Origin of the sequence: Pisciglobus halotolerans (genome assembly GCF_900113675.1) — a bacterium.
GTDB classification, from domain to species: Bacteria; Bacillota; Bacilli; order Lactobacillales; family Carnobacteriaceae; genus Pisciglobus; species Pisciglobus halotolerans.
Genome location: NZ_FOQE01000003.1, coordinates 43,746 through 101,416, shown reverse-complemented (window position 1 = coordinate 101,416; position 57,671 = coordinate 43,746). Strand labels below are relative to the sequence as shown.

Annotated in this window: 45 protein-coding genes, 3 pseudogenes and 1 riboswitch; of the genes and pseudogenes, 9 read left to right on the top strand and 39 right to left on the bottom strand. The window is 38.1% G+C overall.

Annotated elements, in window-relative coordinates:
- Positions 1-168: 168 nt before the first annotated feature.
- Positions 169-771, top strand: a complete 603-nt coding sequence (locus tag BM057_RS01980; RefSeq protein ID WP_092091135.1) for a hypothetical protein — start codon at positions 169-171, stop codon at positions 769-771.
- Positions 772-867: 96 nt separating this feature from the next.
- Here the strand turns inward: BM057_RS01980 and BM057_RS11835 are convergent, their stop codons facing one another.
- The 10 genes from BM057_RS11835 to BM057_RS01930 form a co-directional block, all read right to left on the bottom strand.
- A complete protein-coding gene (locus tag BM057_RS11835) occupies positions 868-1,056 on the bottom strand; it encodes a DUF1801 domain-containing protein (RefSeq protein ID WP_218147438.1) in 189 nt (62 codons plus the stop codon).
- A gap of 3 nt (positions 1,057-1,059) precedes the next feature.
- Complete coding sequence (locus BM057_RS11830; protein ID WP_218147437.1) at positions 1,060-1,245, bottom strand: DUF1801 domain-containing protein; 186 nt, start codon at positions 1,243-1,245, stop codon at positions 1,060-1,062.
- Positions 1,246-1,330: 85 nt separating this feature from the next.
- Entirely contained in the window at positions 1,331-2,041 is a 711-nt protein-coding gene (locus tag BM057_RS01970; protein WP_092091133.1) for a B3/B4 domain-containing protein, read from the bottom strand.
- A 19-nt stretch (positions 2,042-2,060) separates the two neighbouring features.
- Positions 2,061-2,579 (bottom strand): spermidine/spermine N(1)-acetyltransferase, encoded by a 519-nt coding sequence (gene paiA / locus BM057_RS01965; RefSeq protein ID WP_092091131.1) that lies wholly within the window; start codon positions 2,577-2,579, stop codon positions 2,061-2,063.
- A 29-nt stretch (positions 2,580-2,608) separates the two neighbouring features.
- Positions 2,609-3,058, bottom strand: a complete 450-nt coding sequence (locus tag BM057_RS01960; RefSeq protein ID WP_092091129.1) for a MarR family winged helix-turn-helix transcriptional regulator — start codon at positions 3,056-3,058, stop codon at positions 2,609-2,611.
- 201 nt (positions 3,059-3,259) lie between these two features.
- Positions 3,260-4,408: a cation:proton antiporter gene (locus tag BM057_RS01955; protein ID WP_092091127.1), complete on the bottom strand. Its 1,149-nt coding sequence runs from the start codon at positions 4,406-4,408 to the stop codon at positions 3,260-3,262.
- Positions 4,409-4,656: 248 nt separating this feature from the next.
- Positions 4,657-5,490, bottom strand: a complete 834-nt coding sequence (locus BM057_RS01950; RefSeq protein ID WP_092091125.1) for a squalene/phytoene synthase family protein — start codon at positions 5,488-5,490, stop codon at positions 4,657-4,659.
- Positions 5,491-5,581: 91 nt separating this feature from the next.
- A complete protein-coding gene (locus tag BM057_RS01945) occupies positions 5,582-6,433 on the bottom strand; it encodes an SMP-30/gluconolactonase/LRE family protein (protein WP_092091123.1) in 852 nt (283 codons plus the stop codon).
- A 522-nt stretch (positions 6,434-6,955) separates the two neighbouring features.
- On the bottom strand, positions 6,956-7,813 hold the full coding sequence (locus BM057_RS01935) for a GIY-YIG nuclease family protein (RefSeq protein WP_092091121.1): 858 nt from the start codon (positions 7,811-7,813) through the stop codon (positions 6,956-6,958).
- A gap of 24 nt (positions 7,814-7,837) precedes the next feature.
- Positions 7,838-8,158: a DUF898 family protein gene (locus tag BM057_RS01930; protein ID WP_092091118.1), complete on the bottom strand. Its 321-nt coding sequence runs from the start codon at positions 8,156-8,158 to the stop codon at positions 7,838-7,840.
- Positions 8,159-8,385: 227 nt separating this feature from the next.
- Here BM057_RS01930 and aldA point away from each other — a divergent pair.
- A pseudogene (aldA, locus tag BM057_RS01925) lies at positions 8,386-9,841 on the top strand (aldehyde dehydrogenase).
- Between the two features lie 135 nt (positions 9,842-9,976).
- Here aldA and BM057_RS01920 read toward each other — a convergent pair.
- The 3 genes from BM057_RS01920 to BM057_RS01910 all read right to left on the bottom strand — a co-directional run bounded on the left by BM057_RS01920 (position 9,977) and on the right by BM057_RS01910 (position 15,008).
- Positions 9,977-10,936 (bottom strand): glutathione S-transferase family protein, encoded by a 960-nt coding sequence (locus BM057_RS01920; RefSeq protein WP_092091115.1) that lies wholly within the window; start codon positions 10,934-10,936, stop codon positions 9,977-9,979.
- A gap of 219 nt (positions 10,937-11,155) precedes the next feature.
- Entirely contained in the window at positions 11,156-12,928 is a 1,773-nt protein-coding gene (locus BM057_RS01915; RefSeq protein ID WP_092091113.1) for an oleate hydratase, read from the bottom strand.
- A 139-nt stretch (positions 12,929-13,067) separates the two neighbouring features.
- Complete coding sequence (locus tag BM057_RS01910) at positions 13,068-15,008, bottom strand: heavy metal translocating P-type ATPase (RefSeq protein WP_092091111.1); 1,941 nt, start codon at positions 15,006-15,008, stop codon at positions 13,068-13,070.
- Between the two features lie 416 nt (positions 15,009-15,424).
- On the opposite strand from BM057_RS01910, the gene BM057_RS01905 reads away from it, so the two are divergent.
- The gene (locus BM057_RS01905) at positions 15,425-16,468 is read left to right on the top strand and encodes a GntR family transcriptional regulator (protein ID WP_092091109.1); all 1,044 of its coding nucleotides are present in this window, start codon (positions 15,425-15,427) and stop codon (positions 16,466-16,468) included.
- Positions 16,465-18,612, top strand: coding sequence for a GH92 family glycosyl hydrolase (locus BM057_RS01900; RefSeq protein ID WP_092091107.1), 2,148 nt, complete (start codon positions 16,465-16,467; stop codon positions 18,610-18,612). The genes BM057_RS01905 and BM057_RS01900 overlap by 4 nt, the downstream gene beginning before the upstream one ends.
- 625 nt (positions 18,613-19,237) lie before the next feature.
- On the opposite strand, the gene BM057_RS01895 is transcribed toward BM057_RS01900, so the two are convergent.
- The 7 genes from BM057_RS01895 to BM057_RS01865 all read right to left on the bottom strand — a co-directional run bounded on the left by BM057_RS01895 (position 19,238) and on the right by BM057_RS01865 (position 29,210).
- Positions 19,238-20,761 carry a response regulator transcription factor gene (locus BM057_RS01895; RefSeq protein WP_092091105.1) on the bottom strand — a complete coding sequence of 508 codons (1,524 nt, stop codon included), beginning with the start codon at positions 20,759-20,761 and terminating at the stop codon, positions 19,238-19,240.
- Positions 20,739-22,469 (bottom strand): sensor histidine kinase, encoded by a 1,731-nt coding sequence (locus tag BM057_RS01890; RefSeq protein WP_177186149.1) that lies wholly within the window; start codon positions 22,467-22,469, stop codon positions 20,739-20,741. The genes BM057_RS01895 and BM057_RS01890 overlap by 23 nt, the downstream gene beginning before the upstream one ends.
- Before the next feature lie 31 nt (positions 22,470-22,500).
- Complete coding sequence (locus tag BM057_RS01885) at positions 22,501-23,103, bottom strand: DUF624 domain-containing protein (protein WP_092091101.1); 603 nt, start codon at positions 23,101-23,103, stop codon at positions 22,501-22,503.
- Positions 23,104-23,668: 565 nt separating this feature from the next.
- Entirely contained in the window at positions 23,669-25,165 is a 1,497-nt protein-coding gene (locus tag BM057_RS01880) for an ABC transporter substrate-binding protein (RefSeq protein WP_092091099.1), read from the bottom strand.
- Positions 25,166-25,222: 57 nt separating this feature from the next.
- Complete coding sequence (locus BM057_RS01875) at positions 25,223-26,194, bottom strand: carbohydrate ABC transporter permease (RefSeq protein WP_092091097.1); 972 nt, start codon at positions 26,192-26,194, stop codon at positions 25,223-25,225.
- 21 nt (positions 26,195-26,215) lie between these two features.
- Positions 26,216-27,157, bottom strand: coding sequence for an ABC transporter permease (locus BM057_RS01870; protein WP_092091094.1), 942 nt, complete (start codon positions 27,155-27,157; stop codon positions 26,216-26,218).
- Between the two features lie 172 nt (positions 27,158-27,329).
- Complete coding sequence (locus BM057_RS01865) at positions 27,330-29,210, bottom strand: beta-N-acetylhexosaminidase (protein WP_092091092.1); 1,881 nt, start codon at positions 29,208-29,210, stop codon at positions 27,330-27,332.
- Between the two features lie 496 nt (positions 29,211-29,706).
- On the opposite strand from BM057_RS01865, the pseudogene BM057_RS11890 reads away from it, so the two are divergent.
- Positions 29,707-29,880: pseudogene (locus BM057_RS11890) on the top strand (LysR family transcriptional regulator); the annotation flags it as partial.
- A gap of 252 nt (positions 29,881-30,132) precedes the next feature.
- Positions 30,133-30,996: a peptide-methionine (S)-S-oxide reductase MsrA gene (gene msrA, locus BM057_RS01860; protein ID WP_245741773.1), complete on the top strand. Its 864-nt coding sequence runs from the start codon at positions 30,133-30,135 to the stop codon at positions 30,994-30,996.
- A 239-nt stretch (positions 30,997-31,235) separates the two neighbouring features.
- Here the strand turns inward: msrA and BM057_RS01855 are convergent, their stop codons facing one another.
- A complete protein-coding gene (locus BM057_RS01855; protein WP_047390497.1) occupies positions 31,236-31,529 on the bottom strand; it encodes a hypothetical protein in 294 nt (97 codons plus the stop codon).
- Positions 31,530-31,792: 263 nt separating this feature from the next.
- A complete protein-coding gene (locus BM057_RS01850) occupies positions 31,793-32,170 on the bottom strand; it encodes a pyridoxamine 5'-phosphate oxidase family protein (RefSeq protein ID WP_092091184.1) in 378 nt (125 codons plus the stop codon).
- 839 nt (positions 32,171-33,009) lie between these two features.
- Between BM057_RS01850 and BM057_RS01845 the strand changes: the two are divergent.
- A pseudogene (locus BM057_RS01845) lies at positions 33,010-34,416 on the top strand (glycoside hydrolase family 1 protein).
- 165 nt (positions 34,417-34,581) lie between these two features.
- The gene (locus BM057_RS01840) at positions 34,582-36,015 is read left to right on the top strand and encodes a PTS transporter subunit EIIC (protein ID WP_092091088.1); all 1,434 of its coding nucleotides are present in this window, start codon (positions 34,582-34,584) and stop codon (positions 36,013-36,015) included.
- A gap of 394 nt (positions 36,016-36,409) precedes the next feature.
- Here BM057_RS01840 and BM057_RS01835 read toward each other — a convergent pair whose 3' ends face one another.
- The 6 genes from BM057_RS01835 to BM057_RS01810 all read right to left on the bottom strand — a co-directional run bounded on the left by BM057_RS01835 (position 36,410) and on the right by BM057_RS01810 (position 45,986).
- Positions 36,410-36,619 carry a hypothetical protein gene (locus BM057_RS01835; protein WP_047390490.1) on the bottom strand — a complete coding sequence of 70 codons (210 nt, stop codon included), beginning with the start codon at positions 36,617-36,619 and terminating at the stop codon, positions 36,410-36,412.
- A 267-nt stretch (positions 36,620-36,886) separates the two neighbouring features.
- A complete protein-coding gene (locus tag BM057_RS01830; RefSeq protein WP_092091086.1) occupies positions 36,887-38,041 on the bottom strand; it encodes an AI-2E family transporter in 1,155 nt (384 codons plus the stop codon).
- A gap of 345 nt (positions 38,042-38,386) precedes the next feature.
- Positions 38,387-39,532: a VanZ family protein gene (locus BM057_RS01825; protein ID WP_092091084.1), complete on the bottom strand. Its 1,146-nt coding sequence runs from the start codon at positions 39,530-39,532 to the stop codon at positions 38,387-38,389.
- A 336-nt stretch (positions 39,533-39,868) separates the two neighbouring features.
- Positions 39,869-42,487 carry a magnesium-translocating P-type ATPase gene (gene mgtA / locus BM057_RS01820; RefSeq protein ID WP_092091082.1) on the bottom strand — a complete coding sequence of 873 codons (2,619 nt, stop codon included), beginning with the start codon at positions 42,485-42,487 and terminating at the stop codon, positions 39,869-39,871.
- Between the two features lie 287 nt (positions 42,488-42,774).
- Positions 42,775-42,940, bottom strand: a riboswitch (M-box (ykoK) riboswitch).
- A gap of 533 nt (positions 42,941-43,473) precedes the next feature.
- A complete protein-coding gene (locus BM057_RS01815; RefSeq protein ID WP_092091079.1) occupies positions 43,474-45,666 on the bottom strand; it encodes a heavy metal translocating P-type ATPase in 2,193 nt (730 codons plus the stop codon).
- Between the two features lie 125 nt (positions 45,667-45,791).
- Positions 45,792-45,986 carry a heavy-metal-associated domain-containing protein gene (locus BM057_RS01810; RefSeq protein ID WP_047392543.1) on the bottom strand — a complete coding sequence of 65 codons (195 nt, stop codon included), beginning with the start codon at positions 45,984-45,986 and terminating at the stop codon, positions 45,792-45,794.
- A gap of 568 nt (positions 45,987-46,554) precedes the next feature.
- Between BM057_RS01810 and BM057_RS01805 the strand changes: the two genes are divergently transcribed.
- Positions 46,555-46,875, top strand: a complete 321-nt coding sequence (locus tag BM057_RS01805) for a MazG nucleotide pyrophosphohydrolase domain-containing protein (protein ID WP_092091077.1) — start codon at positions 46,555-46,557, stop codon at positions 46,873-46,875.
- Positions 46,876-46,971: 96 nt separating this feature from the next.
- On the opposite strand, the gene BM057_RS01800 is transcribed toward BM057_RS01805, so the two are convergent.
- The 11 genes from BM057_RS01800 to BM057_RS01750 all read right to left on the bottom strand — a co-directional run bounded on the left by BM057_RS01800 (position 46,972) and on the right by BM057_RS01750 (position 57,523).
- Positions 46,972-47,718, bottom strand: a complete 747-nt coding sequence (locus tag BM057_RS01800; RefSeq protein WP_092091075.1) for a polysaccharide deacetylase family protein — start codon at positions 47,716-47,718, stop codon at positions 46,972-46,974.
- 228 nt (positions 47,719-47,946) lie between these two features.
- Positions 47,947-48,618 carry a ribose-5-phosphate isomerase RpiA gene (gene rpiA, locus BM057_RS01795; RefSeq protein ID WP_047392550.1) on the bottom strand — a complete coding sequence of 224 codons (672 nt, stop codon included), beginning with the start codon at positions 48,616-48,618 and terminating at the stop codon, positions 47,947-47,949.
- Between the two features lie 93 nt (positions 48,619-48,711).
- On the bottom strand, positions 48,712-49,170 hold the full coding sequence (locus BM057_RS01790) for an ASCH domain-containing protein (protein ID WP_092091073.1): 459 nt from the start codon (positions 49,168-49,170) through the stop codon (positions 48,712-48,714).
- A gap of 676 nt (positions 49,171-49,846) precedes the next feature.
- Complete coding sequence (locus tag BM057_RS01785) at positions 49,847-52,318, bottom strand: heavy metal translocating P-type ATPase (protein WP_177186148.1); 2,472 nt, start codon at positions 52,316-52,318, stop codon at positions 49,847-49,849.
- 64 nt (positions 52,319-52,382) lie between these two features.
- Entirely contained in the window at positions 52,383-52,577 is a 195-nt protein-coding gene (locus BM057_RS01780; protein WP_245741769.1) for a heavy-metal-associated domain-containing protein, read from the bottom strand.
- A 77-nt stretch (positions 52,578-52,654) separates the two neighbouring features.
- On the bottom strand, positions 52,655-53,008 hold the full coding sequence (locus BM057_RS01775; protein WP_092091071.1) for a BlaI/MecI/CopY family transcriptional regulator: 354 nt from the start codon (positions 53,006-53,008) through the stop codon (positions 52,655-52,657).
- A gap of 231 nt (positions 53,009-53,239) precedes the next feature.
- Positions 53,240-53,515, bottom strand: a complete 276-nt coding sequence (locus tag BM057_RS01770) for a glutaredoxin family protein (RefSeq protein WP_047390248.1) — start codon at positions 53,513-53,515, stop codon at positions 53,240-53,242.
- A gap of 188 nt (positions 53,516-53,703) precedes the next feature.
- Entirely contained in the window at positions 53,704-54,777 is a 1,074-nt protein-coding gene (locus tag BM057_RS01765) for an ABC transporter substrate-binding protein (protein ID WP_092091069.1), read from the bottom strand.
- Positions 54,774-55,607 (bottom strand): ABC transporter permease, encoded by an 834-nt coding sequence (locus tag BM057_RS01760; protein ID WP_092091067.1) that lies wholly within the window; start codon positions 55,605-55,607, stop codon positions 54,774-54,776. Before BM057_RS01760 ends, BM057_RS01765 begins: the two co-directional genes overlap by 4 nt.
- Positions 55,608-56,417, bottom strand: coding sequence for an ABC transporter permease (locus BM057_RS01755; RefSeq protein ID WP_092091066.1), 810 nt, complete (start codon positions 56,415-56,417; stop codon positions 55,608-55,610). It lies immediately after the preceding gene.
- Positions 56,418-56,431: 14 nt separating this feature from the next.
- A complete protein-coding gene (locus BM057_RS01750; RefSeq protein ID WP_047390252.1) occupies positions 56,432-57,523 on the bottom strand; it encodes an ABC transporter ATP-binding protein in 1,092 nt (363 codons plus the stop codon).
- Positions 57,524-57,671: the final 148 nt, after the last annotated feature.

The window sequence follows — 57,671 nt, the reverse complement described above, 5'->3', positions numbered from 1 at the left end:
AAAGACACGCACATCATATGCATCACTCTTTTTGAAAGTCTCCTAGCAACTTTTATCGAACTGCATCCTATTCCGTTGTATGAAAAAAATTTCTGTTGACTTCATTTGCTTTTTTTAACAAAATAAAGATGAATAGGAATATTCTATCACTTAAAGAAGGTGACTCTCATGAATACGAATCATATCGATAAACAAAATCAACACTTAGACTTGAACGATAAAGATGTTCAAGAAGTTTTTGCACGTTATGAAGATTACGCCGAGGTACCCTACATCTCACCCGACCGTGACATTCAAACCTGGCTTAGTGCTGTCAACATTGGTTCAGCACATCTCGTACCAAAACGAAACATGATCCGGCTAGATGAAGACATTCTGCCTGGCTACTTGATATTATTATGGCGCATAAACTTCGGGACTTTTACAAACGAAAGTGGTTTTCCAAAGTATTTTGAATATGATTATGGTATCAATGCAGAACAGGCGCTTGAAGAAGTCCAACAAAAAGGTTATGCAATCGAGCTTTCTGCTACAGACTCACTGACTTATCTCAATGCTGCCCAACTGAAAGCCATCCTAAAACTTTCAGGCGTAAAAGGCTACTCTATATTAGATAAATCAGGCTTGATGGAAAAGACAAAAGAACAATTAACTGAAGAACAACTTGCTTCTCAGTTCACCATCAGAGGCTATCAGCTGACGGAAGCAGGAAAAGAACTATTGACCAAATATCCAGAAGTGATCGATCGCCATCCTAAAAAGAAATATTAACTAAATAAAAAGTGCTGCACCTCTAACACTAGATTCATCATCTAACGTTAAAAGTGCAGCATTTTTTATTGAAATCCATTATACTTTTTCAAGCTATCAACAGGAAATATCTTCCCCAGCTTGCCACTTTTCAATCGTTTGTTTGATAAACGACTCAAGTCCTGTTTCCTTCAAATCAATGGTTTTCCTAATTCGAATACAGCCTTTTCCATATTGAAAGCCTTCCAATAATTGCTCAGCATTTTCAATTTTTTGGATGCTGCCAACGTATAAGCTGACGTACAACTTTTATGCATTCAACCCAAATACTTGCGTTTCACCTTTTCCATAAGCCAACATTTTATACAAAATAGATTCTTCAAGTTCTGGACCATTTGCTTGGATCATCGCTCGTACTTGCAGTAATTTTTCCTTGCGCCAATCATTTTCAAGACATTCCATATATGCTTTAGGATTCGTTGCTTCATATTGCATCGTTTATATTCTCCAATTTGATCACTATTTTTTGATAAGGCCTACCTTCATTCTAACTGCTTAATTTGACTGAAAAAACTTTGTATCAAAGCTCGTAAGAAGGATCAGATTCAGTCAATGTGGCGACACTGCTGTCGATGCCCAAGTAAGTGTCAATCAATGTTTTAAGCTCTTGAATCGCTTGGTCAGCACGTCCAGCTTGTTCTTTATTGATCGATTCAATGACCAATACAGCGTCTGTTGTATCTTCCGTCAACATTGTTCTTTGCGCTTCCCGCCAGTTCAAGCATCTGCACACTGCGCCATCTTGGTCATAATACATGATTTCGCCCGGCAAAGCAGGTGCATCTTTTTCAGCCCCTAAAGGCAGAAACGGTTCTCCTCCTTCAGCTTTGCCCAAACGTAAATCGCCGCTGATGGTCTGGATATCTTCCCCGCCACATGGTACTGCGTGTTTTAGAGAAACACTATTATACATATCTACTAATGGATTGATTGGAGAAAATGTTCTATCTTGGTTTGCTCTTTTCAACATGGCTTCGATGGAAGAACGAGCGCCTTTTTTTGTCTTGAACTTGGTAAGTGCCTCACGCCATTCTGCAACAACTGGGTTTTGGCTAAAAGGTTCTTCAGTCACGAATGACCTAGCTTCTTTAGCTGCATTGTTCAATAAGTCAGCAAAGTCAGCGTCTTTCTCTTCAAGTCGATGATTATCGACTCCTTTTGCAACTAAAACATTGATTTGTGCCTCTGGAAATATTTCCCAAAATGTCGGTTCAACAATTATTTTTTTCATTATTCAACTCTCCATTCCATTAAGTTAATGTTTTAATCATGATAAAATCAGTTTGTTTTTCATCGCCCATGTAGAAAGCATGTGAACTCGCATGAACAAATCCCATTTTTTCATAAAAAGCAAGGGCATTCAAATTCTCTTCCCAGACACCTAACCACAGGACTTTTTTATTTTGCTCATACGCGATTTCCATTGCTTGATGAATCAAGCAGCGGCCTAAGCCATTCTTCTTAAACTCTCTTTTAATATAAATGCGCTCGACTTCTAGCGCATCTTCTGCGATTCTTTCCGTTTGTGCATCTTCAATATTGACTTTTAAGTAACCTGCCAATGCTTCATCTTGATACAGAAAAAAGAATGCACTATTAGGATGCAGCAATTCTCGCTCAAGCTGTTTAGCATCATAGGCTCTTTCCAGATAAGCCTTTAAGTTTTCAGGTTTATTTTGCTTTCCAAATGTCGCAACAAACGTATCTATACTGATACGTTGCAGTGTGGCTAAATCTTCTATGCCGCATTTTTTGACGACCATAGACATCACAGACATTCCCCCTTTGCATTCTGTTACTATTCCCTCTTGTTGCCTTTTTTCACGTACTCCCAATCTACTTCTACATTCTTCCTCACTCTTTGTAAAAGGTTGAAAATCTTTTCTGCTTCTTCTGGTGTGAAACCTTGTAAGGCAACTTGGTTTGAATGAACATTTTCCTTAATGATAAATGGAAAAACTTCTTTTCCTTTTTCTGTTGGAAAGAGTTTTTTTATTTTCTTATTGTCTTGATCTGCTCTTTTAACCACAAATCCATTCGTCTCAAGCTTTTTTATGGCTCTTGCTGCGGTAGTTCGATCTACTTTGATCATTTCAGCTAATTTTTCTTGGATGATACCCGGATTTTCGCAAATTCTTACCAAATACAAGTATTGTCCTCTTGTTAGATCAAACGCTTTGAATTCAATATTAGCGATAGAATCTAGCGACCGAGCTATCATGCCGATTTCACGTAAAATTTCTGTCATTTCTGACACCACCAACATTTTTATTTAAGAAATATTTCATCTTCTATCGTACAATAATTTTGTTGCATTTACAACAATTTTAAAGTGTTTTTCTAAGAAGAATTTACAAACATTTTTTTCTAGAAGCAAAAAAAGAACTTCTAAGATGTTGTCTTAGAAATTCTTTTTTTACACATCTATTAAAGCCACAGCGAAATTGAATCAGTCATACACTCTCTTCGTGAAGTATTTCAGTAATAATGGCGAGATGAGTGTACTCAATAGAATGATGATCACAAGTGGTGAGTAATACTCCATTTCAATCAAATTGGATTCTTGTCCGATTTGCAAAATGATCAGAGCCATTTCTCCGCGGGATATCATCCCTGCTCCAACCATTAATGCACTGCTGTTGTTGAAACCAGCGATTTTTGAACCTACATAACCGCCCAGCAATTTTGAAATGATTGCAACCAAGGTAAAGACGAGAATAAAGAAGACTTGACTTCTAAAGTTGCTGAAGTCTACTTCTAAACCAACGCTTGTAAAAAAGACAGGAATAAAAACGGAGTAGCCAAGCGCTTCCACGTTGACGAATACTTCTTCTTTTACTTTCGTTTGACTGACAGCGATTCCGGCAAAGAAGGCACCGATCACTGAGCTCAAGCCTACAACATCAGCCACGTAGGACATTCCCAAGCAAATGACGAGGGACATAATGATAATTGCTGAATTCGCAAAAAATTGCTCTGCGAGTCTCATCAAATAAGGTGCACCCCATTTGACCAACAGAAAAATCAGGGCAAAGTAAATAACTTGCTCTCCTAAGGTAACGGGCAACGAAGTCGTGTTTCCAGGGTCATTAGTGAAGAACGAAAGACTCAGACTAAGGACGAGGATAACTAAAATATCATCTACAACAGAAGCTCCAAGAATGGTCGAACCTTCTTTTGTATTGACCACGTTCAACTCTTTTAAAACTTCTACCGATATACTGACTGAAGTCGCTGCCAAAATAATACCAAAGAAAATCGATTCTTTCGTACTGATCTGGAAGCCTTCTCCTGTTATCCATCCAAGCAGCACCGGAAAAATAATGCCTAAGACCGCTGCCAAAATTCCAGGACGAAAATATTTTTTCAATAAAGAGAGATCGCTTTCAAGTCCAGCTAAAAACATGAGGACAATGACTCCAATTTCTGAAAAGTCCTTCACTAATATATCCGGATGGACCCAATTCAATCCTGCATTTCCTAAAATAATACCAACTACCAATTGCCCGATTACCGCAGGAACCCCTATTCTTCTTGAAAAATGAGAGCCAAGCGTCGTGGCAATTAAAATAAGACAAAGTGTACCAATAAATTCCATAAGTAAATCCTTTCAAAAATTATTTAAACTTATTCCATTATTTTTATATTTTATCATAAGTAAGAGAACGAAATAAATAATTATTTTAGTCTCTTTCTAGAAAGTTTTACCATAGCTAGCTCTCATGCACCTTTTTTAAGGCTTTAAAAAATTCTTTCAACAATGGAGCAGCCAGTTATTTCAATTCAAAAAAACTGCACAAAAAAGCACTAGAAAAGTGTTTTTCTCTTGTGCTTTCTCGCTCTTCTTTATTGCTCAGCTAATTTTTCTTGTTCTTCTTTTACTGTCTGTTCGACTTCTTTTCGTGACATTTTCTCGCGTCCTTTTTTCATTGCGTCCAAGCTTTTGTGTGCAAAGGCAAGCGGTAAGCGACAGAAAAGAATGGCACTTTTATCGGTAAGTTTATCAATATACGTGTCTGCTTTTGCCAAGTTCTCGTCAGCATAAAGAAAAAGCTGATCACGCGACCATCCGTCAGGCACAAAGCGCACGCCTCTTTCTTCAAAGTCTTCATCTTGGTTGCGCAAAATGTTGACAGCTTGAAGTCCGCGTCCAAAGCCGACAGCTAAGACTTCATCGCTTTTTTGCCCATAAGACCACTCCCATGCCTTCGAAAGAAAGACGCCTACGATGCCGGCTACATAATAGGTATATTCGTCCAAGTCTTCTTTCGTCTGGATCTGCCAGTTTCGTTTTGCCCATTTAGCCATACCATATGCCATTTTGCTTGCAGTATACATCATCACTGGTCGCATACCTTTTGGACAAGTTTCGATCCATTCGCATAAACGAAGTGAAACTTCAGGTAGTTGATCTTTAACTGGTTCAATGATGCGCAAATAATCTTCTTCGAAAAACATTCCTTCAAAGAGTTTGCTTAGTTGCATCAATAAATCATATTTTGTTTGGTTTGGAATGGTATTGTGGTCTTCTATTTCATCGATTGCTCTAAAAACCAAGTACGCCGATCCTACTGCTTGTTTTAAATCAGTTTTTAAAAACGTAATTGGGATATAAAACGTTCGACTGGTTTCTTTTAATACGCGCATCATATCCTTATAAGCGCTTCCTTTTTTTACCATGCTTATCCTCCCTATTTTTGGTTCTTCTTTTACGTGTACAAGAAGTTTATCTCATTTTACAGATCAGAACAAGGAGGATGCAGCAAAAATTTTATCGAATCTTGACGCGAAATAATCCTCCTGCCAATGCTTCTGTTTTCTTACCATCTTTGGCTGTAGTGATATACAAATAATCTTTGTTCACTCCTCCGACACAACAAGACGTTGGATTCTTCACCGGCATCTGCACTTCTTTCAATTTTTCACCTGCTTCAGGATTCCATTTACACACTTTCTGACCGCCATACTGCGCTACCCAAATCATCCCGTCAATATCAACACACATGCCATCAGGTGAACTGCCATCTTTGATCTCAACGATATACTTTTCAAATGTTGCTGCACCTGTTTCAAGGTCATAATGATATTGGCCTACTTTTTTTGTCGGCGTATCGATGAAATACATCTTTGTGCCATCTAAAGACCATCCCAGACCATTTGACAAAGTCGTTTCCGTTAGAACTGTTCGCACGGTTTCATTTTCTATAGCATATAAAGCTGCGCCATCCGCTACTTCTTCTGTGTAGCTCATTGTTCCCACCAACAAGCGACCGTTTGGATCTAATTTCCCATCGTTATACCGCATTCTTTTATCCGTATTGGGGTGAGCAACAAACATTTTTTCTTTTGTCTCGGGATGAATCCGATAAATTCCATCTAGCTCAGCCTCCAAGATCATACCATCCTCTTCTACCACTGCACATCCAACTGGGCCATCTGTCACATACGATGTTACTTCCCCGTTTTCGGGACGAATGGCATAAATGATCTGCTGCTCGATCGATACACAGTAAAGCAATTGTTTTGCTGCATCCCAATGAGGTCCTTCCAACAAACTAGCGCCCGTATAAAAAACTAATGCCGGTTGTAACACTTCTTTTGTCTGGTTTGACTGCTCACTCATTCTGATCACATTCCTTTTCTATTTTTCATTTGCCGTTTCTTTCTCTAACTCATATCTTATTCAATAGAAAGACTGCTTTGAATGTAGTATACCTGACTCTTTCCAAGAGAGCCAAAGAGACTGCTCTAGAAACGAAAACCCTTTGTTATCGATATTTTTTCAATAGGCAGGTTTAGATACCTCTAGTTTTACCAAAATATTTTGAGTATAGACTGACATCAAGACAACTTGGAATAAGAAAAGTGAAAAAAGGTCTGATTTCTTAAGAAATCAGACCTTTCAACGATTAATCGTGTAATCATTTTTATGTTGACTTGATCATTAAAAATCCGTTTAGTACAATGAGCGCGCCAATGATAGAAAATAGCGCAGCTACTCCCGTCCATTTGAGTAATACTCCTGCAAATGCGTATCCAATTGGAACCGCCAGTAGGGAAAGACTCGTTACAAAGCCAAAGACTCTTCCAAGCAATTGAGGCTCAATTTCAGTTTGAATGAAGTTTTTATACCCATTCTATTTCTTCAATCTGCCCGATAGACATCATGAAGCGTTAATCCTTTGTCATTTTTCCAGCTGTTCCAGCCATTATAACTAGCTTTCAAGATTACATCAACTGCGGTGGATGGACTGCTAAATAGGTAATCTTCAGTAAAAATGCCGTTTTGGTCAATGATCCCTTTTTCAATTAAATCTTCAAGCAGATGAGTCATTCTAAATCCTTTTGATTCTTCTTTAGGTGAGATTTTTGAACCTTTTATGACAACGAAACCTTCATTTGTGTAGATTCCTTTAGCATCACTTTCCCGATAAGTTGTATAAAACATTTGGTCTTGGTCTATTTCGGTTTTTTTATTTGAAATCAGTTCCGTAAAAATAGGATAACCTAAAGACGTAAGCAATAGATCTATTGTATCTAATAAATCTACTAAATCAGCTTCTCTTGACTCTGTAACAGGTGATTTAGTAGGGATATTTTGATTGATAAAATAGCGTTTAGCTTTCTTGGCTTTTCGATATGCAGTATGCTCTAAAAATTTTATGTCTGCTTTATTCAATTGCCATCTTTGATTACTTGAAATAAAAACGATAGCTACTTCCCAGAAATCTTTTTCTTTATTATGCTGCTTTAATCGTTCTTTGATAGTTTCACTTTCTCCAATATAAGCTTCCACCATTCTTTCATTGTCAGCTGTGTCTTTTGCAAATAAAAAATAAAGACCACTTGATTCTAACTCTGATCTTGTTTGTAAGACTGACTCAAGTTCTTTTCTAGGAATCAAGAGAGCTTCTATAATACTATTGGTTATTTCTGCTATTCTAAAACCTCGTGTATCTCCAGTGGGATAAAATAATTGAATTGTAATTGGACGCTTTGCCATATATTCTCTTCCTCGCTCCTTAATTTAGTTTGCAAATGTCGTGTTGCGAACTTTCCAATCTTCTAGTTTGATATTCAGCCAGAATCCGTAGATGCCTAAAGTGATGATTGTCAGCAAAAACCATTTGATCCAATGACCAAACAAACTAACCGCTGATCCATGAAATTCTAGGCATTTTCCTTCGATAACAGTGTGATTGATTTTCCAACCATAGACCATGCACAAAGCCCATGGATAATAAATGCCCAAAGTAAGAGTAGTAATCAAACTACCTAGAATCGTCCAACCAATCAAACTTAAAAGACCACCATCAAAATAGGACTGCCCACTATTTTTCGTTCTCACATGTATTCTCCTTGTAAGCTGTATTTTTCAAATTTCTTTCTCTATTATATCTCATTCTATTTCTAACACTATACCTATTTGTCAGTTAACAGTCATACGCATGAAACTTTTTCGAAGAGGACGTTTTTCTCTATTGAAAAATAATGTAAGCGTTGGCATTATTTAGATCAATGATATAGTTGAACTAGTATATGAGTTAATGATTATGTTAGAAAAGGAGTAATGTAATGAATATAGATAGCAAAAAATATAAAATGTATATTGACGGAGAATTTATAGACAGTAGTTCAGGAGAAACCTTTGATAATATCAATCCATTAACGGGTAAAGTAATTAATTCTGTTCCTAAAGCAACAGCAGAGGATGTTGAAAGAGCACTTGATGCTGCTCGTACAGCTCAAAAAAACTGGAAAAAAGTTCCGTCAAATGAACGCGGAGATTACTTATTCAAGATCGCCGATGCCATTTTAGAACATGCTGATGAATTTGCTCAGATCATTTCCGAAGAGGTTGGCAAAGTTTTAGCACAGGCAAAAAGGCGAAGTTGAAGCAACAGCAGAGTATTTTAAATATTATGCCGGCTGGGCACGTAAATATGAAGGAGAGATCATTCAGAGTGATCGTCCAAATGAAAATATCTTATTGTATAAGAAACCTCTTGGGGTAGTAGCCGGTATTCTGCCTTGGAATTATCCTTTCTTTTTATTTGCTCGAAAAGTTGCTCCGGCTTTGCTGACAGGAAACACAGTTGTTTTAAAACCAAGCAGCAGTTCTCCTAATAATGGCCTGATTGCCGCTCAGCTGCTGGATCAAATCGGTTTGCCAAAAGGCGTCGTCAATATCGTTTCTGGAAACCGTGAAATCGGCGATCAGCTTGCAAGAAGTCCAAAAGTGGATATGGTCAGCATTACCGGCAGTGTTGGAGCTGGTCAAAGCGTGATGAAAGCAGCAGCAGAAAATGTGACCAAGGTATCTTTAGAGTTAGGCGGCAAAGCCCCCACAGTTGTTTGGAAAGACGCTGATTTAGATTTGACGGTAAAATCAATTGTCGATTCAAGAGTCATCAACAGCGGGCAAGTCTGCAACTGTACCGAACGTGTCTATGTGCATGGAGATATTGCAGATGAGTTCTATGACCGCATAACTGAGGCTATGAAAAAAGTGCGATACGGCAATCCGCTAGGCAATGAAGAAGTCGATATGGGACCTCTCATTACGCAAAGCGGCTTAGAGAATGTAGAATCAATGGTCAATAAAGCCGTTGATGAGGGAGCAAAAGTCCTGACTGGCGGACAACGTGATGCAAAAGCTGACTGCTTTTTCTTCGAACCAACTGTTATAGGTCACGCAACAAATAAAATGGAGATTATGTAAAAAGAAATCTTTGGACCTGTCTTACCTATCGCAACCTTCAAATCGTTGGATGAAGCTTTAGAGATGGCAAATGATAGTGACTATGGTTTAACTTCAGCGGTCTTTACGAAAGATGTAAATGTGATGATGAAATTTATTAATTATATGGATGCCGGCGAAGTTTATGTCAACCGCGAAAGCTTTGAAGCTATCCAAGGTTTCCATGCTGGCTGGAAAAAATCCGGTATTGGCGGGGCAGACGGAAAACACGGCTTAGAAGAATTTTTAACGACCACGGTTGCTTATATTGATTATGATTTAGATGTTTGATTCTGAGTTTTCCCTAAACAAAAGACAATTTGGGATCTTTTAACGACAAACAGCTCTTGCTGCTATAGTGCAGCAAGAGCTGTTTTGCCTGCTTTCTGGAAATATTTTATAGATTTATGTGACTCTGAGTGTTGATCAATCTAAACGGAAATCTAATTTCGGACCTACTGGAACAATGCCAGTTGGATTGATCGTATTATGGCTGCGGTAATAATGCTCTTTGATATGCTTAAAGTTGATCGTATCAGAAACGCCTGGCCAATTATACAACTCTCTTGTATATCGCCATAGATGTTTATAATCCGTGATGCGTCTGATGTTGCATTTGAAATGACCGTAGTAGACACTGTCAAATCGTATCAAGGTTGTAAATAAACGCAAATCTGCTTCTGTTAGCTGTTCGCCTAATAAAAAGCGACGATCTTGCAATCTTTCTTCGAGTTCATCCAATGTTTCAAACAGTTTCGTTACTTCTTCTTGGTAAACTTCTTGCTTGGTCGCAAAGCCAGCCTTGTATACGCCGTTGTTCACTGTGTTGTATACTTTATCATTGATCTCATCGATCTCTTGACGCAACTCTTCAGGGTAGTAATCTCCTTCCTTAGCGCCGATATCGTCAAATGCTGAATTCAACATCCGCATAATATCTGATGACTCGTTGTTAACAATTTTGTCCTGTTTCAAATCATATAGTACAGGAACAGTTACGCGTCCACTATAAGTCGGGTCTACATGTGTGTAAACTTCGTACAGGTAATCCGCTTGTGCAATAGGATCGGGAATAACACCTTCATCTGGTTCAAAAGTCCAACCATTTTCTGCCATCAAAGGATTGACTACAGAAATAGAAATCATCTCTTCTAATCCTTTGAGCTTGCGCATGATCAACGTACGATTTGCCCAAGGGCAAGCTAAAGATACATACAAGTGATAGCGGTTCGGTTCAGCTTTAAACCCACCTTCTCCACTCGGGCCTGCACTTCCATCGGGCGTGACCCAATTGCGAAACTGTGACGATTGACGAATGAAACGCCCTCCGCTGCTTTCTGTGTCATACCATTTATCATGCCATTTTCCGTCTACTAATAATCCCATGTTGTTCTCCTTTCTTACTGCTCTTTAGTTGCCTGTCTTATCAATCAGCTTCTTTCTCTATTATAGGAAGAAGTTGGATATAACACAAATCAGAAATGTCCAAAGAAATATTTGGCCCCTTCTATCATACTAAAATAAACTAGAAAAAAGGCATGAACGTTGTTCTTCGTTCATGCCCCAAAGTGCTCGACTAACAATCTGATCTAGTCAATGAAGCAACTAGATCAATTTAGCCTCTTTCAAAATATCTTCAATATAAGTTCCTTTTGTTTTTTTCACAAATCGTTCAATCAATTTCCGTTCTACAAATGGCAAGTCGCTTGAAGTGATTTTCTTCTTATCTGTCAGATAGTAGATCGCACTTGCAAGTGTACGAATGTCATAGGCAGAATCAAAAACTTCAGGCACACCACGTTCAACGTCTAATAATTGATAAACAGCTTCCATGGCTGTTCTGACCGAATATTCTGTTGTAAAGACCGTGTCTCGTTCTGTATCAGCAAAGTTTCCAATGAAAGCCAAGTTTTTTGAACCTTCTGGAATCACAGCAGGACGGTCCCCTGGTTCTCTTAACATAAAGTAAGAGGTAATAAACGGCATATAAACTGGTGTTACGACACAAGATGTTTCCGAGAATGTTTGGATGTCCTCTTCTATGACACCAAGATGATACATTAACTCTTGAGCAATTTCCTGACCAGAACATTGCTCGATCGGTTTTTTGATATAGTTTCCTGGTGTATTGGATAATAAGCCGTATACCCACATAATGGTTTGTTGATCATTTTGTTCTTTAAAATGCGGTTGACGGTGAATGGCAAAACTCATCATCCAGTTTGAATCTTTGATCGTCACGATCCCACCAGTTACAACTTTCCCTGAGCGCAGTTTTCTTTGTGTTAAACGAGAAATGTAAGGTTCAATATCAAAGTTTTCCCACGTAATCGTTGCTGAAACAAACCAGCTTTCATCTGGAAGATCTTTATAGAAAACTTCTGGATGTCCAAACTCTGGAGATTGCTGAGCTAAGTTCTTCCACAGATTCCAGCTTCCCCCCAGCTCATGAGTAATAGGCGCAGGTGTGTAATGGTCTCCTTGAGTAGAACTTTCTGTGATCGATCCATTTGTAACAAAAACTAAGTCATCTTTCGTTAAAGGAATCTCTTGCGTATTTCCTTCTTTTGTCAAAAAAATGTTGCGGGCAACTTTAGTATCCGCATCTATATCAACTTGAATGTTATTGATTTGCGTTTCATATTGGAAATCGACACCTTGATCTTTCAAGAATGTGATCAAAGGTTTGACTAATGATTCATATTGGTTATAACGCGTAAACTTCAAGGCAGTAAAGTCAGGCAATCCTTTGATATGGTGAATGAAGCGCATGACATAACGTCTCATTTCAATTGCAGAATGCCATTTTTCAAATGCAAACATGGTGCTCCAGTACAACCAGAAATTAGATTCAAAGAACTCTTCACCAAAAACATCTTCAATTTTTTTACCGATCAATTGATCTTCAGCTGTCATGAACAGTTCGACCAATTCTTTTTGCGCTTTTTTCGATAGTGTAAATTGACCATCATCGTCTACACGTTCACCACGGTTGTGGATAATGCGGCAATTAGAAGAGTTAGGATCATCATGATCTAACCAATAAAATTCATCTAAAACAGATGCATCTTCCACTTCAAGTGAAGGAACAGAACGAAAGAGGTCCCACAAACACTCAAAATGATTTTCCATTTCGCGTCCGCCGCGCGTAACAAAACCATCATGCGGAATAAACTTCCCATCTAATGAACCACCTGAAAGAGACAATTCCTCAAAGATGTGGATATGATCACCTTTCATGTGGCCATCTCGAATCAAGAAAACGGCTGCTGCTAATCCTGCTAAACCAGCGCCGACGATGTAAGCACTCTTGTCTTCAACGCCTTCTGGTTTGCGGCTTCTTGCAAATGCTTCGTAATTCCCATTTGTGTATCTCATGAACGATTCCTCCTATATTTCCTATATTTTCTTTCAGGACGAGCGTAACGCTATACCCAATTGTAGTCAAGCAATATCCACTATTGATTTTTCCTTTTTTATCGATTAAAAAAACTTGTTTTTGTCCTCTGAAAAAAGATTAATTTTTCGTCATTAACAAACGCAGCCCATTCAAGATCACGACTAGCGTACTCCCTTCATGAATAATGACACTGATGGCAATGTCCGTTAGTCCTAAGAAGCTGACGACGACTAAAAAGGCAACGACAGCCATTGAAAAAATAATATTTTCCCAAATCACACGTTTCATTCTTGAAGAAGTCTTATGCGACTCAACCAACTTAGACAAACGGTTATTCATCAAAACTAAGTCAGAAACTTCTACAGCTACGTCTGTACCTTCTCCCATCGCAATCCCTACATCTGCATTGACTAAAGCAGGCGCATCGTTTACGCCATCCCCTACCATAGCAGTAACACCATATTGTTCTTTTTGTTTGTCTATGATTTTTGACTTATCTTCCGGCAACACATTGGCGATCACTTCATCGATCCCTAACTGTTTCGCTACAGCTTTTCCTGTCATTTCAGAATCTCCTGTGATCAATGTGGTATGGATCCCTTTTTGCTTAAAGTATTCAATCGTTGCTTTGGCTTGTTCATTCGGGACGTCCATCAAACCGATCAATCCAACAACCCTTTCATCTTGCGCCACATACACAACGGTTTTTCCTTCTGATGCCCACTCACGATTCAGTTGGCTGTATGTTTCATCTACTTGATTAAATGAAGTCGGCTTTCCGATGCGATAAACATGGCCGTCATATTTTCCTTCAAGCCCAGTACCGATCTGATTGTTTACTTCGATCGCTACTGGATGCTTAGCTGTGAATTTTCTTAAAATCGCTTCAGCTAATGGATGGTTGGATTCTTTTTCAAGTGCAACGATCACATCGATCAACGCATCTTGGTTTAGCACATCTGAAAAATGAATGTTTGTGACTTCAGGTTTCCCATTTGTCAAAGTCCCTGTCTTATCAAATGCAATCACATCGATATCTGCTAATTGGGACAAATAAGCACTTCCTTTTGAAAGGACACCTTTTTTAGCGAGATTAGACGTTGCAGATAGGGTAACAGATACTGTGGCAGCTGCTAAAGCACACGGTGAGGCAGCAATTAAAAGAACTAAACCACGATAAACACTTTCAGACCAGGTCCAATTGAACATAAATGGCGACAATACAATGACAAGCACAGTTGCGACCAAAACGATCTTCACATATTTTGGCTCAAACTTTTGGATGATCCCGCTAGCTTTTGTTTGATTGTTTTGATTTTGATTGACCAACTGTAAGATCTTTGAAAAGACAGTATCTTTGTTTTCTTTGGTGACTTCCATCGTAAAAGTTCCTGTTCCATTGATGGTACTACCAAAAACACTATCTCCTGCTGTTTTTTCTTTCGGGATACTTTCACCATTGATAGATGATTCATCAATAGCCGTTGATCCTGAAAGAATCGTTCCGTCGATCGGAACTTGGTCACCGTTCAGTACTTGGAGTTTGTCGCCAACTTTTAATTCACTGACATCTACTATTTTGATTTGGCCGTCTGGTGTCATCAATCGTGCTGTCGTCGGGTTCATCTCAAGCAGCTTTGTGATTTCTCTTTTACTTCTTCCTTCTGCATATTCTTCAAGAAAATGTGCCCCTGAGAAAATCAGGATCAATAAAGCGGCTTCCCAGAAATTTCCTAACACAGCAGAACCGATCGCAGCTATTCCCATTAAGATATGTGAATTGGGTGTAAACTTCTTTTTTCGTTTTGTGTTTTCGACCGTTTCTCCGATTCCTTCAAGCACGACTACATGATAACCGGCTGTGATCGTTGCTAAGGAAAAAAGAACATTTTGCAAAATTACGTGATTTTCATTTAAAAACAAAGCAACCACAGTTAACCCCAAACCGATAAAGTATAAGCTAATCGGCGTTTTTCCATGATCGTGGTTGTGGCGATGTCCATGTTCATGAGAATGACTGTGTTCTTCTTTTGATTGGCTTTTTTCAATACGTTCCATTTCTATCTCCTCCTATGGGTGGTCTCAATTGATCCAGCACTTGTTTCATGAAATATCTATTTATATAGCAAATTAAATGATGTTTTGGTCCCCTCCCTAAATCGTAATGGTTCCGTTATGTAATGATTGAACACTCATATGAATATGTGCTCATTATAACATGGTTGTGTCTATTGTCAACTGAAATGCTGGTTTCTTTTTAAAAAATGATTCAGCTACCTATCACCCATGTTGATATATCATTTATTTTTTTGGAATAGAATTTTTTTGACATTTGTCAATAAAATATTAAGATTCTTGCGTTAAAGTAGTGTATAATGAAGTAAATATTGACAATAGTCCATATTTTATTTCATATTAATCGCAAATTTATACTATACCTAACTAAAATGATATACCAACTTGGAGATGAATCTATGAACCAACCTCTTTACCAAAAAATTTATGAAGACTTAGAAAAAGCCATTTCGGCTGGTAAGTTCCCATCTGGAAGCCAATTGCCTACAGAAAAGGAATTGTCAGAAACCTATCAAGTCAGCCGTATTACGTCTAAACGCGCCTTAGCAGAATTAGAACAGGCTGGATTGATCTCACGAATTCGCGGTAAAGGAAGTTTTGTAAAAGACCTTTCACAATCAGAAGTTAAAAAAGCCAATCAAATTTTATTCGTCTTGCCTTTTATGGACAATCTTTATCTGGGGAACTTTACGGAAGGCATCACACCGATCATGCAACATAACCAGAGTGATATTTTGATGACGACGCTGGATTATTTAAACCAAAAACAAGCAGATGAAATCATTGCAGAATTTGACGGCTTGATCTACTATGTCCAAAATCAAGAAAGTCACTTAAATCTGTTGGCTGAGTTATCTTTTAAACAATTTCCCGTTGTTCTTCTCGACAAAAAGATTTATGACTTGCCTTTTCCAGCCATTGTTTCTGAGAATACCGACGGCGGATTTTTAGCTACGCAACTTTTGATCCAACAAGGACATACAAGGATCGGTTATCTGTTCAGTGGTCAGCTTACCCAACCGCAATCTGTCAGACAGCGCTACATCGGCTATATTCAAGCGATCAAAGAGGCTGATCTCAACTTTTTAACTTTGATTGAAGACAAGCAGGCCACTAATGATGGACTGTTAGCCTATATCAAAGAACATGAAGTAACGGCATTCGTTTGTGAAAACGATTTAACCGCTATTACAGCCATGAAGCAATTAAAAGAAGCAGGCTTTTCTATCCCTGCCGATTTTTCTATCACCGGCTTTGATAACCTGCAAGCGGCTCACTTAGTCGATCCACCTTTGACGACCGTGGCGCAGAACTTTAAGTTATTAGGAGAAACAGCCGGACGCTACTTGATCAGTTGGATTGAACATAATGAAGTACCTGAAGATACAAAAATACCTGTTAGTTTGATTAAACGGCATTCAACAAAGGAGCATCATTCATGAACATTACACAAATCAATACAACACACGGCACTGCAAATCAACATAGCTTTTCACACGGAAACTGCCTTCCCTATGCAGGCGTTCCATTTGGCATGAACTTTTTCGCTGTCCAAACAACCGATCAAAAAGGCAGCTGGTGGTTCCACCCAGAAGACAGAACTTTTCAGGGCTACCGTTTAGCTCATCAACCAAGTCCTTGGATGGGCGACTTCAGTCATCTTCTTTTGACACCGGTCAGCGGGATCCAAGAAAAAACAAGCTTATTTGATATCCAAAGTTCTTATCGCCCTGAAGAGAGCACGTTCTCTCCTGTTCAAATCAAGGTAGAACAAATGCGCTATCACATCACCTCACGTCTTGTTCCAAGTATGTATGGCGGCGTGTTGACGATTGATTATCATCAAAAACAAAATGGTCTTGTCTTGACATTGCCAGGACGTTATCAAGTAAAATCATTGGATGAGCATACTGTTGCTTGCCAAGTGATCAATTTTTCCGGCAGCGAAGATCCAGACTTTACCTTCTACTTTGTTTTGCGTTTTGATGAACCACTAACTGTTCCTCTAGAAGCGGCTAACGGCGAAGACGGCTCTGTTCTACTTTCTTTTGGTGAAATCGAAAAACAAACTGTTCGAATGGGCACTTCTTTTATCAGTGAAGAACAAGCGCGTCTAAACTTAAAACGCGAAGAACAATTGGCACCAGAAACTTATTTAGACAATAGCATTGCTGAATGGCAAAGCTACTTTGACCGCGTTCAAGTAGAACATACAGATCCAAAACAAACAGAAACGTTTTACCATAACTTGTATCGGATGTTCCTTTTCCCACAAACGTTCTATGAATTAGACGAAAATGGCGAAAAGATCCACTACGATACGTTTAACAAAACCGTTAAAAAAGGCAGTCTTTATACAAACAACGGCTTCTGGGATACGTACAAGACTGTATATCCTTTCTATTCTCTTATTGCTCAAGACAAATATGTCGATATGTTAGAAGGCTTTTTAAACAGTTATGAAGAAACTGGTTTCTTGCCAAAATGGTTATCTCCAGATGAAAGAGGTTTGATGCCAGGAACATTGATCGATGCCGTTATTGCAGATGCAGCTCAAAAGGGAATCGGCAAAGATTTGATGGGCCGCTTTTTAGAAGCCATGAAAAAAGGCGCGACCGTTCAAAGCGAGCACGACAATTATGGTCGACAAGGAACTTATGACTACTTGAAATATGGTTATGTACCAAATCACCACCATGAATCCGTCAACCATACCCTAGATTATGCCTATAGTGATTTTTGTATTAGCAAAGTAGCAGAAGTATTAAATAAACAAGAAGATAAAGCCTATTACCAAAAACAAGCGTTGAACTATCAAAATATTTTTGATCCTGAAACTGGCTTTATGCGTTCTAAGGATAAAGAAGGACAATTCCGCGATAATTTCCTTAATATCCGTTGGGGACGCGATTACGCAGAAGGCAGCGCTTGGCAAAGCAGCTTTGCCGTTTACCAAGATTTTGCTGGGTTGATCGATCTGCACGGTTCTTCAGAACGATTTGAAGAAAAATTGATTGAATTGTGCAATCAACGTCCGAGCTTTAATGTAGAAGGTTATGGTTTTGAGATTCATGAAATGAGTGAAATGGCGGCTCAAGAATTCGGTCAATTGGCGATTTCTAACCAACCAAGCTTCCATTACCCATTCTTATTCAGCTACATCGGCAAACCAGAAATGGCTCAGCCATTATTGAAACAGCTGATGACACAAGCCTTTGATGCTTCTCCAACAGGTTATCCTGGAGATGAAGACAACGGCAGTATGGCTGGATGGTATGTATTCAACAGCTTAGGTTTTTACCCAGTTACCCCTGGAACAGGAGAATATGTGATTGGAATGCCGCTTGTCAAAAAAGCTGTATTGAAGCTTTCTAATGGCAATGAACTGACGATCCAAGCAGAGCCAAACTTGCCGCAGCAACAATTCATTCATGAAATCAAACGGAACGGTCAAGTACACGAGTCTTTGTTCTTTGAACATGATGACTTAATGAATGGCGGAAAGATCGCCTTTCAATTGGGCATCGTCCCTAACCCTAAAGAAGTAGAAACACAGCACCTTCCTTACTCCTTATCAAAAAAATAAGCGCATGAATTGGAATGAGGTATCAATAGTGTCTAATAATGGGCAGTTGTTCCCGCTTATTCGCTCCTTTTACGTGAAAGGAATCAGGCAAACTTGAGGAGCCTGTAGTGTCCTCAAGCTCGTCCTTAAAGCCTATGTATTCATTCGTGTCGAATGGAACAATGGCTAATTCGTTCGAGGCCTTTCTCGGTTCATATTACATCAGAATCGATTCGCTGGACAACTGCACCCTTCTTTAACGAGCTCGCACGAATTCGTACAACGATTATGAAAAAATCATTGAATATAACCGTCAAAAAAAAGGCCTTTTCAATAACTAACTCATCACTTTCCAGCAGCAAGAGTAGCGATACTTTTGCTGCTTTTTAGTATTGGCATGAATGTGAAAAAAATAATAGGCGTGAATGTTTATGAATATCCACACCAAAAACGATACTATTCTGTTCCTATATTTATATCCTCTACTTAACACGAATTTTTTAACCATTCAATAAACTTGTGCTGATTTTTTTATGAACAGCATCCGCTATATCCGTCAACAGTCAAACTGATATCTCTCTACTACTCCTCACTCCAAATATATGATGAGTTTAATTTAAATCCTACTGTTTCAAGGTCGATGGGGTTAAAGGAAATCATTGTCTACAGCTTTTTCTTCGTCTATATAAACCGCATTTGTCGAAATTTCTTTACGGAAATGTTCTCGATATTCGCGTGGTGAGTGTTGCAAGTATTGTTTGAATATTTTATAAAAATACCCTTGATTTTGATAGCCGACTTGATAAGCGATATTGCTGATTGGTTCGTTCGTTTGGATGAGTAATTCTTTAGCTAAATCGATGCGATACTCATTTAAGTAGTGAGAAAAGCTTTTTCCTGTATCTTTTTTAAAGACTTGTCCTAAATACATTGCATTAATGTGCAAATCTGCAGCTACTTTTTTTAATTTCAAGTCTTGCTGATAATCTTGTTGAATAACATCAATGGCTTGACGTGTGAGTTCTCCATACATCAATCGTTTAGAAAGTGCATGTGTCGGCAATGTCTTTTCTTCGATCAACGTCTTCAGTTCACGAAACGTTTTGCTAGAAAAAACAGCTTGTGTTGCTTCCTTAAAGGAAGGACTATTTAAAGAATCAAAGATAAGGTAGCCATTGATCAAAATCATGTAGGTTTGCCACCGTGCAAACTCAGGTAATACTTTATTTTTCTCCAGACCAAGAGAAAATTGCTTTAAATCTAATCTGATTTGAGAAACATCACGAGATAAAATACTTTTATTGATCGCACCAATTTGTTTATCTGTCTCTTCCTGAGTTTGTTTGTCATCTGAATACCAATTAATTTTTTCAGATTGCTGATAAAATGAAGAGCGCGCTCTCATTTCTTTTATCGAGGCAAAGCTCTCTGGAACCGTTTCTTTACTGAATGCCGGTTGGCCAACAAAAAAGGTCATGTCCTTGACAGTTCTTTCAATCAAATAGTGAATAACAGCTTTGATTTCTTCTCGTTCAGTACTCCTAATGATCAAATAAGCTTCTTCTGATCCAGTTGCGATTGTATAATAAAAAGCTTGTTTTTCTGCCCATTCTTCCCACTTTTCAGGTTCGATCGGTTGATTCAGCTGAACGCACAGCACTGTAAACGCATTGCCATTCAGTTGGCGTTGAGAACCTAATTTATTTTGGAGCTCAAAAAGTACATCCTCCCCTTGCAGCCACTGATACAAAAGTTGACCGATAACAAACTGATTGGTTTGTTCAAAGCGTTGCTCTTCTTTTAACTCTTTGATAATTTTGTTTAAGGAATGCTCTAATTCTTTTTTATTGATCGGTTTTAATAAGTAACTCGCAGCACCAAGTTGCAAGCTTTTTTGAGCATACTCAAATTCCTGGTAACCCGATAAAATGATAAACTTAAAATGATAGCCACGTTTACGGGCTTCATAAACAAAATCAATCCCAGATAACAAAGGCATCGTAACGTCTGTGATAACGATGTCTATTGAATTTTTTTCAACAAAGTCCAATGCTTCTTTACCATTACTGGCTGTTCCGACTATCGAGATCTGAAAATCTCCCCAATTAATGATTTTCTGCAATCCCGCTAAAATCATGTATTCATCATCAACCAGCAAAGCTTGATACATCTTCTTCACCTCCCATTAAAATCTTGATTGTTATCGTGATACCAGAACTAGTTGTGGAGCTATATTTCATTGTTGCTTGATTACCGAATGTAAGACAAAGACGCTGATTAACGTTTAAGACACCCACCGATTTCTTAGATGGCTCTTTTTTTTCGATAATTGTTTGATTCAACTTTTCGATCTCTTCTTCACTCATTCCTAGACCGTTATCGATAATCTTAATCACTGTCAGGTCATTTTCTATATAAGCTTTAACGCTGATTACATTTTCGATTTTTGTAAAATCAACCCCATGTGTAAAGTAGTTTTCGATCAATGGTTGAATCGTAAATTTTGGTATGTTTAGTTGTTTTGTTTCATCAGCAATATCGAAATGATAAGCAATTTGACTAGGATAGCGCATTTGATACAAATAAATGTATTTTTCGCAAAAATCCATCTCGCTTTCTAAAGAAACCATTTTTTCCTGAGAGATGTTGTTCCTTAATAAAGCGCCGAAAGCATAAACAACTTCCCCCAATTCTTCAGCTCCCTCACTGATAGCACTCATGCGAATATATTCTAATGTATTATATAAAAAGTGCGGATTGATTTGAGCTTGCAGTGCTCCCATTTGAGCATCACGCTGTTTAATTTCCAAGTCATAAATGTCTTTTAAGTAAAGCTGCATACTATCTAACATTTGATTGATCCCTTGAGCAATTTGTTTCATCTCACCTTTTTTATCCTTTAAGCTAATACGATTTTGGTAGTCCCCTTTTGATACAGCCATTGAAGACGCTAAAATATCTTCAACTTGATAGACGTATTTGCGAAACAATACAAATAAAACGACCAGCAGCAAAATATCGACAAAAAAGCTGAATAAAAACAGCCCGCTAGATTGCTTTAAAGTATTGGTCAAAATCGCTTGTTTGGGCACAAAAGCTAAAATCTTATAGTTATTATTTGTTTTGGCTTCTTGAAAAAGATATTGCTGTTTAAACGTTGACTGATCAACCCCAAATTTTTTGGACAACTGAGCCTTCACTTCTTTTTCCAGTGCTTTATCAACTTTTCCTCTAGCATTATGGTACAGCAATTGATTGGTATCTGACAATAGAAAGACTTGCATTGGGAGCTGAAAATTTGCCGACTGGAGCACATCATCATAGCGGCTTTTTTCAAAATCCATATGGGTTGTTCCAAAGCCTTCAGCCGTATAAGGGGCTTTTAAAACTGTTGAAAAACGAATGCCATCAGAAGGAAGAATGTTATCTACTTTTTGCCCATACATATTGCCATGAATAGAAGAAGAAAAAGCTTTTTCAAAGTTATCTAAAGCTAAACTAACAGATACCAGCCCCTGCCCTTCCCAATAAAGATGATAAATTTCATTTGGCAGATATTGAAAATCTACTGCTGAAGATGCTTCATTTAGACTTTGTTCTAAATAATTTGCATAAGGCAATTCAAAATAACTGAGCATCGTCTCAATTTTTTGCGGATTGTCTGTTAAATCAAGAGCTTTTTGTTGAACATACTCCCAATTTTCTTTCGTCAATGAAGTCATCTTTTCGGACACAAAATTTAAGCTTTGTTCAGCTTTTTCAATATTTCTTTTAAAAATGGTGTAGCTGACAATCAGTGTAAAAAGGGTCATGATCAAAATCAATACCACTGAAAAAGTCTTTAATAATGTATACACTTGGTTTCCCTTTATTTTCATGCCCTTTCCCCCTATTATTAGATTATTTAATCTACATAACTGCATCTATTTTTTGTGCTATTTTTTTAGTGCTTGTCTGAACCACTGCTATTCCCATCCCTATCGATAAAAAGACCAAAAGACCTGGAAAGTGGTAGGTCAAGAAACTAAGAATTGACATCCCAATAACGATTGCCACCGCATCTCGAGGTGTGAGAAAAATTTGTAAAAAAGCTAATTTAACTGCATTCCAAAATAGAATTTCATACTCTACAAATAACCCTGTACTGATCAAAAATGTCAGTATGCTCAGCAGTAACAAAGCAACTAGCAGAAAGTCGATTATTAAAAAAAGCAAACCTTTAATTTGAACAGAGAGAAATAGGTTCCAAGCCATCAATAACCAAATGCTGGCAAAAAAGAGGAGCAACAGCAATCCTGGTTTGAAATACGTTTTATAGATAGCCCAACACGCACTCCAAGAAACTTCAGCTGCTTGCCATTGTGCTTCTTTATGCGCTTCCAATAATGCGATCCATGCTGGAATAGCGCCTGCAATAAACAATCCTGTCGCTGAAAGACTCCAGAAAAAAAGGCTCAATTTGATCAAATAATATATACGGTTAAATAAATCTGTTAATCCTTTTCCAACCATTTTTTTACCTGCTTTCGTTGTTATTTACTACTGCTTCAAGCACCTTTTTCTATATAAAACTTAAATAAAAAGATCTGTCGTTAATGAATGTACCCTCGCATTCATCGTTATATTCTGTTGAATCTTCACTAAACTTGAAATGGTATGATTTTAAGAAAACTTATTCGTTTTCATCAATATATATTTGTAACTCGTTCATTCTTATTTAGCAACAAATGATGTACTGTTATTTAGTCAAATATGAACTGGCAGCAATGAAAGAACATTTACTAGCTTCCTCTTCATCTCAAGATTCACTCGAGCGAATGATACGTCTAAAAATATACTCATCAAAATAGATAAACTACTAACATTCTTGTTCACATAAAAAACTTAGCAACTACTATTAGAAGTATACAGCATTAGCCATTTCATTAAAACCTGACTTTCGATTGATTTACTAGCAAAATCAAAAAGATAAGATAACTAAAAACTAAGCTGATAAAAAAACTAAGATAGACACCAGCTAAGGCCGATTTCTATCTTAGTTTCATTGCTTTATTCTTTAAACCTCGTTTTCAATTACTTATTCTTTATTGGAAAGAAACTCATCAAATTGTTTTTGTGCTTCTTCTTGAATTTTCTTAATACCAGCTTTATCTAATTTTTCTAAGAACTCAGGAACAGCTTTGTCTGGATCTAGAGTACCGGTGTATAGTCCTGGACCATATTGAGCGACAACATTATTAACGTTTGTAATTTCTGTTTTCACATTTGACGTATCAAAGTTGAATCCAAGAATCGGAGAAGCTTCTGCTTTTTTCATTAATTCATCTTTTTCTTTGACTTGTTCATCAGTAATATCTTCATCAAGATATAAAATGTCATTGTTTGCTAAGTTCCAAGCTGACATATGGGTGATATCAGGGTCATTGTAAGCATCTAGGAAACGAACACGATCGTCCTTACCTGTTTTTTCCCAAGTTTCGCCTTCTGGTCCGTAAACCAATCCATTCAACAACTCGGGATTCGTATTCAATTCGTTTAAGACTTTCATAGCTTCTTCTTTATGTTTTGAGTTGTTTGAGATAACAAAGTTTGCCATACGAGCTTGAGCAATGGTTTTGATTGGTTTTGTAAATGCTTTTGAAACAATTTCTTTACCTGTTACACGTCTTAACAAATAGTCACCAAAGTCTTGTGGCCCTTGAGTTTCTTGACGGACAAACCAAGTATCACCGTCTGTTGGATATTCTGTTTGGCTAGTAGCAGCATCTTGAGGGACGTACCCTGCTTCATAGTATTTATGCATCGTTTTTAACAATGGCAAAGTGCTTTCGCCTTCTTCAAAAGGATTGATGATCTTAGAATGATCACCATCTAAGTCAACTGCCAATGGCACATTTGCATCAATGATATAGTCAATATTCTTGTTGATTTTCCATCCTGAACCTGCTGAGAGTGTTGCAACATTTGGCTCATTTTCATGAACTGTTTTTAAGAAAGGTTCTAAATCTTCAAGTTTCTCAACGTTAGAAATATCTAAATTATACTTGTCTAAAAAAGTTGGGTTGAATGTGAACATCTGTTGTGCAAAAGTATTGCCTTGAACTGGAATAGCATATAGCTTTCCATTGACCATATTACCATCAATATAAGATTGGTCTAAGTAGTCTAGTGTTTCAGAAGCATATTCCTTTGATAATTCGGTTAAATCAGCATAAGCACCTTTTTGTGCATTATTTAAATAATTGGTAGCCAATGCAATATCATAGTTTTCTCCAGAAGAAGTAATGACGTTCATTTTTTGTTCGAAGTCACCCCAGCCGATATATTGCATATTGATACGTGCACCAGCTTCTTTTTCTAAAATTTTATTAGCTGTATCCAATAATTGATCTAAGTTCTTTGGTGCTTCTCCTACTTGGTAAAATAATAATGTCGGCACATCAGAGTTTGCGTCTCCAGACTTCTGATCAGATTTTTCATCATCAGCACTTAAACTACCACAAGCGCCCAACATAGTGCTTATTCCTAGAACTGCCATGCTGCTGAAAACCCATTTTTTCCAATTTCTTTTCATTTGTATTCCCTCCATGTATTTATTATTCGATCTATTTATTAAAAGTTTGCGTTTCTTCTATTCCTTGACACCTCCTATGGTCAGCCCTTGAATAAAGTAGCGCTGGAAGAAAGGATAACTAACGGCAATTGGAAGTGTTGAAATAACAACCATTGCCATTCGCGTAGCTTCTCTTGGAATGGTCGCTTGTCCAAATGTCATCGCCGTCATACCAGCATTTTTTGCCATGAAATCAATATTGTTTTGAATTTGCATCAGCACAAATTGAAGTGGCATCAAGTTATCACTTTGAATGTAAAGCAAGGCATTAAACCAATCATTCCAGTAACCAATTGCTGCAAATAAGCTGATGGTCGCAATTCCAGGAACAGCTAAAGGCAGAACGATTTTAAGAAATATCTTCAATTCACTCGCACCATCGATACGTGCCGATTCAATAATCGACTCTGGAACAGAACGTCTAAAGAAAGTCCGCATCACAATGATGTTAAAAGGACTGAGTGCCATGGGCAAAATCAAAGCCCAGACAGTATTACCTAAATCTAACATCGATGTCATAACAATATAAGTTGGCACCATTCCTGCACTAAATAGCATCGAAAATAAAGCAAAGACAGTAAAGAATTTTTTATAAGCAAAATTTTGTCTTGATATAGCATAAGCATATAAAGAAGTAATCGTCGTATTAATCAGTGTTCCTACTACTGTAACAAAAACAGTGATAAACAAAGCTTGCAGTAATTCTCCTTTCATTTGTGCTAAATAGTGATACCCTTGCAAACTCCATGTCTCAGGAATCAATTGGTATCCATTCACTGTGATTGCTGTTTCATCAGTAAAGGAAATAATCACAATAAAGATGAGAGGGAAAACGGCTAGGAAAGATAAGAAAGCCATCATTAAATTAAATAAGAAGTTTGCTTTTTTACCAAAGCCTTTGATTTTCACAGACTGAATCTTTTTCTTCTTAACTTTTCCTTCTTTTTTTGTTAATAAGGGCTCTTTATACCCATTTGCGTTTGTATCCATCTGTTTCCTCGCCCCTTTCTTTTAAAATAATGCTGACTCTTTGTCAAATCGGCGAACAATTAAATTGGTGACAATAACTAAGATAAAACCAACTAATGATTGGTAAAGACCAGCAGCAGTTGTCATCCCTATATCACCACTACTCGTCAAGCCATTATAAATATACGTATCTAACACGGAAGTCACATTATAAAGTGCACCAGAGTTTCGAGGAATTTGATAAAATAGGCCAAAGTCAGCTCGGAAAATGTTACCAATACTTAAAATTGAAAGAATGGTGATCAGAGGAACTAAATGCGGCAGCGTTACATGGCGAATCTGTTGCCACTTGTTTGCGCCGTCAATCTCAGCTGCTTCATAATAAGCAGGATCGATTCCCATGATAGAAGCAAAGTAAATGACACTGTTGTAGCCGACACCCTTCCAAACACCGAGGAAAATCAAGAAGAACGGCCAATAGGTTGGATCAGAATACCAATTGATTTTCATACCGCCATTGGCTGTAATAATCGAATTGACCATTCCTTTATCCGGGCTTAAGAAAGCGTAAACAAAATAACTGATAATGACCCAAGATAAGAAATAAGGTAATAACATAGACGTTTGGTAAATCTTAATCAGTTGTTTCGAACGCAGTTGACTCATAATCACAGCAATGGCTACCGCACTCAATAAACCAATCACAATAAAACCAATGTTGTAAAGAATCGTGTTTCTTGTAATGATATAAGCGTTTGAAGAAGAAAATAAGAATTTAAAATTTTCTAATCCTACCCAGTTACTGGAAAGGATACTTTTCCAAAAGCCGCCGTTTTCAGCAAATTTAAAATCTTTAAAAGCGACAATATTTCCAAATACCGGAATGTAAAAGAATAGTATCAGCCAAGCAGCTCCTGGCAAAACAAATAGCAGCAATGCTTTGTTTTTATTGAGCTTATGCAATAACCCTTTCTTTTTCTTCACATGACCACTCCTTACTCTTTTTTTAATTCCTTTACTTCACAACGTTCATTAAAGTTTGAAACGCTTTCAATATTTACCTTTAGTTTAATGTAAAAACATGAATGATCTAAGTCATATAGTATAGAAAAAAGTATACAAATTATAGAATTTACTATTTTTCTATCATAAGCCTTTAGCTTGAAAAAGCACTAGCGGTTACTATGCGATGATACAAGGCATTTCCGATTGTCTCTTCAGGATTGCCGTATGGACCTCGATAAGCTAATCGTTGTGCATCCAATTCTTCAATATGGTCTATTGCCCCCTCTTCCCATTCAATTAAGCGATAATCAGCTGTTTCCAAGCGGCTCAATAGCCCTCCGTATCGTATATCCAGCACTTCCCACCCAAAAGCTTTGTTGTTTTCTAACCATAGTTTTCGATGTGCTTTTCTCAAATGATTGACTTCTGTCTTTAAGGAACGAACGGTTAACCTTTTTTCTTTCATTTGTTCTTTTTGATTATGATCATAGATGTTTTTTAATTGGACACCCAGTTCTGCTTTTTTTGCTAATACACTGGCTAGCTGTTCATAAAAATCAAACAACGTGTAAAAAGCAGCATTTCGTTGTTTTGCCTTTTTTAATTTTTCTGCTGTTGCTTGATAATGTTCAGATAGCAACAAACCTTCAATATTTTTGTCATATAGTCCAATAAGAGGATCTTGCCATAGCAAAACTTTGGCTGTCATCGAAGCAGCTAGATTATGTTTTGAAACACCCGGTGTCTCGTCCAAAGCAGAAAACAACATGAAGTCGTCCAAATGGGATCCAGCACAAAATGAAAAGCGCTGTTCCACTCGTTCTTTTGTTACAGTTTTATGAAAAGCATGTTCGGCATATAACTGCAGACCAGGCAATACTGTTAGCAGAGATGTTTCTTGTCCATTATCGCCCCACATTGTCGCAAATACTTCTTGGACACCACTCTCTTTAGCTGCTTGCAAACCAGCAGTTGCTGCCATCCACGTTTTGCCATAGTTTGGTGCCATTCCGTTCCATGTCCAAATGCCTCCTGCAAAAATAGTATCCTTCCTTAATTCTGCATGACGTTGGAACATGGAATTGTATAATTCCTTTTCATGGCTATAATAATTCCAGTAAACCAACTGTACATTTGGCATCTGTTCTAACATTTCTACCGGAAAAGTGGCTAGTGGGTCGTAAACGATATTTTTTTCTGAGCCAACCGTAAAAAACATATCGCTCCACATCATCGGCTCCAGCTGCAGTTCGCTCGTAATTTCAAGTACCCGTTGCAAATGCTGCATCATTAAGGAGAAGCGATGAACATAATCATTTTGATCTAAGTACCGTCCCAGCCCCAATTCATGTGCTTCGTCCATTCCGACATGAATCCGATTTGAACGATAAGGTTGAGCCGCAGCAGTAATGATTTTTTTTAAGAAATCATAGGTTCTTTCTTCGCCCACAAGTAAGATATCTTCTGTGTCACGGATATCATCTGCATACTCCCACTTCAAAGCTTCCCGTAAATGCGCTAGTGTTTGAATACAAGGGATCATCTCGATACCAAGTGAGTAAGCATATTCATCCATTTCTCGAATCTCTTTTTTTGTGTATCGGCCACGCATATAGCCAAAGTAAGGCAGCTCCTCTACTTCATAAGTATCTTCTGTGTAAACCATCAATTGATTTAATCCCATGATTGCCATTTTACGCAATAGGAATTTGACTCTATCAACTTTCAGCACTCCGTTTCTAGAAGCGTCCAACATTACCCCGCATGAACGAAACTGAGGAACTTCTTCAATTTCAAATGATGTTTTTTGTCGTTTATTCTCTAAAAATAATCCCAACGCTCTAAAGAAATGGCTTTTTTCGCTATAGCTGATGTTTGCTTGTTCTGGGCTAGCTTGAACATGCAAATTTCCTGGTCTATTGGTAATAAAAATTGGAAAACCATCTGGTGTGATCTCAATGTTTAATTCTTCCATCAAGCTTTCGATTCCTTCTTGAAGATCTGTCCTATCTCCGTTAAAAGCTATTTTCATATGTATATCTGCCTCCTCATTTTCCCTAAATTGTTGTTTCCGCTTACATACTAGTGTAAAGAACATAAAAAAAAGAACAATCAACAAATTATAGATAAACTAGCCAAAATTATGGATATAACTGTTACTGGTTTTTTGGCTTTTTTACTCAAACTACTCTTTCAGCCTTCCCTGTCACTTCCCAGTATTCAAATGAAACAATTTCGATTAAGAGAGATTTTTGCTCTCACCTAGTCAAATGATTGTCCATTCCATTCTGCACAAAGCGAGTGTAGTGAACCTTTGTTCCTCTTTGCTATCTGTTAAAAGCAAAAAAATCGATATTATTAACCATTTCCTTTTGCTATCTAAGCCTCTTTCTTTCTACCTTCTCCATTATCGCTTGTGCATCCGCTTCGTCTGAGCTAAACTTGGTCTAACGAATGATGATCACTAACGATAACTTATTATAGAAGAAACTGATTTCTTTTTTAGCTCTATTCAGGAGGGATGCTAGGTGGACTTTCGTGTATTGAATTATTTCCTAACCGTCGCTCAGGAAAAAAATATCAGCAAAGCTGCAGAAACTTTACATCTTACGCAGCCTACTTTGTCCAAACAGTTAAAAGCATTAGAAGAAGAGCTGGGGGTGCAATTGTTTACACGCGGGAACCGGGAAATTACGCTAACAGAAGATGGACAATACTTAGTAAACCGTGGCAAAGAGATCCTTTCTTTAGTAGATACAACGCTGACGAACTTATCCAGCAAAGAAACGGTGAGCGGTGAAATCGTGATTGGTGGTGGCGGCGAAACAAAAGCCATGCAATTTGTGGCAGAAAGGATTCGCGTTCTGTTTGGTACTTACCTTGACCTGAAGATCCGCTTGTATAGCGGCAACGCTGATGATGTTTCTGAGAAATTAGACAAAGGTGGTTTTAAAATGAAAGCTCAATATGAAGACACGCTGCAGGCCTTATATAACCTCATCCTCAACCCAGCCACACGCGAATGGGAACGTTCCTTATTGCTGGAAGCGAAAACGGCCATAGAAAATGGTTCAAAAGTAGATGTTCAGCTTTCAAAGCTGGAAGCTGAGTTGCGCCCCCTTGCATTAAGAGATAATTTGACTCCTGACGTGACCGATTTTTATAAAAATATGACTGGCGACATTGCTGCCGGAGCGTTGTTCGACTTTTCAAAGCATCGGATAACAGATGTCGCTTATCAAGATCGTGCAGTATTTGCTGGGGGATGTTTTTGGTGTATGGTAGAGCCGTTTGAAAACCTCGACGGAATCGTTTCCGTGTTATCAGGTTATACAGGCGGGCACACAGAGCACCCCACTTATGATCAAGTAAGCGCACCTGATACTGGGCATGTCGAAGCTGTTGAGATCATCTTTGATACACGCATCATCCGTTATGAAGATCTCGTTGAACTTTATTGGCAGTTGACAGATCCTACCGATGCGTTTGGCCAATTCCTAGACCGAGGCGATCGATACCGTCCGATTATTTTTGTGAAAAACGCTGAACAACGACAAATTGCTGAAACATCGAAACAGCGATTAGCTCATTCAGGCCGGTACAAACGACCTATCGTGACGGCTATTCAGCCAGCAACAGTCTTTTGGCCAGCTGAAAATCACCACCAGCAGTTCTACAAAAGAAACCCTCAAAAATATAAAAGAATCGAGCGTGCTCGGAGACAATACCTGATTCTGCAACGACTGCAAGGAAAAATCCGAACGACCTTTAAAAAGTTCAAAAAAAAAATGAGTCAGTTGACATTTATATGGGAATAGAGCCAAAAAAAGACACCAAAAATATTTTTGGCATCTTTTCTTGATAATAGATTCTTTTATAGTGGCTAATCATTTTATGATTTCTATTTTTTCTAATGGTCGATCTTTTTAATGACATGTGCTGGCGTACCGATCCTTTTAGGCACACCTAAAAGGAACTTTTTGTAGCAGTTCAAGAATACATTAGAAAAAGATCCCAGAACGTTTATCATTCTGAGATCTTTTCTGTTTTCTTATGGTCAAGCGTAATAAGCTTGGTCTGTTTCCGAAAGCATTTTATAGACGGCTGCATACGTTTCGCACACATCGTTAGGAACAGTGTAATGATCTGTAATAGTGCGTAAACGAGTAAACTCATGATCAAGTTCTGGTTTGGCTGCACCTGCTTTTTCTGTCTTTTCATTCATCGTGGTAAACAATTCTCGTACTTCAAATGCTTCGGGATGATTTTTTCCATGTACACGTGTTATCGCGTTTGTGAATAAATCCAAATCATCAAAATATTGTTTTGCTGCTTCATTAAAAGTTGCCATTGTTCCATTCCTTCTCTCTTGTTTGATGGGTTTAAGAGATCAAGCACCATGCCTCTATCTCTTTACAACAAGAGTATAAGCCATCAACCGCAAAAGAAAATTGATGGGAATCAATTTTTGTACATTTACAAAAATCTTTATTAGAAAATATTGCCTTATTCAACTGAGTCTTCAAATAGCTAACAACAAAAAAACGCATTCTTCAGCTTGGTTAAAACGAAAAATGAGTTTTTTAACCTTATTTATCACGATCTTCGTTTGTCTTAAAGAAGTTGTCTAGCTGATTCTACAGTGACTTCCAGCATTTTATTCATAAAAGGAAATTCTGCTTTCATTTGTTCAAATTCTTCACCAGAATCAGTGAAACGTGCTCGTCCTTCTACTAAAAAGCCAGTACCTTGGTAGCCATTGAAGCCTTCTACTTCACGACTACCTAATGTTAGGATGACTTGATCATTTTTAGAAACGTCTCCTTGAACGCTTGTAAAACCTGCAATAGGAGCTAAAATACGTTCATCCTCTGTGATCCGTAGGTAAGAATTCCAAGTGCACCGAACGTTAGGTTTAGCATCGTTCCCCCAAGAAGTGACGGAAACAATCCCTTCATTTTGGATAACTTCATAAAACTTTTTACTTAACATCTTTTTTACTCCTTCTATTAAACTTTGTGACATTTTTATTATGCTCCTCAGCGAACGCCTGTTCAAGAGAAGGAAAATTAAAGAATGAAAAATAAATTCATGAGTTTAATTAATTTATAATGAATAATAAACTATGTCGTTACTTACACTTTTCTATCCCTTTACATGAAGGGATAGAAAAGTGTAAGTAACTGTACGGTCTATTGTTCAGTAAACATTAACACCACAACGAACATTCTAACGGAGTATCGCACTAACTGAGAGAACGTAATGAATTTGAGTTGGCACACAATTGTTAGTGCCGACGTTTAAGAAGCAAATCAAATCAAAAAAAGAACCAGCCTATACAGCATACAGAAAGAGAAAAATGCTTTATAAGGAGTGTTCGTTGTAGTGTTAAATAAAGAACGACGTCCGAAGACAATCCACCAATGAAAGTTAATATTGTAGATCTATCATTTTTAACTGCTAAAACTCCAACAGGTGCTCGAAGAATCATTTGTAAAATTCCCTATACTCTAATAAAAATTTCTATTGAGCTACTAGATAAACGAATAGATTTCAGATAAGAAATTTGATAAGAAGTATAGATCTATTAAACAAAATAATCATGAATAACAATAAGTTTATTTATTCTTTATCCTCTTCAATTCATACGGAGTCCTTTAAAACCTTGGCATTCTAAACACCACAATAATATACCGAGTCATACACTTTTCAACATATTAGTATAAAACATTGAGGCTAGTTTTGATAATATTTAAAAGAATGCTATAATTTCGATTAGTTCTACGAAGCAAAACCTTTGTAATGATTGGTTTAAAGAAAGGAATTCAACTATGAAAAATTATTTTCCAAAAAAATTTTGGTGGGGAGCTTCTTCCTCTGCCTTTCAAATAGAAGGTGCTTGGGATGAAGACGGAAAAGGAATGACTGTCGCCGATTACAATTCCTTCCAAAAATCAGAGACACAAGCAGACACAAAAGTAGCAAGTGACTTTTATCATCGTTATAAAGAGGATATCTCATTGATGAAAGAGTTAGGAATGAAGACCTATCGTTTTTCTATTTCCTGGGCAAGAATTATTCCAGACGGGGATGGTGAAGTAAACGAAAAAGGAGTTGAATTTTACAATAAAGTAATCGATTTATTACTTGAAAAAGGAATCATTCCATTTGTTACGCTATATCATTTTGATTTACCCTTTTCATTAGCTGAAAAATACAATGGCTAGGAAGATAGAAGATGCGTTTATGCTTTTGAACGATTTGCAAGGATTTGTTACAAAGCATTCGGAGATAGAGTTAAACATTGGCAAGTAAATAATGAACAAAACTTGATGGTCCGTGTGAACGAACGAATGAATATGTACGATGTTCCAGCTGAAGATGCTGAAAGAGTACGTGCACAAATGGATTACCACATGTTCGTTGCTCATGCATTGGCAACAACTGCTTGTCACGAACTTGTTGAAGGCGGAAAAGTTGGTCCAGCTGTCTCTTCGACTATGACGTACCCTGCTTCCAATAAACCAATAGATATTTGGGCAGCAAAAATGAATGATAACTTTAAAACAAATTATGCATTAGACATGTATTATTATGGTGATTATCCTGGATATTACAAAGAATATCTAGAAAAAGCTGGAATTAGCCCTATAAGACATCCAGAAGATGAAGAAATTTTAAAAAGTGCAAAACCAGATTTGATTGCGGTCAATTACTATCGGACATTGGTCGCGAGCTACCTACCAGAAACCGAAGAATACCCTTTTGGCACGAAAGTAAATGAAATAGACTACGACCTATATGGATACTTTAAAATTGAAAAAAATCCTCATTTACAAGCAAGTGAATACGGTGCTCAAATTGATCCAATGGGACTTCGCTTAGTATTGAACGAATATTATAATCGCTATAGGCTTCCTCTCATCATTACGGAAAATGGCTTAGGGACGCCTGATACACTTACTGAATACGGAAAAATCCATGATGATTATCGTATTGACTATATTAAAGCACATATTGCTGCATGCAACGATGCAATTGCAGATGGCGTAGAGTTATTTGGCTATTGTCCTTGGGCAGTGATTGACATTTTAAGCTCTCACCAAGGGTTCAAAAAACGGTACGGATTTGTTTATATAAACAGAGAAGATCACGATTTGAAAGATTTAGCAAGAATCAAAAAAGATAGTTTTTACTTCTATCAAAAAATAATTAAAGACAATGGCTTATCAGATTAACGTAGAGAAATCAAAATAACGCGAAAGAAATCAAGTTTTACGCCATTTTTATTTCTCTTTTCCTTAAATGGTTTGCTTAACAAATAGATGAACTCTCACGACAATAAGTTAACATGCAAAAATTAATAGTTGTATATTGGGAGTTGAATAAGAGAGAGTGAGTTTATGGATTTTGAAAAAATTGCTCAAAACATTATTGAGAATGTTGGTGGAAGGTCAAATATAAGTAATGTTACACATTGTATGACTCGTTTGAGGTTTGTTCTAGAAGACGATACATTAGCCAATGAAGATGAACTTAGAGCAATTGAAACAGTCATTTCTACAGTAAATAAAGCTGGACAATATCAAGTTGTTATCGGAAATAAAGTTGAAAAAGTATACAATGAAGTTATGAAGCAATTAGATGCTGAAGTTGAAGAAAAAAATTTTACTGAAAAAGATAGTAACGAAACATTTTGGAATAAAATTTTAAGAATTCTTTCTGAAATTTTTACGCCTATTGTACCGGTTATTGCGGCAGCTGGATTAATAAAAGGTTTATTAACAGCTGCTAACCTGTTGTTAGGAAATTATTATGGTTTAGATATTACAAACTCTGATACATACGTGCTCTTATTTGCTGTCAGTCAAGTAGTATTTTATTTTATGCCTATATTCTTAGCCTATACAACCTCTCGAGCATTAAAAACAAATCCATTCATAGGCATGACGTTAGGAGCCTTCTTAGTTTATCCACAAGTTGAAAGCATCATGATGGATTATACGACAGATACGACGATTTTCGGATTACCAGTTATCAAAGGAGCATGGGGTTCTGGAGAGACCTTGCGTGTGTTTAGTTACGTGGAATCTGTTATCCCTATTGTTATTTCTATTATTGTATTAGCTGTTTTAGAAAGAGCACTTAAGAAAGTTGTTCCAGAAGTCGTACAAATTATTCTAGTACCAGGAATTTCCCTTATCGTTATGGTACCCATTATGCTCGTTATTACTGGTCCGATTGGAATTTATGCTGGTAACTTCATCCAAGTTTCCTATAACAGTGTTATTTCGTTCAATGCAACACTTGGAGGAGCACTTATAGGTGGTCTATGGGGTGTACTAGTTGTTCTGGGAGCACATAGAGCCCTGTTACCTGTCGGATTAAATGATGTTGCAATAATGGGTAGGCAAAACCTATTAGCCTTTGCAGGAGCTGCAAACTTTGCACAAGGTGGAGCGGTTTTGGCTGTTATGTTAAAAACAAAAAATGCTGCCTTAAAGAGTGTTGCTCTATCTGCGTTTATTTCTGCAGTTTTAGTTGGGATAACAGAACCCGCCATCTATGGTGCAAACTTAAGACTTAAAAGGCCTATGATAGCTGCCGTTATTAGTGGTGCCATCGGTGGAGCGGTTATGGGATTTGGTGGAGTTTATGGGGATGCATTTGCAAATAATGGAATTTTAACGATATTTACTTATGCTGCATTTGGAACAAAAATATTTATTTATTATATCATTGGTTGTTTAGCGGCTTTCATTGGAGGAGTTGCATTGACCTATATTTTAGGATTTGAAGATTTGCCAGCTACTAAAGAGAGACAAGAAGATAGCTAATGAATAAGAAAAAAACAAAAGTATACCCCAATATAAGAAACTTAAAAAAACGCCTATTCCACTAACCGGAATAACAACATTCGCAATAGGATTAAAAATTTTATCAAGTGCAATAAAATTTAGTATGGTTTGAATCAAAAGTTTTACAGACATTTATTAGCCTCCAATTAATCGAATAAAGCAAGTTTTGGTGAGTTATTACACTATTCATGATGTACATGAAAAAACTATTCCTACAATTAGCATCTTAAAAATAATAAAACAAAAGCAACTGCTTTCATTGCCTCTTACTCGTTAAGACTCACATTGTTATTCAAAAAAAGATGAAAATACTTGAACAAAAAATACCGGCTTCTTTTGAAGAGAAATCGGTATTTTTTGATTGATGATAAGTTTATCGAGACGCTTTTGGTGGTTGGCAAACGTCACATTTGCGTTGGTGATTATTTTTAAATTTCTTAAATGTTTTTTCAAAATTATTGCCGCATGCACATTTAAAGAGTAATTTTTGAGAGAAACCATGATATTCAGTCGTTAATAATGTGCTATCAGAATTTTTCTCTACATAGTTTCTAATGTCATCAATCGTCCATCGTTTATTCATTTTCTTACACCTCACAATTTATCAATAGGCGGAGGCTTTTCTTGGCGTCCGTTCTGATTGAACTTCTTAATACTTTTAAGCTCCTCATTATAACACGGACTGCCCTATTCTAAAACAAAAGGTTTAATGCCCTATCGAAAACGACCTTGATCACGCTGATAGGTTCTAGCAGAATCTCTTATTTAACAGCAAATGTATTCAGTTTTGCGTGGTTTCTTCTTGACGATGATTTGACCTTGATCTGTTCTTCAACTATGCAAGGATCTTTTATTTCTGCAAACTAAAAAGGATCCTATTATATAAATCTTTTATATCTGAAAAAGTATTTTCTAAAATACCAGTTTGGAGCACACTGATCAAAATGACCATCGTTAAAGGACCTAATAATGCGCCCCAGAGACCAGAAATCTCAATACCGACATAAATCCCGATCAAAGCTAAAAGTGGATGAAGTCCTGTTTGTGTGCCCATGATTTTTGGTTCGATCACACGCCTAAAAAGAAAGAAGGCAATTCCGAGAATGAGTAAAAAGAGGCCTTTGTTTGGATCTCCAACGAACCACTCTAACATTCCCCATGGCAATAGCATCGCAATGGTCCCTATAAGCGGAATCAAGTCGATCAAAGCAAGAATGAGGGCAAGAATCAAGGCGTACTCTTGTCCATAAATCGTAAACGCAATGAGCATGAACATGAAGGCAATAAAAGCAAGAATGAGCTGCGTTTTGATATAACCACCTACACCCGATACCGTTGAAGATTTTAATAATCTTACGGTATTTAGTGTGCGCTGATTCATACGCTTTTTGATCAACTGCTTTATTGGTTGATAATCAGAAATCATAAAATAGAGGGCTAAAAAGAACGTCAATAGGTTCAAGAACAATGTGCCGGTGACAGAAATAAATAGGCTCGTCGTCACGACCGTTACATTCAATAGATTTCCGCTAAGGTTCTGGATAAATGCAAGAATGCTTTCGGTAAAATGGTTTAATAGTTCGACTGTCTGATTCGGTAAGACGCCGATTTGAACGGCGATCCAATCTTGCATCTCTTCAAATGCTCGGACAATGGAGGGCCAATTTACTTGGATATTGGTGGCTAGCCCTATGATTTCGCGAATAAGAATAGCAAAAACAATATAGGTAAATAAAGAAATAAAAGCGAGCAATAAGACGAAGATGACAAATGCCAAAAAAGTACTTGAGGACTTAGAATTGATTTTTAACTTACTCGTCTTATCATTTATGTTGCGCACTAATGGATTGACGATCACAGCTACAATAAATACAAAAATAAACGGATAGAATAAGCGAATCAATGTCGGTAATCCATAGAACACAAAAATGATCAATAAAACAAACAGCATGAATCGAATGGCTAATCTTCTAAACAACGCTTTGCTCGTTCTATCTAATTCCACAACCTCTCCTCTTTTCCAACTATATTTTCAAAAAAATGATACTGCAGAAAACTTTCTTTAACATTTTACTACTGATGCCTAGTCGACAGGTGCAGTGAGGATACTCATCAAGATGTTTGCTTTCATTGCTTTAACCATATCAGATTGGCATTCTTTTTGTACACTTAAACGACGCGAAAGATAAGGATAGAGACAAAATCGATTATTTGCTTCCTAGATTCGTTCTTTATTGGTAATCATAAACACTATTGTATTTTGTTAAAGACAGAAAAACTCATTCTCGATTGCCAATAAGCAATGAAAATGAGTTTTTTTATAGCATACATGATTGGAAAAAGCGTTGTGTTACTTTCTTTTATTCACGATATTCGGCACCGCATCAAAATAAAATCGACTTTTACCCTTTCTGAAAAGAATAAAGAGCGCATGTAAAACTAAAATGCCCCACATGATAAAGTTGAAAGTAATCAGCCCAACAGTAAACCAGACTTGATAAGGATATAGAGGTGAATCCATATTTAACTCAACTTTTGACCAAGCTTGTACGATGGTTGAAAGGAATATAGGCGCCCCTAATAAAAGCGTTCTTTTTAATAGTGCTGGCCATCTCGGCTGTTCCTCATTTGGCTGTGCCAACTGAAATCGAAGTGCATTTGTCCCAATCGTCTTTCCACTCCAGAAGATCGGCACGAAAAAGAAAAAGATCAAGAAACCAATCAACGGATAGAGAAAATCTGTAAATGGATTATTTCCTAAGAGATACCGTACAAAAGACCAGCTGAAACTAAAAACGACATAATCGACGACGATGGCTAATAGCTGCTGAGTTGGAGAAGCAAATGTATTTCTTTGAATTTCTCTCCCCTTCTCGATAATGTTCTTTTGAGATGGGAATAGAGCTAGAAAGATGGGTGCGACCAAAAAGCCCAACAACGTTCCTGTACTATTAAGAATCAGGTCATCTACGTCAAAAATACGGTAAGGCGCATTATAAATGCCGTAGATACCGGTTATTTGTGTCACTTCATAAAATAATGAAAGTGCAAACCCTAAGCCAAATGCCTTCTTCCAGTAGCGTTTGTCTTGAAAAAAGTACCTGAGATAAACACCAAAAGGAAATAACAACAAAAAGTTAAAGACGGCTTGTATAAAGGCACTTTCTTTAAATATTTGTAGATAAGTCCTTGGCTGTGTAAGAACGACTGAGCTGCTGTCCAGTACGTCCCAAATAAAATAGAAAGGGATCAGCGAATAATGTTTCGTTCCTGGTGCTTGCAATGAACGAACATCACGCGTAGCTGGAAGCGGCAGCAACACTAAAAATAGCGCTGTGATCATGTAAAAAATAAAAGAATACACTACTATTGAAGCCCAAAAGCTCAAATAGCCATATTTCCGATAACTATAAATAAGCCACGGAATAAAAATAAAGAAACTCAAAATAAAGAAGATAATGACTGCTGTTTTTATCGTAAACAAATACGTATCCACTGTCGATGCTCGCTTCTCATAAAATAATGAACAAAATGTTTAATACAGCTATTATTTTAATTTATTACCCTTTCTTTTTCAATTCTTAAATTGCCCAAGTGCTCATTTATATAGCAAACAGAATTTGCATGTCTACTCATGGACTAAAATCCAGTTGAGTGGGAAACATACGAGCTTTGCGTTCCTACTCAAGGTTCAAAGTCCAGTTGAGTGGGAAACATACTGGCTTTGCGTTCCTACTTAACGATTAAAATTCAGTTGAGTGGGAAACATACGAGCTTTGCGTTCCTACTCAAGATCCAAAATTCATTTGAGTAGGAAACGAATCGATTGTCTCTATAGCCACTGCTTATTTATTTTGATATAAATATCTTTGACGATTTGCGTCAGGACAACGTAAGCCAAAATAATGAAGAAGGCCCATTTCCAGTAGGCAGATGGCAGTGCGACTAGGTCAATGTATGTGCCAAATTTGCTTCCTGGAATCGCGATTGCTGCTAGAACGACAATAATGGTCGATAAAGTTACCCCGATACTGGCATTGCTTTGTATAAACGGAATCTTCTTTGTACGAATGACATGAACGACGACGGTCTGCGTGATCAAACCAATGACAAACCAACCTGTGTGGAACAGTGCCGCATCTTGGGTGGTATTGGCATGGAAGACAAACCACAGCACGATAAAAGTCAGAATATCAAAGATCGAGCTGATTGGTCCAATGCTGAGCGTAAATTTCATTAAATCTGAAGTTCCCCATTTCGTTGGTTTCATCAAATCTTCTTCATCCATGCGGTCCCAAGGAATGGTCAGCTGTGCAATGTCATAAATCAAGTTTTGAACAAGGATTTGGATCGAAAGCATCGGCAAGAATGGTAAGAAGGCACTTGCGACCAAAATGCTAAAAACATTTCCAAAGTTGGAACTGATGGTCATTTTAATATACTTCATCATGTTACCGTAAACATTGCGCCCTTCTAGAACCCCATCTTCCAATACGGTCAAACTTTTTTCTAATAAGATGATCGAGCTTGCTTCTTTTGTGATATCAGCTGCGTTATCCACAGAAATTCCCACATCCGCTGTTCGAAGAGCAGGCGCATCATTGATTCCATCACCCATAAATCCAACTGTTTGGCCTTTTTCTTGCAGCCTATCAATGATTCTTGATTTTTGGGCTGGGTTCAGCTTGGCAAATAGGTTTACTTCTAAAACGACTTTCGCTAGTTCTTCATCGCTTAAGCTATCTAATTCAGTTCCTAAAATAATCCGTTCTACTTCGATTCCCACGTCTTTACAAATTTTTTGTGCAACGATCTCATTGTCTCCCGTCAGCACTTTCACATTCACACCATGTTCATGCAAAGATTTTATTGCGGTAATAGAAGATTGTTTTGGCGGGTCTAAAAAGCCCATAAAGCCAGCGATCACCATCTCTTTTTCATCTTTCACTGAATAGATCGCCGAGTCGTGGACATCTTTTTTATAAGCAACGGTCAAAACGCGCATCCCTTGCTTGTTCATTTTTTTACTGATGTTTTCCATCTTTTGCCGCAATTCTTCAGTCAAAGCAAGCACTTCTCCATTGATCTCCACATAGCTGCAAATGTCCAACATCTCTTCTGCTGCACCTTTTGTCACCATTAGTTGATGACCATTACTTTTTACAGCAACCGTCAAACGTCTCCGCGTAAAATCGAAGGGGATCTCATCGATTTTCTCTACCTTTTCAAAATGTTCTTCTTCATGGTTGTCTTGCACATATTCGATCACAGCATGATCCATCACGTTCTTCCAACCGGTTTGGTAATTGGAATTCATGAAAGCCATCTCTAAAACCCGTTTGCTTTCATTTCCTAATGGATCTAAGTGCTGGACTAAAACGACTTTATCTTCGGTGATCGTTCCTGTTTTGTCGGTACACAGCACATCCATTGCGCCCAAATTTTGGATCGCATTCAGTTCTTTGACGATCACTTTTCTTTTCGACATCGTAATCGCACCTTTTGCCAAGTTGCTCGTTACGATCATTGGCAGCATTTCAGGCGTCAACCCTACTGCAATGGCAATCGAGAAGAAAAAAGCTTCTGCCCATTCCCCTTTCGAAAAGCCATTGATGAGGAAAACGATCGGCACCATCACAGCCATAAATTGAAGCAAGAGCTTACTGATGTTTTTTACACCGCGGTCAAAGATTGTTTCGCCTCTTGATTTAGCAGACTGAGTTGCAATATCGCCAAAGAAAGTTTCTTCCCCTGTTTTCAAAACCAGCACTTTTCCTTGCCCACTCAAAACATCCGTCCCCATAAAGGTTAAGTTCTCAAGATCTAAGGCTGTTACATCCGTCGTTTGGTCTGGCTGTGTGTTCTCTGAAGCCACTTTTTCAATCGGAAGAGATTCCCCTGTTAACGAAGATTGATTGACAAATAAGTCCTTTGCCCAGATCAAACGCGCATCTGCAGGAATCATATCCCCAGTTGACAGGTCAACGATATCTCCTGGAACGATTTCATCGATCGGAATTTCTTTCGTTACCCCGTCTCTCGTTACTGCACTGGTGGTTTCGATCAGTTCTTTTAAAGCAAGGCTGGCTTGTTGGGAACGATACTCTTGAACGAAATGCAAGCCTGCACTAAATAAAATCATCACACCCATAATGATACTGGCATCATAATCTTTTGTAACGGCTGAAACGATCATTAAAAGGGCTAATACATATATAAAGGGATCGTTAAAGCCTTGCAATAATAATGTGTACCAAGGAGTTGGTTTTTGTGCCGCCACTTTATTTGGTCCATATTCTTCCAATCTGTCTGCTGCTTCTTTTTTTGACAAGCCTGTTTCACTGGTTTTCAGCTTTTGTAACACTTCTTCTTTAGTCAAATGCCCTAGTTTTACTAATTCACTGTTCTTTGACTTTTTTTCTACATAGATATGTTTTTTCTTGTTTGCCATTCTCTACCTCTCCTTTGTTGAGCAGCAAGTTGAGCTCCTGCTCTTCGTTATCTATTATTTTTGTGTCCCTCTGATTGGTATCCATCCTGACCACCCCCAGAAATAACCTTGTATGGCAAAACTAAGCCATCTTTTTAAGGAAAAAGATATGAATGATGAAACCTATTTTTTCTAATGGCACAGTTAAAAACATTTGAAAAAGATTGTTTTCTTTATTGAGAACATAGAAAAAGCCCTACTCAAAGAAGCAGGGCTTTTCCATAAAACAATAATGGTTTATTTGTTCATCATGACCTCTTCATCGAGTTTTAGCACTGTACAGCATAGGGAACAACCCCAGCTGCATTAAGAATTCCCTTAATTCGAAAATTCCTGGTAACCCATTGGCGTCTTTCGACATTTCTGGGCAGCAGCGTATCTCTTGTACAGAAGCCTCACCTAACAAGGTTATTCAATTTTTCATTCTTATCCAGTATATCGGTTATTTCTTGCAATAGCAAACCTTCTGTATTTAACAATCGTGTCAATGAATGGAAATAATCGCATGGTAGCTGATCCTGTAGGCGAGTTGCAACGCAACAGAGACCAACTTGTTCACAGGAGCTTGCTCTGTGAACGAGTTGAAGATCCTACACGCTGAACTTGTTCATAGAAGCCTTGCCTGTGAACGAGTTGACGGTTTTATGTTCTGAACTTGTTCATAGAAGCCTGGTCTGTAAACGAGTTGACGGTTTTACGTTCTGAACTTGATCATAGAAGCCTTGTCTGTGAACGAGTTGAGGGTTTTACACGCTGAAGTAGTGTTATTTTAGAACAGAATAAAAATAATGCACATCTATCCATGAAAATTTGTCCTAACTGCAAAAAAGAGGATAGCTTAGTCGCTATCCTCTTTCGGTGCTGTTTATTTTCGTCTTTCTTTTCGAACTATTGTGTTCTTTTAATGACTTACTTTAGGTTTCGTTGCTTCAACGTTGATCTTAAAATCAATCTTTTTTGATTTTCAAGGTCATAGCGTTAAGGGCAACGATCACTGTACTCAACGACATAAGGATAGCGCCGACAGCTGGGTCTAAAATGATTCCCCAATGTGCTAGGACACCTGCCGCTAAAGGAATAGCTACAATATTATAACCAGCACCCCACCATAAGTTTTGGATCATTTTTTTCCGTGTTTGCTTTGCAAGGTCAATAAAGTGAAGGATATCTTGCGGATTACTATTGGTCAATACAACATCCGCCGAGTCAATGGCGACATCTGTTCCGGCACCGATCGCGATACCAATCGTTGCACGAGCCAAACTTGGTGCATCATTGATTCCATCTCCGACCATAGCCACACGACGACCTTCGTTTACCAGTTTAGAAATGATTTCTTCTTTTCCATCTGGCAGCAACGCAGCATGGTATTGATTGATGCCCAAATATTTCGCAACGCTGGCAGCAGCTTCTTCATTATCCCCTGTCAGCATTACGGGTTCAATGCCGCGTTCGTTCAAGGCAGCGATAAACGCTTTTGCTTCTGGTTTAATTTTATCGCCTAAAGCAATCATGCCGATCAGTTTGTTCTCGATCAATAGATAACTGATAGTGTTTCCTTGGTTTTGGTAATCCTTGATTGCTTCTTCATCCACTGTTAAATTGAATTTTTTCAAAGCTTTGGCGTTTACGATTTTGACTTCTTTGCCGTCCACTTTACCTTCTAAACCGACACCAGAAATGTTTTCCACATCTGTAGCCTTTTTAGGTGTAATGGAACGTTCTTTCAAATATTTCATGATTCCGTCTGCAATTGGATGGTTCGCACTCGCTTCTAATGCACCGATATAGCCTAAAAGTTCTTCTTCATTAACGTTAGAATCAAAAGCTTCAACACCTGTCACTGAGAAGGTTCCTTGTGTCAAAGTACCTGTTTTGTCTAACAAAATCATATCTAAATCATGAGCATTTTCTAGTGCATTACGGTTTTTCAACAATAAGCCGTTCTTTGCTGCAATAGACGTAGAACGTGCTACTACTAAAGGAATCGCTAAACCTAAAGCGTGAGGACATGCGATGATGAACACGGTCACCATGCGTTCGAGCGCATCTGGCAAATCGGATAGAAATAGCCATACGATAAACGCTGCTATACCAGAGATAAGAGCAATATAGAACAACCATTTTGCAACCTTATCGGACAAAGCTTCTAGTTTAGACTTTTCAGCTTGAGCCCGGCGAACCATGTCCATCACTTTGGCTAAATAACCACTTTCGCCTGTACCTGTAACCACAATTTCAATGGTCCCATTACCGTTTACGGAACCTCCGATCACACGGTCGCCAACTTTTTTCATGACGCCGCGAGATTCACCTGTAACGGCAGACTCGTCAACTGTTGAACTTCCTTTTTCAATTTGTCCATCAGTCGGCATCTTATCTCCTGCTCGAACGACAAGATGGTCTCCTTCATGAACATCTTGTAAGGAAACTTTTTCTTCACTGCCATCAGATCTTTTGCGTGTTACTTCATCTGGCAATAGTTCCGCTAATTTTTGAAGCGCATCGCTGGCATTCATCACTGCATTCATTTCGATCCAATGCCCCAGCAGCATAATCACGATCAAGGTCGCTAATTCCCAGAAGAAGTTCATGACATGGTCTCCTAGGAAAGTGTTCGCAATAAAGGAGTATAGACTATAGACATAAGCAACAGAAATCCCCATTGCGATCAACGTCATCATAGCTGGATTCTTTGCTTTTAATTCCATTTTAGCTCCGCTTAAAAACGGTTCCCCGCCATAGAAAAACAGGAAAGTTGCCAAAATCAAAACGAGCCAATCTGAACCAGGGAAAGTGAATTGGAAAGGCAGCTCGATCCCCATCATTGGTGACATTAAAATGATGGGAATAGCTACGATCAATGATAGCCAAAATTTTTGTTTAAAGTTTCCCATGTGCATCGAATGGTCCATTCCACCCATGTCATGTCTCTCATGACCTGAATGATCCATCCCGCTCATGTCGTGAACTGCATGCATCGAGTGATCCATGCCACTCATATTATGATGTTGATGCGTGGAGTGGTCCATGTTGCTCATGTCATGATGTTGATGAGCTGAATGATCCTTGCCATGACTATCGTGATGCTGGTGCATATCATGTTCATTTGCTGATGAATGTTGTTTGCTCTTACTCATTGTTTGTCCTCTCTTTCTTTTATTTTGAAAAAGTTATTGGTGAAGTAAAGGCGATGAACAGACGCTTGTTCAACACCTTACTTTCACCTTAGCACAAGTTTGGTTGTTACGAAAACAAAAGGCAGCTACTTAACAGCATAAGGTGTTTCTTGCAATGAATCAGCTAATGCTTTCTCGTCATAATTTCCAGTAACGATTGCTGTTTTTGTCGCTAAATCTACGTCAACATTTTCTACTCCTGCAACATGGCTGAATTGTTCTTTCACCGTATTAGCACAACCTGCACATTTTAATCCTTCAATTTCATATTGTTTACTCATCCTGATCTCCTCTTTCCTTATATTAATAATGAATTAAATAGTTTACGCTTGTAAACATCTTTTACACTTCTTACTATATCTCTAATGTTTACAAATGTCAACGACAAAGTTTCATTTTTTTATTAACTTTGACACATTTAAATAAATGAGCAGTTTTTGGTTGACCAGTATTCCTTTTTTTAAATTATCTTCTTTAAATACTCCTTAGTGAACGAATGCTTTTACAAATTTAGATGATGATATTTGTTCGCTTTGTAAAATCTGAGTTCATTTTGCCAACTTGACTGGCGATGCTCAATTGATAGGATATGATCTGAGGTTATTTTGCACATGCGGAAGTAAAATATAGTTGACCTGGTTCTGAATCAGAATAAATGCATTGAACATGCATTTTTGACACCGCTGCATTTGATTTAAGCGATACTTTTTCAACTTTCTCTTTAGATCAGCTCTTCTATTTCCACTTGAAATCCTTTAACATATAAAGAAGGTGAACGTATTCTTTCTAAGCACAAGGATGCTCAGATAGAATACTTATTTCAACGTCGTAGAGAAAGTAGGGATTTGTGTGGATATTCAACATTATCAAGAATTTATCAGTGCGTTTTACAAAAAGAGAAACTGGTATCAATACAACTCTTTCATCCATCCCATTTTTTTCTCTGAAGAAGTTGGCGAAGTCTGCCGCGCAATAAGGTCTATCGAGATAGGAAGAGATCGTCCCGATGAAGCGACGCCAGATCAGGCAGAACAACTCGAAAACCTTACAGAAGAATTAGGCGATGTGTTAGACAATTTGTTTATCATTGCCGACAAATATGACATCTCTCTAGAAACGATCATGATCAAACACCAAGAAAAACTATTTTCTAGATACAAAGATGCATAAGATTACATACAAAAACCCACTTCTATGATTTGCAGAAGCGGGTTTTTGATTTGTGCAATGTTTGCAGGGCATTGAACCTCAGAAAGGCTAGCCTTATTATCTCTCTACGATTTTTTTAAACGCTTCGATCGTACATCCTAAAGTAACGGTATCACGATGCAACTCTAAAAGCGGCGTCTCTTTTATATTCTTACCAGGACGAGTAGTAAAAGCATACAGCATGCCACTTTCTGCTAACCGCTTCACATCATTAGAATCGTAAATACCAAAAGGATAGGCAAATACATCTGGAACATCTACATATTCACCGCATTCAGCCAAATCTTCTTTCAACTCTTGAAGTAAAGCAGCTTGCATTTCTGTTGTTCCATCTTGATGCCGCATGTGTAACGCACTCGTATGGTTAGCAAATTCAAAAACGTCTCGCATCGATTCAAGTTCTGATTTGCTCATAACTGTTGATTGATTTGGAACGAAAGGTTGTGCTTCTTGCGACAACCACCCTCGTACAACAAAGCAAACGGCATGAAATTGATGTTCTTTTAAAATCGGATAAGCATATTGATAAACCGATTGAAACGCATCATCAAATGTTAACAGCACTGATTTTTCAGGCAGCTCAATTCCTTTTTCATAAAAATCTTTTACTTTTTGAAGCGTTAAGGTGTGATATCCTCCCGCCTTCAAAACAGCCATTTGCGTCTTAAAATCTTCTAGATAACTAAAAAGCACTGTCGGTAAAGCATCTTGATACTGTTGAGCGACAGAAATTGGCGAAGCTTCTGCCCCATTCCATTCTGCTGACTTGCGTATTTCATGATACATTAAAACATTGAAACCCATCATCCTACCTCTTTCCCTTTGTCCTTCATCTAAATCTTCTTATTTCTTAACCTCACTTGATTATACATCCGATGAATGATTGAGTACAAAGAATAGTCGATTAAAAAATTTTTCGAGTACAAAAAAGAGAACTGTATATAAACAATTCTCTTTTGATGATATATATATTTAATAGATTTAATGCTTCGAAAACTGGCTAGCTTTATGAGCTTCTTCCAACTTGTTTGTTTATCTTACATTCTGTATTTCGACGCCTTTTTCTGAACCGACGATCACGGTGTTGACGCAATCTAGGAAGAGACCATGTTCAACCACGCCTGTTTGATGATCAAGCCAATCTGCTAATGTGTGCGGGTCGGCTATTTTTTTCATTTGCAGGTCGATGATATAGTGACCAGCATCTGTTAGATAGCGTTCGCCGTCTTCCGTTTGGCGAAAGGCTGGACGGTAGCCTCTTTCTTTGAACAGTTTCAACAGTTGTTGACTGCCGTATGGGATCACTTCTACTGGTAAAGGAAAATCCCCTATTTCTTTCACCAATTTGCTGTCATCAACGATCCAAATGACGGTGTCTGAATAACGAGCAACGATTTTTTCAAATAATAGTGCTCCGCCGCCGCCTTTGATGCCTTGATACGTGCTGGATATTTCATCTGCACCGTCGATCGTGATGTCGATTTGATCCACTTCATCCACGCTTTTCAATGGGATCCCTAAAGCTTCTGCTTGTATTTTTGTTTGAGCGGAGGTTGTTACGCCAGTGATATGTAATCCCTTTTTAACTCTTCTTCCAAGCGCTTCCACCATATAGTAAGCTGTTGAGCCGGTTCCAAGACCAACTACCATACCTTCTTCTATAAATTCTGCTGCTTTTTCTCCTACCAATTTTTTCAGGTTCATTCTAATCCCCCTTCCTTTTAGCTTCATTATCTCATTTTCCAAATTAAAAAACTAATCTTTTTTAGCTTTCATAATTGAAAAAGCAACTGATGATCAAGCTGCAAAAACCAGTTCAAATGTTTCGCAGACAACGGCCATTTTTGTGCTGAAGGGTTCGCTGATTTGTTCGCATTCCCTTTTGAAGAAAACTTTATGGGCTTCTGTCCAGTAGGCTACTGATCGATCTCCTTCTCCTTCTCCTGCCGCAACCTCTTCCGTTACTTCATCAAAAGGAAAAACTTTGACCTCTAAGGTTTGAATAATGCCTACTGCTTGGCCTTCTCCATCCAAAATGACCGAATAAGCCTTTTCTTTTGGCAACGGTTCGTTATTGACTTCATACAGCCGTTTCAAACTGCAGGTCATTGTTTTTAATCCTTCCAGCACGAGAGCGGCCAATTCATCTGCCATCTCTTTTGTATCTCCGAACGCCCATACATCATAGCTGTCCGGCAAATGGGGATTTTGTATTTGAAAACTTTCCCATAGTTGCTGTGCTGATTCATTTTCCATTTCTTTTACACCCTTATTCTTTTTATTTATCGCTATACTTTCTACTTTATTTACTTCTAAAAATTGATAACAGTGGATCCATGCATTTTCTGATGGCGAACGCTTAACTGAACTTCAGGCAGCAAGTTGCTGTATTTATGCCTTTTTTGTGAACAAAAGTTATTCTACCATAAAAAAAATTAAATGCTATTAATATGAATTTTGTGTTAAGTCTTGCTTAAAATAAAGACTGGTTTCTTTCAAACACGCAGATAAAACCCTTTTCGGCATAGAAAGCCTAGTTCTACAATATTTAACGTTGGTCTGTAAAATATCATTTTTTTTAATGCTAAACTCGTTAGAATCCTATTTCTAGAAATTTCAGGAGGCGCATAGGGCTACTGATAGCCATGAAAAAAGATGCAATGTGAATCACTTAGTGTTAGGCTTTAGCCGTTACACTAAGTTTGAAGCTTGCAAACATTGTGACGCGTTTTTCGGCTCAATGTGTTCTCATGGCTTTCCATCAGTAGCCCATCGACCGGAGGAAATTTCTTTACCAACGTTAAAAGAAGAAGAACCGAAAGTCTTCACTTTTCCGTAAGAAGCTGTATGACGTTCATGTATATCCTTTTTCAGCAAAAAAATGCCTTAAAAGTTCATGTTCGATGAGCTTTTAAGGCAGCAACTATTTCATTTAGGCTTTAGGTTTGAATCCTTTCAATCGTAAAGCATTCAATAACACAGATACAGAACTCAAGCTCATTGCAGCGCCGGCAAACATTGGGTTCAATAATGGTCCGCCAAATAAATGTAAGACACCCATAGCAACTGGAATTCCGACCGTATTATAAGCAAATGCCCAGAATAAGTTTTGCTTGATATTCTTGATCGTTGCACGACTTAATTCAATGGCTGTCGGTACATCCATCAAGTCACTGCGCATCAATACAATGTCGGCTGATTCAATGGCAACGTCTGTACCAGAACCAATCGCGATCCCAACATTAGACTGAGCCAAGGCAGGAGCATCATTGATTCCATCGCCGACCATTGCCACGTGCAAGCCTTCGTTTTGCAATTTCTTCACTTCGTTGGCTTTATCTTCTGGCAATACTTCGCTAAAGACGCGATCAATGCCTACTTGTTTGGCAATAGCTTCTGCCGTACGCTTGTTATCACCTGTAATCATCGCCACTTCGATTCCCATGCGATGTAATTTATCAATGGCTGCGATACTGTTTTCTTTAATCGTATCCGCTACAGCCACGATCCCGATCAATTGATTGTCTGCTGCGATAAACATTGGAGTTTTTCCTTCAGAGGCTAAACGATCTGATACTTCTTGTGCATCCATCATATCAATGTTATTTTCTACCATTAACTTTCTATTTCCTAATAAAACTGTTTGGTCATCAACCTCAACTTGGATACCATGTCCAGGAATGGCGTTAAATGCTTTGACCTCTTTGAAGGTAAGTTGACGTTCTTTTGCGCCTTCAACAATCGCTTCACCAAGAGGATGCTCTGAACTGACTTCCGCTGAAGCCGCAATTAAAAGAACCTCTTCTTCATCATATCCATTATAGTTGACAATATCTGTCACGACCGGTTTTCCTTCTGTGATCGTACCTGTTTTATCAAATACGATGGTATGAATTTTTTGTGCTTCTTCTAACGCGTCACCGCTCTTGATCAGGACGCCGTTTTCTGCACCTTTACCAGTACCGACCATAATGGCTGTTGGTGTTGCCAAGCCTAGGGCACAAGGACAAGCAATGACTAATACAGAAATCGTGATCGTTAATGCAAATACCCATGACTCTTGGCCTAAGAAGAACCAAGCTAAACCAGACAAAGCTGCTAACCCTATAACGATAGGAACAAAAATTCCCGAAACTTTATCCGCTAATTTTGCAATCGGTGCTTTTGAACCTTGTGCGTCTTCCACTAATTTAATGATTTGTGATAAGGTTGTATCTTTACCAACTTTTGTCGCTTTGAAACGGAAAGAACCGTTTTTATTGATACTTGCGCCAACGACATTATCGCCGGCTTTCTTTTCGATCGGAATACTTTCTCCCGTGATCATCGATTCATCTACAGCAGAGCTGCCTTCGACAATAACACCGTCAACAGGGATTTTATCTCCAGGACGTACCACTAAAATGTCTCCTGTAACAACAGCATCAATTGAAATTTCAACTTCTTCTCCATTACGGACAACGCGTGCAGTTTTTGGCGCTAAGCCCATTAGCTTTTTGATTGCTTCTGACGTTTTTCCTTTTGAAACAGCTTCTAGATATTTACCTAAAGTGATCAAAGCCAAAATAACAGCTGCCGATTCAAAGTATAAATCCGGATGACCATGCTGAACTTCAACCCGGCCTATTGCCAACAACACTGTCATGACGATTCCTTGCAAAAGCGCTGCTGATGTTCCAATGGCAATCAAAGAATCCATATTAGGGTGGCCTTTAAATAAAGCTTTATACCCTACTGTATAGAACGAACGGCCTAAATAAATTACTGGCAGCGTTAGAATAAGCTGTGTAATGGCATAGGTTACTGTGTGCTGTACAGGATCAAGAAAACCTGGTATTGGTAATCCGCCAAAAGGCAACATAGGACCCATGGCAACATATAACAAAGGAATCGTAAAAATTGCTGACCAAATGAAACGCGTCCATAATTCTTTAATGTGAGCTTGACGTTTGTCAGCTCCGTCATCGCCTGCATGTGAGGCTGTTTCTGGAATGGCTTGATAGCCGGCATCTTCTACAGCTTTTAAAATATCTCCTGTAGAAACAGCACCTTCATCATAGCTCACCGTCATTTTTTCTGTTGCCAAATTGACAGAGACAGTATCTACACCTGCTACTTTTGCAACACTTTTTTCAATCGTTTGCGCACATGATGCACAAGTCATTCCTTCAATTTCAAAACTTTGCGTCGCTGTATTTTTTAACGCTTTATACCCAGCATCTTCCACTGCTTGTTCGATATCATTTCCACTTAACGCAGCACCATCATAAGAAACGCTCATTTTTTCTGTTGCTAAGTTGACAGAAACATCTTGAATACCTTTTAACTTATTTACACTTTTTTCAACGGTTTGCGCACATGACGCGCAAGTCATTCCTTCAATTGCATACGTATCTTTTATCAATTTCTTCATCCCCTTTGAAGTATGCGAGAAAGAAAAGGTTTCCTATCTCGTATAAAATATTTTCTTATCTTTTTTCAGCGGTATATCCTGCTTCAGAAACTGCGGCGATCACTGCTTCATTTGTTACTTTTTCATCAGTAGTTACGGTTAATATTTTTGTATCAACCGCTGCATTTGCTGATTCGATCCCGGCTACGTTGTTGACTGCTTTTTTCGATTTTTGCTTTGCAATGTCCGCATGACATATCAGGCACGACATAAGTGGTTGTAGTCATTATTTAATTCCTCCATTTTTAAACACAATGACACATTACCTTTTCTACGGCAAAGGGTCTTTTATCTTGTATCACTTTGTTCTAAGCGGTCTAAATCTTGATGTGTGAACTCATTGCTCATGATTAATTCACTGACAATATTTTTTATATTCATCAAACAAGACATTTCCGTTACTTCTTTTGTAAGCTGATGAATACTATCTTCTTCTGGGATTAAAGGGAAGTAGTAAAACTTATTTCCTTCTTTCTTCGTATCTAAACGCTTTTTACTCACTAGCCGTTTCAATAAAGTTTTAACTGTAGATATTATCCTGTCGAACTTTTCATTAATCAATTGATACGTCTCTTTACTTGTGATATTTTCTTGCATCCAAACAATTTTCATAACTTGCCATTCAGCGTCAGAAATCTGCATGGTCTATTCCTCCCACAAAGCAACTTCACTCTTGTGCCCATGGGTATGCTTGAGTTAACCTTTTTATTCCTTTGGTAAATAATCACTTTCATCATGTGTATCGTATGATGACGGTGATCCATCTAATTTATTTCTTAGTAACGTTTACGTTCGTAATCATCTCTACATATTCTATAGTACACTCCACGTTTACATTTGTCAACGGAGATTATTTTGTTTTCTTAAAGCGATTCACCCATCGATTTCCAGAAGCTTTTTGATTGTCTCTTTATTTTGTTCAAAACCGGTGAGTATCTCTGTTTTCTTTTTGAATAACCGAGAAGAAGTAAATACTAAAGTCGGTACAATGCGATTTCCAGTGAGAGCTTTCATCTCCTCTTCTTTTTCAGAATCATGGTCCAATTCAAATTGTTGAAAAGAGACTTGATGGTCCTTTAAAAACTGCTTCAGACTTTGACAGTCCCCACAAAATGACCGCGTATAAATTTTCAAAGTTGGTTGTTTCATAAATAACCGTCCTTTTGTTTACATTTGTAATCTACGCTTATACTATACCATGATTACTGATATGTGCAAATAAAAGATTCGGCTTTTGTTGTCAAAAAATATCCATACAAAAAAAGCGACTGAATCAGTCGCTTTTTTGTTAAAAATCAGAAAACACTTGAGTCTTCTCTCTTTTGATTATTTTTCCGCTATTTCCGATGCATTTTAAATTCAAGGAAGTAATCATTATAGATGCCAATATATTCTTGGCCGAGATTTTCGTAAACTTCCATGTGTTTCATCGTTTCATCGGAAGGATAGAATTGTTCGTCTTCTGTGATTTCTTCAGGCATCAACTTGACGGCTTCTTCATTTGGAGTGGAATAACCGATATACTCAGCATTTTGTGCAGCATTTTCGGGTTCCAGCATAAAGTTGATAAAGGCATAAGCAGCTTCTTTGTTTTTAGCGGTATTTGGAATCACAATATTATCAAACCACAAGTTGGTTCCTTCATTCGGAATGACATAGTGTAAATGCTCATTTTCATACAGCATTTCGGCAGCTTCGCCTGAAAACGTAACTGCAACCGAGCTTTCTTCCTGGATCATATACATTTTGATTTCATCCGCTACAATGGCTTTAACATTCGGCGTCAAGTGATCCAGTTTCTCAGCTGCGGCAGCCAATTCAGCATCATTCTTTGAATTCAGCGAATGCCCCATACTGTTCAAAGAAAGCCCCATAATTTCTCGTGCTCCATCGATCAGCATCACACTGTCTGCGAAAGCTGGCTTCCAAAGGTCTTCCCAATGTTGGATCTCGCCTTCTTTGACAAATTTGTCATTATAAATGATCCCGAGGGTGCCCCAAAAATAAGGAATAGAATATTGATTGTCAGGATCAAAAGGCAGATCTAAAAATTGCTGGTCAATATTATCGAGACCTTTGATCTGAGTGTGATCCAGTTCTTCAAGCATGTTTTCATCGATCATCCGCTCGATCATGTATTCACTCGGGACTGCCATGTCATAGTTGGTCCCACCTTGTTTGATTTTCGTATACATGGCTTCATTAGAGTCAAACGTTTCATAGGAGACAACATATCCTGTTTCCTCTTCAAATTTAGTGATCAATTCCGGATCAATGTAATCTCCCCAGTTGTACAAACTAAACGTATTGCCTGAAGTGATCCCTTGTGCTCGGTTTAATTGGTGATTAGCAAAAATCAGTACTCCGCACACAGCGGCAATCAGTCCGCCTAGTAAGGCTAATCGTTTCATAACAGGTCCACCACCTTAGCACGTTCTCTTTCACGAGACTTTTGTTTTTTGGTCATATTGTATTGCTGGATAAAGTAGTAACCCACAACCAATATCAGCGCAAATAAGAACATAATCGCGCTCAGCGCATTGATTTCTAAGCTGACACCTTGTCTGGCTCTTGAATAGATCTCAACAGAAAGAGTGCTGAAGCCGTTCCCTGTCACAAAGAAGGTCACAGCAAAATCATCTAGCGAATACGTGAATGCCATAAAGTAACCAGCCAAGATCCCCGGAGTGATCGAAGGCAAAATAATCTTGCTTAACACTTGCAAATTGTTGGCACCCAGGTCTCTTGCAGCTGTGATCATCGAAGGGTTCATTTCTTGCAACTTTGGCAATACCATCAAGACAACGATGGGAATGCTGAAGGCAATATGCGACAGCAAAACAGATGCAAAGCCCAATTTGAACCCGACAAAGGTAAACATGATCAGGAAGCTGGCACCAATAATGACATCGGGCGAAACCATCAATACATTGTTAAAACTCATCAAGGTATTCCGTGTTTGTCGTTTCTTAACGTAATGGATCCCAATAGCACCTAGCGTCCCAATGATCGTCGCAAGCAACGAAGAAAGGAGCGCGACCAGCAGCGTATTCAATACGATACTGATCAAACGTTTATCCGCAAAAACAGCTTGATAATATTCCCAAGTAAAGCCGGTAAAGCTATTCATCGTTCCGCCTTCATTAAAGGAATAAAAAATCAAGTAAAGGATCGGCAAGTACAAGACAATAAACACAAAAATCAGATAAAGATTCGACCATTTAAACTTTTTTTGTCCCATTTAGCGGATCGCTCCTTTCTTTTTCTTTTCTCCCGTCAACAGCATGGTCAAGACCATCGCAATGATCAAGAAAACACCGATCGTTGAACCCATTCCCCAGTTTTCAGTCACTAAGAAGTGTTGTTCGATGGCAGTCCCTAAAGTGATCACACGATTTCCGCCGATCAAACGTGTTAGCATAAACAATGAAAGCGAAGGGATAAAGACGGCTTGCACACCACTTTTGACACCTGTTAAAGAAAGTGGGAAGACGACGCGTCGAAACGTTTGCCAACTATTTGCTCCCAAATCATAACTGGCGCTGATCAATGAAGGGTTGAGTTCTTCTAGTGCATTGTAGATCGGCAAAATCATAAAAGGAATTTCAATATAAGTCGCTACAAATAAGAAACTAGCATCTGTAAATAAAATTTGCTGTGGAGCAATGCCCATAAAGGATAAAAATTGATTAGCTGTTCCGTTCATACTAAAGATCCCGATAAAGGCATATGCTTTTAACAATAGGTTGATCCATGTCGGCAAAATGATCAACAGCAACCATAATTGTTTATGTTTTGTTTTGGTCAATAGATAGGCTGTTGGGTAGCTGATCAATAATGTAAACAGTGTGATCAAAAATGCATACCAAAAAGAATTGAGCGTCATCTTTAAATAAGTGCCGGATTGAAAATACGTTTGATAATTTTCGAGTGTAAAGTCATCATGAATATTAAAAAAAGATTGATAAATGATCAATAAAATCGGCGCAATGACAAAAAGAATGAGCCAAAAGGTATACGGCACGAAATAAAGAGCTTTATTTTGCTTCATGTCCAAATCTCCTCCTACTCTTCTTCATAACTTTCCAGACGAGCATCGAATTCTTGTTCACTTTCGCCAAAACGCATGACGTGGATATCTTCCGGTTCAAAGTAAAGGCCAACTTCTGAACCTACTTTTGCTTTCTTTGTTGAATGCACCATCCACTCATTGCCGTCTCGGTCATAGCCGATGATCTCGTAATGAACGCCCCGAAATAATTGCGTATCGACTTGAACGGTCAATTTTCCTTTTTCTACAGATGTCAATACTAGGTCTTCTGGACGCAACACTACTTCTACTTTTTCATTCGGCCGCATACCAGCATCTACACATTCAAATGTATGTCCTACAAAGGAAACTTCATAGTCTTGGATCATCGTTCCTTTGACAATATTGCTTTCACCAATGAAATCCGCCACATAACGGTTGATCGGCTCGTCATAAATGTCGACAGGTGTACCGCTTTGAACGATTTCGCCTTCTTTCATGACAAAAATAATATCACTCATCGCCAAGGCTTCTTCTTGATCATGCGTGACAAAAATAAATGTGATGCCTAAACGTTGCTGCAGCTCGCGCAACTCATATTGCATGTCCGTTCTTAGTTTCAGATCCAAAGCAGACAACGGTTCATCCAGCAGCAAGACATCCGGCTCATTGACTAATGCACGGGCGATCGCAACCCGTTGCCGCTGACCGCCTGACATTTCGCTGATGCCTCGTTCTTCATAGCCTGATAGCTGCACCATTTTTAAAACTTCGGCAACTTTTTCTTTGATTACATTTTTATTCATTTTTTTGATTCTTAAGCCAAAAGCCACATTTTCAAAAACATTCATATGCGGGAATAAAGCATAATCTTGAAAAACAGTATTAACCGTCCGCTGGTTTGGTGGGATATCGTTGACCTTTTTCCCATTTAATGTGATGGTGCCTTCTGTCGCTTCCGTAAAGCCCGCTACTAAATTCAAGATCGTCGTTTTTCCGCAGCCAGAAGGTCCCAGCAAAGTATAAAATTTTCCACGTTCGATCTCTAAGTCAATATCTTTTAAAATAACATTGTCATCGTACTGCTTTTTTACATGATTGAATTCAATAATGGCATTTCCCGTCATTTGCTCTACCCCTTTTTCGCTTGGTTTCTTTACCTTTAACTGAAGTAACTTCCTCATTTTACTGTTTCTTGTTTTTTTATGTTCAACTCAACTGCTTTCCGACTTCTAAGCTGGTCATTAACGCTACTTATTGACCAACTCAAACTTA

Coding starts and splice junctions, on each gene's coding strand:
- BM057_RS01980 (WP_092091135.1), top strand. CDS start 169: ATGAATACGAATCATATCGATAAACAAAATCAACACTTAGACTTGAAC.
- BM057_RS11830 (WP_218147437.1), bottom strand. CDS start 1,245: ATGCAATATGAAGCAACGAATCCTAAAGCATATATGGAATGTCTTGAA.
- BM057_RS01970 (WP_092091133.1), bottom strand. CDS start 2,041: ATGAAAAAAATAATTGTTGAACCGACATTTTGGGAAATATTTCCAGAG.
- paiA (WP_092091131.1), bottom strand. CDS start 2,579: ATGTCTATGGTCGTCAAAAAATGCGGCATAGAAGATTTAGCCACACTG.
- BM057_RS01960 (WP_092091129.1), bottom strand. CDS start 3,058: ATGACAGAAATTTTACGTGAAATCGGCATGATAGCTCGGTCGCTAGAT.
- BM057_RS01955 (WP_092091127.1), bottom strand. CDS start 4,408: ATGGAATTTATTGGTACACTTTGTCTTATTTTAATTGCCACGACGCTT.
- BM057_RS01950 (WP_092091125.1), bottom strand. CDS start 5,490: ATGGTAAAAAAAGGAAGCGCTTATAAGGATATGATGCGCGTATTAAAA.
- BM057_RS01945 (WP_092091123.1), bottom strand. CDS start 6,433: ATGAGTGAGCAGTCAAACCAGACAAAAGAAGTGTTACAACCGGCATTA.
- BM057_RS01935 (WP_092091121.1), bottom strand. CDS start 7,813: ATGGCAAAGCGTCCAATTACAATTCAATTATTTTATCCCACTGGAGAT.
- BM057_RS01920 (WP_092091115.1), bottom strand. CDS start 10,936: ATGGGATTATTAGTAGACGGAAAATGGCATGATAAATGGTATGACACA.
- BM057_RS01915 (WP_092091113.1), bottom strand. CDS start 12,928: ATGAGATACACAAATGGGAATTACGAAGCATTTGCAAGAAGCCGCAAA.
- BM057_RS01910 (WP_092091111.1), bottom strand. CDS start 15,008: ATGGAACGTATTGAAAAAAGCCAATCAAAAGAAGAACACAGTCATTCT.
- BM057_RS01905 (WP_092091109.1), top strand. CDS start 15,425: ATGAACCAACCTCTTTACCAAAAAATTTATGAAGACTTAGAAAAAGCC.
- BM057_RS01900 (WP_092091107.1), top strand. CDS start 16,465: ATGAACATTACACAAATCAATACAACACACGGCACTGCAAATCAACAT.
- BM057_RS01895 (WP_092091105.1), bottom strand. CDS start 20,761: ATGTATCAAGCTTTGCTGGTTGATGATGAATACATGATTTTAGCGGGA.
- BM057_RS01890 (WP_177186149.1), bottom strand. CDS start 22,469: ATGAAAATAAAGGGAAACCAAGTGTATACATTATTAAAGACTTTTTCA.
- BM057_RS01885 (WP_092091101.1), bottom strand. CDS start 23,103: ATGGTTGGAAAAGGATTAACAGATTTATTTAACCGTATATATTATTTG.
- BM057_RS01880 (WP_092091099.1), bottom strand. CDS start 25,165: ATGAAAAGAAATTGGAAAAAATGGGTTTTCAGCAGCATGGCAGTTCTA.
- BM057_RS01875 (WP_092091097.1), bottom strand. CDS start 26,194: ATGGATACAAACGCAAATGGGTATAAAGAGCCCTTATTAACAAAAAAA.
- BM057_RS01865 (WP_092091092.1), bottom strand. CDS start 29,210: ATGAAAATAGCTTTTAACGGAGATAGGACAGATCTTCAAGAAGGAATC.
- msrA (WP_245741773.1), top strand. CDS start 30,133: ATGAAAGCTCAATATGAAGACACGCTGCAGGCCTTATATAACCTCATC.
- BM057_RS01855 (WP_047390497.1), bottom strand. CDS start 31,529: ATGGCAACTTTTAATGAAGCAGCAAAACAATATTTTGATGATTTGGAT.
- BM057_RS01850 (WP_092091184.1), bottom strand. CDS start 32,170: ATGTTAAGTAAAAAGTTTTATGAAGTTATCCAAAATGAAGGGATTGTT.
- BM057_RS01840 (WP_092091088.1), top strand. CDS start 34,582: ATGGATTTTGAAAAAATTGCTCAAAACATTATTGAGAATGTTGGTGGA.
- BM057_RS01835 (WP_047390490.1), bottom strand. CDS start 36,619: ATGAATAAACGATGGACGATTGATGACATTAGAAACTATGTAGAGAAA.
- mgtA (WP_092091082.1), bottom strand. CDS start 42,487: ATGGCAAACAAGAAAAAACATATCTATGTAGAAAAAAAGTCAAAGAAC.
- BM057_RS01815 (WP_092091079.1), bottom strand. CDS start 45,666: ATGAGTAAGAGCAAACAACATTCATCAGCAAATGAACATGATATGCAC.
- BM057_RS01810 (WP_047392543.1), bottom strand. CDS start 45,986: ATGAGTAAACAATATGAAATTGAAGGATTAAAATGTGCAGGTTGTGCT.
- BM057_RS01800 (WP_092091075.1), bottom strand. CDS start 47,718: ATGGGTTTCAATGTTTTAATGTATCATGAAATACGCAAGTCAGCAGAA.
- rpiA (WP_047392550.1), bottom strand. CDS start 48,618: ATGAACCTGAAAAAATTGGTAGGAGAAAAAGCAGCAGAATTTATAGAA.
- BM057_RS01790 (WP_092091073.1), bottom strand. CDS start 49,170: ATGGAAAATGAATCAGCACAGCAACTATGGGAAAGTTTTCAAATACAA.
- BM057_RS01780 (WP_245741769.1), bottom strand. CDS start 52,577: ATGTCGTGCCTGATATGTCATGCGGACATTGCAAAGCAAAAATCGAAA.
- BM057_RS01775 (WP_092091071.1), bottom strand. CDS start 53,008: ATGCAGATTTCTGACGCTGAATGGCAAGTTATGAAAATTGTTTGGATG.
- BM057_RS01770 (WP_047390248.1), bottom strand. CDS start 53,515: ATGAAACAACCAACTTTGAAAATTTATACGCGGTCATTTTGTGGGGAC.
- BM057_RS01765 (WP_092091069.1), bottom strand. CDS start 54,777: ATGAAACGATTAGCCTTACTAGGCGGACTGATTGCCGCTGTGTGCGGA.
- BM057_RS01760 (WP_092091067.1), bottom strand. CDS start 55,607: ATGGGACAAAAAAAGTTTAAATGGTCGAATCTTTATCTGATTTTTGTG.
- BM057_RS01755 (WP_092091066.1), bottom strand. CDS start 56,417: ATGAAGCAAAATAAAGCTCTTTATTTCGTGCCGTATACCTTTTGGCTC.
- BM057_RS01750 (WP_047390252.1), bottom strand. CDS start 57,523: ATGACGGGAAATGCCATTATTGAATTCAATCATGTAAAAAAGCAGTAC.